Below are 55,933 nucleotides of genomic sequence, written 5' to 3'. Positions count from 1 at the left end.
GGACGGCAAGCTCGACCAAGTCGAGCTGCAGTGGGACCGCCGCCCCGCGCTGGGCGTGGTCATGGCCGCCCACGGCTATCCGGAAAGCCCCCGCAAGGGCGACGCCGTCACCGGCCTGCCGGCGGATGCCGACGACGCCATGGTTTTCCATGCCGGCACCGAGCTGCAGGACGGCGTGGTGCGCACCACCGGTGGCCGCGTGCTCTGCGTGACGGCGCTGGCCGACAGCGTGAAGCTGGCGCAGCAGCGCGTCTACGACGTGGCGCGCGGCATCCACTTCGACGGCGCGCAGTACCGCCGCGACATCGGCCACCGGGCGGTGAAGAGCTGATGGCCACGGCATCCGGACCGGGGCGCGTCCCGGGCGCTTCCGCGCCGCCGCCGGACGCGGCCGAGCGCGTGCGCGCCTACCTGGTGGACCTGCAGTCGCGCATCACCAACGCGATCGAGAGCGTCGAGGGGCAGGGCGGTGCGCGCTTCCTCTCCGACGCCTGGAGCAAGGCCCCGGGCGAGCCGCTGCAGGGCGACGGCATCACCCGCATCCTCGAGGGCGGGCGCGTGTTCGAGCGCGCGGGCTGCGGCTTCTCGCACGTGCGCGGCGCCGCGCTGCCGCCTTCGGCCACGCAGCACCGGCCCGAGCTGGCCGGCGCGCCGTTCGAGGCCATGGGCGTGTCGCTGGTGTTCCACCCGGTCAATCCCTACGTGCCCACGGTGCACATGAACGTGCGCATGATCGCCGCGGCGCGCGACGGACAGCCGCCCGTGTGCTGGTTCGGCGGCGGCATGGACCTCACGCCCTATTACGGCTTCGAGGAAGACGCGGTGCACTTCCACCGCAGCTGCCGCGAGGCGGTCTATCCTTTCGGCGAAGGGCTCTACCTGCGCTTCAAGCGCTGGTGCGACGAGTACTTCTACCTCAAGCACCGCGACGAGCAGCGCGGCATCGGCGGCATCTTCTTCGACGACTTCTCCGAGCTGGGCTTCGACCGCAGCCTCGCGATGATGCAGTCGGTGGGCGATGCGTTCCTGGGCGCCTACCTGCCGATCGTGCAGCGGCGCCAGGGCATCTACTTCGGCGACCGCGAGCGCTCCTTCCAGTGCTACCGGCGCGGCCGCTACGTCGAGTTCAACCTCGTCTGGGACCGCGGCACGCATTTCGGGCTGCAGTCCGGCGGGCGCACCGAGTCGATCCTGCTGTCCATGCCGCCCCTGGCGGGCTGGGCCTACCAGCGGCAGGACGCCCCGGGCACGCCCGAAGCCGAGCTGACGCGGCGCTTCCTCGTGCGGCGCGACTGGCTGTGAGGCGCCGCCGCATGCCCCCGGGGAGGGCGCAAAGCTATAATTTCAATAGCTGCCTGCGCCCACCTCGCAACGGTACCAGGCGCCAGACATTCCCCAACCCCGCTGCGGTGGCGCATTCCGTGCCCGCAGCGCTCCATTGGCTCCCGCGCGGGTTGCGCGCTATATTGCCTCTCACCCCCAACATTTCCCGTCCCTGATGACCACCTCCACCCGTTCGGAATCCGCCGCCAAGAAGGACGTCACGAAACTCCAGCGCGCCATCGTCGATGGCCTGGAGGACGTCAAGGCGCAAGACATCCAGGTGTTCAACACCGAGAAGCTGTCGCCGCTCTTCGAGCGGGTCATCGTGGCGTCGGGCACGTCCAACCGGCAGACCAAGGCCCTGGCCGCCAGCGTGCGCGACGCCGTGCGCGAGGCGGGCTTTCCCAAGCCGCGCACCGAGGGCGAGGACAACGGCGAATGGATCATCGTGGACTGCGGCGCCGCCGTGGCCCACATCATGCAGCCGGCCATCCGCCAGTACTACCGCCTGGAAGAGATCTGGGGCGAGACGCCGGTGCGCCTGAAGCTGGGCGCTGCCAAGCCCGTGAAGGCCGCCGAATCGGGCGATGCCGCACCCGCGAAGAAGAAGGCCGCGCCGCGCAGGAAGGCTGCGGCAGCCGAAGCGGAAGTGCCGGCACGCAAGCCGGGCCGCAGCAAGGCTGCCGCCGCCGCCCCCGCTCCGGCTCCCGCCAGGAAAGCTGCCGGCAAGGCCGCGCCCGTGAAGGCCGCCGCCGCAAAGACCCCGGCCAAGGCCCCCGCGAAGACCGCCGCCAAGACCACGGGCAAGGCCGCTGCCGGCAAGTCGCCCGCAGCCAAGTCGGCCGCACCGAAGGTGAAGACGGTGGTGGTGAAGCCGGTGGCCCGCAAGCCCGCGGCCAAATCCGCGGCGGCCAAGAAGGCATCTTCGGCCCGTCCGGCTGCACCGCGCGCGGCCGCTGCCAAAAAGGCCCCGGCCCGCAAGAAGGCCGGCTGAGTGATCGGGCAGGCGGGCGTGCCACCCTGGGCACGGCGCATGCGCCGGGCTCCGGCAGGATGCCCGCGGAGCACTGACCGATGAAACTCCTCATCGTGGCCGTGGGCCAGCGCGTGCCCGACTGGGCGCAGACCGCCTACGACGACTATGCCAAGCGGTTCCCGCCCGAGTTGAAGGTGGAGCTCAAGGCCGTCAAGACCGAGCCGCGCGGCTCCAAGACGCTGGAAACCCTCTACGCCGCCGAGCGCGAGCGCATCGAGGCCGCGATACCGCGCGGCACGCGCGTCGTGGCGCTCGACGAGCGCGGCACCTCGCTCACCACCAAGGCCCTGGCCGCCCGCCTCAAGGACTGGCAGCTGGGCGGCGACGACGTGGCGCTGGTCATCGGCGGCCCGGACGGGCTCGACCCGGCCTTCCGCCAGGCCGCGCACGAGCGCATCCGCCTCTCGGACCTCACGCTGCCGCATGCGATGGTGCGGGTGCTGCTGATCGAGCAGCTCTACCGCGCGTGGTCCGTGAACGCCGGCCATCCCTACCACCGGGAATAGCCTCCGCGCAGCGGCGCCAGACCTGCATCGCATGCGTCGTTCCGCCGCAGGTTTCCCCCCCGGGCAGCTCGCCCTGCAGCACGAAGCCCGCATGCCGCAGCAGCGCCAGCGAAGCGGCATTGTCCGCATGCACGTGTGCATCCAGATGCCGCAGCCCGAAACCCTGGAAGCAGCCGCGCAGCAGCGCTTCCAGCGCCTCGAGCATGAAGCCGTGCCGCTGGTGGGTGCGGGCGATCTCGTAGCCGACCTGCGCCGTCCGCTCCACCGGGTCCCAGCCCTTGAGTTGGCAGAGCCCGATCAGGCCCGGCACATCGCGCCGCTCGATCGCCCAGCAGATGTCGGGCACCGGCTTGCGGCCGACCATCACCATCCACGCGGCGAACACCTGGGCGGCCTCCAGGTCGGCCAGCGGCGCATAGCCGATCCAGGTGCCCGGCGCGCGCGCATTGCTCATCGCGAGCAGGGCAGGGGCGTCCTCCAGGACGACGGGGCGCAGGCGCAGGCGCTCGGTGTGGAAGCTGGGCAGACCATCGGACATGCCCGCCATCTTCGCGCCCGCCGGCCACTTGCCCGCGCGGCCATCCGATGCCATGCATCGCCGCGCGAAGCAGCTCCGGCATCCGCTATCCTGCCGCCGTGAAACCGAACCCATCCTCCCCTTCCTCCGCCACGCAGGCCACCGCGCCGTCCTTCGTGTACCTGGCCTCCCAGAGCCCGCGGCGCCGCCAGCTGCTCGACCAGATCGGCGTGCGGCACGTGCTGCTGCTGCCCAACGCCGATGGCGATGCCGTCGTGGAAGACGCCGAGGCGATCGAGGCGCCCCGGCCCGGCGAGGCACCCGCGCGCTACGTGCAGCGCGTGACCGGCCTCAAGCTGGACGCGGCCGTGGCGCGGCATGCGCGGCGCGGCCTGGCGCCCGCGCCCATCCTGTGTTCCGACACCACCGTGGCCCTGGGCCGCGACATCCTTGGCAAGCCCGACGACGAGGCGCATGCGCGGCAGATGCTCGCCCGCCTGTCCGGCAGCACCCACCGCGTGCTCACCGCCGTGGCCGTGCAGGTGCCGGGCGGCGCGCGCCACGCGGCGCTGTCGGTCTCACAGGTGCGCTTCGCGGCGATGACCGAGGAGCAGATCGCGGTCTATGCCGCCAGCGGTGATCCGCTGGGCAAGGCCGGTGCGTATGGCATCCAGGGCCCTGCGGCCCGCTACGTGGAGCGCATCGCGGGCAGCTACACCGGCATCATGGGCCTGCCGCTGTTCGAGACGGCGCAACTGCTGCGGCAGGCCGGCCTGCCTGGCTGAAGCGCGACGGCATGCCCGGGGCGGAGGCGGGGCCGTTGAGGCATCATCGGTTCCCGAGCACTTCTTCCCATCCCGCCCTCGACCCGCGCCGCCTGCCATGCAACAAGACATCCTCATCAATTGGTCCCCCCAGGAAACCCGCGTCGCCGTCGTCGAGCACGGTGCCGTGCAGGAGCTGCACGTGGAACGCACGCTGGAGCAGGGCCTGGTGGGCAACGTCTACCTGGGCAAGGTCTCGCGCGTGCTGCCGGGCATGCAGTCCGCCTTCATCGACATCGGGCTGGAGCGCGCGGCCTTCCTGCACGTGGCCGACGTGTGGCACCGGCAGGAGGGCGGCGAGGCACCCATGTTCGCGCGCAAGGGCGAGCCGCCAGTACCCATCGAGAAGCAGGTGTTCGAAGGGCAGGCGCTCATGGTGCAGGTCATCAAGGACCCGATCGGTACCAAAGGTGCGCGGCTGTCCACCCAGGTCAGCATCGCCGGGCGGCTGCTCGTCTTCCTGCCGCAGGACGACCACGTGGGCGTGTCGCAGAAGATCCCGGCCGCCGAGCGCGATGCGCTGCGCGCGCGCCTGCAGGCCCTGGTGGGCGACAAGGCCACGGGTGGTGGCGGCGGCTTCATCCTGCGCACCAACGGCGAGGATTCGTCCGACGCGGAACTGGCGGAGGACATCGCCTACCTGCGCAAGACCTGGGCGCGCATCAAGGAGGCCGCCCTGCGCCAGCCGCCGGCCTCGCTGCTGCACCAGGATTTGAACCTGCTGCAGCGCGTGCTGCGCGACCTCGTGGGCGAAGAGACCGCCAGCATCCGCATCGACTCGCGCGAACAGTTCGCCCTGCTGCAGGCCTTCGGCCGCGAGTTCACCCCGGCCGCCGTGCCCAAGCTGCAGCTGTACAAGGGCGAGCGGCCCATCTTCGACCTCTACGGCATCGACGAGGAGATCGCCCGCGCCCTGGGGCGGCGCGTGGACCTGAAATCCGGCGGCTACCTCATCGTGGACCAGACCGAGGCGCTCACCACCATCGACGTGAACACCGGCGGCTACGTGGGCGCGCGCAACTTCGACGACACCATCTTCAAGACCAACCTGGAAGCCGCCCAGGCCATTGCCCGCCAGCTGCGGCTGCGCAACCTGGGCGGCATCATCATCGCGGACTTCATCGACATGGTGCGCGAAGACCACCAGCACGCCGTGCTCGCCGAATTCCGCAAGCAGCTCGCACGCGACCGCGTCAAGACCATGACCGGCGGCTTCTCGCAGCTCGGCCTGGTCGAGATGACGCGCAAGCGCACCCGCGAATCCCTGGCCCACATGCTCTGCGAGCCCTGCGCGCACTGCCAGGGCAAGGGTAGCGTGAAGACGGCCCGCAGCGTCTGCTACGACATCCTGCGCGAGATCCTGCGCGAGGCCCGCCAGTTCAATCCGCGCGAGTTCCGGGTGGTCGCTTCCGCCAAGGTGGTGGAGCTGTTCCTGGACGAGGAGAGCCAGCATCTGGCGGGGTTGTCGGATTTCATCGGCAAGCCGATATCGCTGCAGGCGGAGAGTGGGTTGGGGCAGGAGCAGTACGACATCGTGTTGTTGTGAGGGTCAGGGGTTGGTGCTGGGGCAGCCCGGTATCTGTGTCGCGGCGGCGCATTCCGATGGGATGTCTCTGAAGATGACATCCCTGCCCACATAGACCTTGTTGGCTTGCACCGGCGAATCGAGCTGCCATTCGATATCGCCGTTCAGCCAGAGATCGACCACTTCGCTCTGGCCCAGCAAGGTCTTGGACTCGATGCGATACAGCCGGACCACATAGGGCATCTTGAAGCTCGGGTGGGTGATGCGCTGCAGAAAAGAAGCTTTGTGGAACTCCAGGCGGTACACCCGGTGCGGGCTGTTTTCGGCATCTGCGAAGGTGGGCTTTGCCAGAGCCCATCCCGCCAAGAACAACGCATTCAGGCCCAGGCACCAGACAATGCAGGGCACGTTCTTGAGGTCGGGAAGCTTCATTACCACTGCATGGGATGTGGTGCCACAGGAAGCGATCGTCAAGGCTTGGTGTTGGGGCAACCCGGTAGCTGTGCCGCTTCCGTGCATTCCGGAGGGATGTTTCTGAAGATGACATCCCTGCCCACATAGACCTTGTTGGTTTGCACCGGCGGATCGAGTTGCCATTCGATATCGATCCCGCTCCAAAGATCGACCACCTGGCTTTCGCCCAGCAGTTCCTTGGGATCAACGCGGTGCAGCCGGACAATGAAAGGAGCCTTCTGGTCGTAATGGGTGATGCGCTGCCACAGGGAGGCGTGATAGAACTCCAGCCGATAGACGTAGTGGGGGCTGTTGTAGCTGTTGAAGAGCGTTGGCTTGGTCGCATACCAGCCCAGTACCACGCAAGCATTCAGCGCGAGACACCAGAGGATGCAGGGCACGTTCTTGAGACCGGACAGCTTCATTACCACTCCAGCTTGATTGGAAAAGGAAGGCGAACACGATGCACGTCGGAGACGATCATGAAATCGCCTCCCCGACCGTGCAACGCGCGCCATTGCCTGAAATGCTGGTTCTGCACCAGATAGCGCTTACGATCCGCTTCAGCCGCATTGACGTGCATCCATTGCTCGGTGAGGGGGATTGCCAGTGCGGACCTGGGTGTACGCTGGGCGCCCCCAGGTCCCCAGAAGCCCAGTGGCTGTGACAGGAAGGAATCGTCGTTGAAGTCATAGGAGTCGCGCAGGTAGAACGCCAACTCGCCGACCGCGATGGTTGCCTTGCCGTGCCCTTGGGCGTCACAGCGATCTTGAGGGTTTCCTCGCCCATGGCGCCGTAGAAGTCCTCCTTAGGGTCACTGAGTTGGCCCACATTTAAAAAATTCACCTGGCAGTGGTCGTCCAGCACTTTCGCTGAATGGTTCAGATTGCCGAAGCGCCAGGGCCGCGTTTATCCCGCCATCTGCCGGGTGACCTTTCTTTGCAACTGCTCTATTCCAGCAGGACTGTTCCATTGCGCTTGTAAACGAGACATCGCAGCCTGCACCCGGGCAAAGCCCAACGCCCACTGCATGGGGACAGTGTTTTCGTCCAACTATACGGAATTCAAATCGATCAGGCGGCGTTGTCCACTTTTGATGGTGTCCGGCATCTCGAACGCCGCTCCCCTGAACCACCGCTCCATCAATGCCGCCGCCACCGGCCACCCCAGGCGCGAGCGCATCACGCCCGGAATGTCATCCAGCCGGAACCGCTGTACCTTCGGTGGCAACTTTTCTTCCAATTGCGCGCGCAGGCGCTCCGTATCGACATGGACGATGCCGTTCATGTGTCCCTTCCGTCTGCTGTTTTTCTTGGGGCCGGATTCTGAAGGCAAACTGTCCGCGCTCTTCGCAGCTTCCAGCGCGGCGGCATTCCAGGTGCTGCCCAAAATGAGCGACGTGGACCGCAAAATCTCGTCGCTGGGGGGCAACCCCGTGCTTCGGGAAAGCGCCGCCAGCTGGATCCTGCCAAAACCGATCGAAGCCTTGATCGGGCAACTGGAGCGCGTGAAGGCAGGCATCCGCGCGCGAGTCGAACACCCGTTCCGTGTCCTCAAGTGCAAGTTAGCGAGTGCCAAGGTGCGCTACCGAGGATTGGCCAATAATATCGCACAGCTGCAAACGCTGTTTGCGCTGCCCAACCTCTGGTTGGCGCGGTGCGAAATATTCCTCTACATACGGACGACATGCATGATGAGATTGATGCGATCAGCGCAACGCTGCGGATGGAGTCGCAGGCTCGGTCGTAGTACGAATGCTAGTAATGCACCGTTACAGATCGGGCTGATATCCAAGCTTGGGTGCAGCTTGGATTTCAGCCCGGCTACTGGCCCTGCTGCAAAGCCTGGCTGTCCTTCCGGTCGATGTGCTGGCGCGGCGCGGGTTCCAACGTCGCATTGATGGCTTGCCCAACCCGGGCAATATAGCCGTTGCGGCGCAGTTGCGCATCCCACCCCTGCAACAACGCCGTGGCTTCATCCACGCCAAGCCGCTTGCCGAAGCGCCAGATCGCGTTGCGGTCCGGCACGTTCATCGCATCCTGCAGCTGTCAAAAGCGCTGGTAGCTTGCGCGGTCCAGCAACTTGTGCTCCATCTGCTCGTCCGAGAGGTTGTACAGGCGCTTCAAGACCAGAATGCTTACCATCCCCTCGGTGGGGTAGGCGGGCCGACCACCCTTGCGGCCATAGCTGCGCTCGATGAGTGCATCCAACAGCCGCGCCAGTTGGGCAAAGTCGATGTGTCGAGCAATCACCCGCAGCGGATTGCCAACTTCATCTCTTGTGCTGGAGCGAGGCCTCGGCGAACAGATTGAACTTCAAGGCGCCGCGAGGAGTGATCATGGCAAAGAGGACGGCTCAGGTCTTGTCGGTGAATGAGGGAATTGCCGGGTTTTGAGAGATTTCCATAGGGCTCTGCCCAAGTCGTTGAGACGGTGGTATTAGCCATTTCTAAATGGGCCCCGTTGCGTTAATCGCCCATTCGTTCCGCATTGGCGAGTAGTCGCTCAAGATGACCAAATGTGAAATTTTTGTGTTTAATGGCATTTGCAACTGTGCTCGAATAACCATATTTTTGTGCAAGCATTACCATTTCATTGATCAAGCTAAGTGCAGCCCCCTTGTTGTATCTCGTCCGACGTCGTTTTTCCACATCACGCGCGAAATCTTGAACGCGCGGGTCATTCTTTCTCTGTGACGATGGTACGCGGTACAGTAACTCCAATAGAGAGTAAACCGCTGATTGCGCTTCATAAAAAACTCTATCGGCAAAAGCTATGTGAAGTTGATCAGAGTTAGTTGAAAGTCCAGACAGATACATACATGCCTGTTCGATGGTCGGTGATATAGGCTCGCATTCATCTGAAAGAGCATAGGCAGACAATAAAGCGCTATCTTGGTGTTTTCTCTCAGTTCCCTCACAAACGCTCCATTCAAAGAAAAATCCTCTTTCATTTAAAATGTGATCCGAATTTCTGAAGAGCGCTGCTGCGTCTCCGGTGTTGCCGGTTTTTCGATAAAAAAATGCCAGTTTAGTAAGCAAACGGACGTTGGTTGGATCTGCTTCGTAAAGTTGAGTGGCAATTTCAATTGCAAGTCCTGTTTTTCCATTTGCCATGAGCCTCTCTGGCATCTCATAGCGCCAGAATGGAAGGCTGATTACATGTTCCCTGTTGGAACGCTCAGATTCGGATAGCGCTAAATCTATATAGTAATGCGCAATGTCTTCATTGAACTTGGAATGAAGGACTTCAATTATTGCCTCTGCAATATAACGATGTCTAGTAAATATTGCGCTAGCTGTGCTGGTTGCTGCAGCTTCCTTCCCAAGTTGTCGAATAATCTCATTTTGTAATTTCGATACGGGAATTTTGAGAAGTGCGGCCAACGCCGCAAAGGTTAATTTTTCAAAACCTTCTGCATGCATGGCAGCGATGTAGCCAAGTACATCTTTGAGTGACTTACCGTCTTCCAAAGGAATCTTTGATAATTTTTGAAGCATTGACTCCGCGTGCTCTAAGAGCTCGCCCCCATGCCTCGAGAGCAGCAAAGCGCCAAAGAATGCACCAGAAGTACCCTGCGCCTCTTTACGAGCAAAATAGCGAAGCTTCGCCGCTCTTTCTGTGATATTCGTTCTTGAAAGCTCGCCAAGGCCCTTATCTCCGTATTTTTCCCACGCATTAACGATTAATTCTGCATCGCGAGGGTTAAGATCCTTTAATACTACCTCTTTATGTTTGGCACGAAAATCCCAGGCTAATTCACTTGCGCCTGATGCACGCCAATCAGAGTCTCTACTCGCTAGTAAGAAATCTATGCGGATATCAAGGTCTTTACATCCAGATTCAATAAACCGATGAATAACTATTGCTAATTGATCGGCTTCATCGATCACAACGAGCCATTTTTTATGGTTTTTTAATGTTTCTATTAATTCCTCTGCCACGAAGGGACTCGTGTGATTTGTGCGAAAGAGTACGCGTTTAGTTTTGTCATTTCGAAGCACTTCCAGTGTTGCTTGAAGAAGCGCTGTCGTCTTTCCTTCACAGCCTGCTGCTAAAAGGGTACATACTGTGGTTGTATTTGCTTCGCCTTTAAAGATGTCTGTGATTTTTCCCACAATCTCACGTCGCGGAATGGAATCCGAGAGCGCAATTTTCCAGGTTGGGGTCGCACCATCAAAATAAGTCACTGCATCTGAATCACTGAGTTTTTCGGTAAATTTCTCAAGAGCGCGTAGATCTTTAACTTCCCATCCGGGGGGGAGTTCAATTTTTTTCTTGGCTGTATAATCAATTTTCTTTTTCCCGGTTGGAGCGCTAAATACCCACCAGTCACCTTGTCTATTATTTTCGTGGAAATTTGTGCCATTCAGAATCCAGCATTGTTGGTCGAAATTCCATGTGTATGGCTGAATTCTTACTTGATTAGTGACTAAGTCTAGCGTGCTCCATATAAATCCATTTATCCATTTGCTGCTTTCGGGAGCTTGCCAAGCAGCACCAGATTGAATGCTTAGAAATTCTCCTGAGCCGGTAATATGCGTCGTGCCGTTTTCTTTATGCATATGACCATGCAGATAAATAATCTTATTCTCTGCAAAAATTGATTTCAGAGCATTTTGTTGGCTTGAGTGAAACCATTCTATTGGATGATGACCAAGAACAATTTTTATTTCGGCATTCTTTGCTTCTGCAAGCGCAGCTTTTGTTAACTGAAAGCCAGGAGTAAGTGCTCCAAAGTCTTTATCGCCATCGCTCAGCCATGCTGTATTAAGCCCAATTATTGCAACTGTGCCAAAATCATACTTCTGTTGCTTCAAAAAATAACCTTTGGCCTGAGAGAAATCAGCCGTTACCGCGCATTGACTATGGGTTATAAAATTGGTAAAACGGTCAACGACAATTTTTCTCGATGCCAGTGACCGTTCACTTACACCAAAATAATTGAGATCTGGCCTAACTAGCTTTTCCTTGCTAAAGGCATCGTTGATGTTTCTGTCAAGGTCGTGATTTCCGGGAACGGCAATAATTTTTTCGCGAAATTCTTCTCCATATAGTGAGATAATTGGATTTACTATATTTTCGATATATAGTAAATACTCTTCACGTCTGCCTTCTTTTGCAATATCACCTGTAACAAATACGTAATCTGGGCGTATCCTTTCTTTGACTGCACACAAATGTCTGATGATATCTTGTGATGATCTAATTTGATCTCCCTGCAAGGTGCTGAAATGAAAGTCCGAAAGATGAAGCCAAGTTATTTTATTTGACATATAATTTATTTTTTGATTAATTAAATAATGAATTATTAGATGTCTATTTTGCGGTTTATTGTGTAAGTGACGTGTCTCATGTTGCCAATTAAAAAATTGCGCGTGTCCTAAGGGTCCTAAGAAAAATATCGTCCTTCAAGTCCTTGTCCAATGAAATCAACAACTTATGAGAAATTTTCGTAGTTCCTCAGGGTTTGCAAACCTTCTCTTGCTGCCGAGCGCAGCACGTTTTCTAATACGTGTCTTCAACGTCCCTGGCGCTCGATCTATCGGGGGAAATCATAAGATAAAAATTTCCTTTAAAATAATAACGGAGATTGCCCACGTTTAACCGTAGGTTTCCTGCCCAAAGTTTGCGATTTAGGCCAAAGGCCTGCTTTACGTCGGCAAGCCGGATATCACGCAACTGGTTCGGGCCCGCGCTGGCTCCGTTCGGTAGCATCTGTGCCGTGGTGGGGCGTTGCAGGCTGCCATACACCCGTTGGATATCCGCGCAATACCGATCTGCCGATGCCCAGCCGCAGGTGCCATGCGCCTGCCACTCGTTCTGCATCAGATCGGTGCCAGGCATCATGCAGAGGTATTGCCGCACCAGTGGCGTGGGCAGGGCGGTGGGGGTGGGCTGGCAATTGCGCGGATGGTCGTCCACGGACCGGGCCTTGCCGTTCTGCGGCCACAGGCCATGCACCACCCATTCGAACCGGTTGCCGGAAAAGCACTGGAAGGCATGCCGCTCCTTCGCTGCCCCGGTCTTGTTGCGCTGGCTTTCGCAGTGTTCGGGCGACCAGGACAGCACCAATGCCATGTAGTCCGTAGGCGCGTTCGGATTGGCATGGTCCACCGGGCGGGGTGGGGAGGGCGTCACGGTGCCTGGGACTGCGCACACTTCCTGCGCCGAACCGGGCAGGCAGACGAGGGCGCCCAGGCCACAAAGCAGCAAGGCGCACACCCACGATGGAAGCCGAGACCGACCGCGCATGAATCCCTCCTCGTCGGCGCGCGACCTCCGGATCGGGGTGGCGCCTTTTTTTATATCTTGCCGATTGGACTCAACTATGGCGCGGCGGGGTGAATTGTCAATAGGTATCGCTCGAGACGGCGGGGCGTGACAGCTTTCCGCGTGCATGCACTGGTCTCAGTTCACTCCAGCGCAGCCCCATCCACCTGCCTGACCGGTATGCCGGACAGGTCCACACCCTCCAGGCACCGTGCATTAACGGCCCATCCCACGAACGGCCGCATCCCCTGCGCAAGCTCCTGCGCCGTCGCGGCGCGGGGCTTGCGGAAGGGCATGATCCCGCAGGTGGGGCAGAAGTAGTCCTTGGCGGTGCGGGTGTGCCACTCGTACACGCGCAGGTTCTCCAATGGCGTGAGCATCCGCAGCGCGGAGAGGGGACCCGGTGGATCAGGGCGCCGCGGCGCCTGCACACGGAGCAGTTGCAGCTCCTGACATGGTCGAGGACAGTCTCGATCTCGAAGCGGCAGGCGCCCCAGTGGCATGAGCGCTGGAAGATCGCCATGGTGGAGCCTATGGGTCCGTCGCCCGCACCGGGAACGAGAACGCGAATTCGGTGCCGTGGTCGTGGCTGGACTGCACGACCACCTGCCCGCCGTGCGCCTGCGCGATCGCACGCACGATGAACAGGCCGAGCCCGACGCTGCGCGCGGAGCTGTCTTCCGCGGTGACGCCACGCACCATGGGCTGGAAGAGGCGGCCCAGCGTGTGCCGGGGGATGGGGTCGCCGTGGTTGTGCACGGCCAGGCGGGCGGTGCCCGATTCCACCGCGGTGGACACGGTGACGGTGCTGGCCGGCGTGCCGTAGGCCATGGCGTTGCCCACGAGGTTGCCCAGGAGCTGGGCGATGCGGTCCGGGTCGGCGCTGATGTCTCCGCCGCCCGTGGCGATGTGTTCGATGGTGCGGCCGGGGAAGGCCACCGAGAGCTCCTCGATGATCCGGGCCGCGAGCTGGTGGAGGTCTGTTGGGCGGCGCGAGACGCTCAGGCCCGCGCCCAGGCGCACGACCGTGAAATCGAGCAGGTCGGCGATGAGCCGCTTGGCGCGCTGCCCGGCGCGGGTGATGTTGCCGAGCATGCGCGCGGCCGTCTCCGGCGGAGTGGGCGTGGGCGTGGCCGTGGCGGCCTGGCGCGTGAGCATGTCGGCAGCCAGGAGGATGGTGGTGAGCGGGTTGCGCAGGTCGTGGCTGACGATGCCGATCATCTGTTCGGCGAACACGGCGCGGTCTTCCGCGAGGGCGCGCCCTTGCTCGGCTTCGGTGATGTCGCTGAAGATGCCCACGAATTCCGTGAGCATGCCGTCGTCGCCCCGGAATCCCTGGCCGGACGAGACGAGCACGCGGCGGTGTCCCTTCGCGTCGGTGATGCGGTGCTTGAACTGGTAGGGCTCGCCGGTGCGCAGGGCGCGGTCGAGTGCGGCGCGCTCCGCGGCGCGGTCCTCGGGCACCACGTGGGCCACGAAGTCGTCCTCGTCCACGGGCCGGTCCGGGTCCAGGCCCAGCAGGACGGCGACGTCGGCGCCGAAGCGCCGCCGGCCGTTGGCGGGGTCCAGGTCCCACATATGGATGGCGCCGGACTGCATGGCCTGCCGCAGGCGCGAGCGGGACGCCTGCAGGGCCTGCTGCGCCTGCCGCTCCTTGGCCACCATGTCGTCGGCGCGCTTGCGGGCGGCCAGCAGTTCGCGCTCGTATTTATTGCGTTCCTCGGCCACCATTACGGCGATCTCGTCGAAGGTGTCCTCGCCGCTGGTGCGGCGCACCACGTTGAGCAGGGCGGGGAAGGTGCTGCCGTCACCCCGGCGGATGTCGAGCTTGACCTCCGAGATGGCGCCCTGCATTTCCAGCATGGGCTGCCAGTGGGTCTGGTGGAAGATCCGGCCGCCCACGGTGAAGAGCTCCTGCAGCTTTTTCTGCCGGACCAGTTCGTGCGGGGGGACGCCGGTCCACTGGCACAGGGTGCGGTTGACCTTGAGGATCAGGCCGGACGTGCTGGTCACCAGCAGCCCGCAAGGCATGCGGTCGAAGAGTTCTTCCGCGCCTACCATCCGATCGCGCCGAGGAATTCGTCCATCACGGCGCTGCACGCGCCGGGGGCGCTGAGGTGCGGGCAGTGCCCGACGTTCTCTATCACCCGCAGCATGCCGCGGGGCAGGTGGCGGAGCATGTAGTCGCCCACCGGGCGCGGCGCGATGATGTCCTCGCTGGACTGGATGACCAGCGCCGGCTCCTTCAGCCGGTGCAGGTCGGCCCGGTTGTCGGAGAGGAAGGTGACGTGCGCGAATTGCCGGGCGATGTCCGGATCGGTGCGGCAGAAGCTGGCCGTGAGCTCTTCGCCCAGTTCGGGCCGGTCGGGCGCGCCCATGATGGCGGGGGCCATCTGGCTGGCCCAGCCCAGGTAGTTGGAGTCGAGGGTGTCCAGCAGGGAGTCGATGTCCTCGCGGGAGAAGCCGCCCACGTAGTCGCCATCGTCGATGTAGCAGGGGGAGGGGCCGACCATGACGTGGCCGGCGAACCTTCCGGGGCGGTGGATGCCAGCCAGCAGGCCGATCATGGCGCCCACCGAATGGCCCACGAAGACCACGGGGCCTTGCGCGAATTCGTCGATGATCTCCAGCACGTCGTCCGCATAGCCATGGAGCGAGGCGTACTTGCCGGGGTCGTAGGCGCCGAGGTCGGACAGGCCGCTGCCCACCATGTCGAAGGTGATGGTGCGGCAGCGCGCGGCATAGCGCGGCGCCAGCAGGCGCCACATGTTCTGGTCGCAGCCGAAGCCATGGGCGAACACGAGGCATCCGGCGCCCTGGCCCTGGACCTTCACGTTGTTTCTGCGCCCGACCGACATGCAAGCTCCTGGTAATGCCCGGGCGATGCCAGCCGCGGTACGACGCAACCATTATGGGACATCCGTCCAGTTGCCCATGGGCATGACCGGTGGGGCCGTGGGTGAAACGGCGCGCTCCGTGGAATCCGGCAGAAAAAGGCCGCACGGGTGGATGGCGGCCGCGCCTTCGCGCGGTGTGTTTCGTGCCTGTCCGTTCCGCTTCGCGGACACGGCGCGCTGCGGCAGCCCTTGTCCGTAGATTGGGCTGATCGCAGGCCTCCCGCGAGCGCGCCGGAGGCCGTTCCCGCACACCCATCCTTTTCTTGCAGCCATGCCCACTTCATCCCTGCGTACCGCTTCCGCGTCACCCACCAACGCCGCCGCGGCGCTGTTGCCCCATCGGGGCACCGACAGCGCGGCCGGAGCGACGCCCGAAACCCTGCGGACTTCCCTGCCGCCCCCGGATGCCGGCTCCCTCCGGGGCCTGCGGCGCGCGAATTCCATGCCATCGCCGCAGGCCGCGGACGCCCTGTTGCGGGCGTCCCTGCCCACGCGCCTCGCCGGCGATGCCGTCGCGCTGCCGGCGCAGGCGCTGCCCTTGCTGCACGCCGCGCAAGGGCTCGTCCACGCCCTGATGGCACCCGCGCAGGCGCGGGATGCGGAGGTCGTGCAGCGGCTGCAGCGCAATACCCAGGTGCTGCTGGACAAGGGCATCGACACCCCGGAAAAGCTGCAGCGCTTTCTCTCCACCGCCTGGCGCCACGATGCGGTGCTCGGCTTCGCGGGGCTGGGTTTCAGCAACGGGGCGGGGTACATGGCCGGGATCACGGCGGCCAACGAGAAGCTGGTGTCGCTGCTGCCCACGGACCTGCTGCGGAACACGCCGCGGCTGGGCTTCGTGGTCGGTGTGGGCGTGGGTGCGCTGGACGTGCTGGTGAGCGCGGTCGGCAATGCGGTGGTCGCGCCGCGCCTCTACAACGGCCCCTCCGGCCTGGACCGCCTGCCTGCCGCGCTGCGCCCGGACCCGCATGCCGAGCAGATCCGCAATGCCGGACTGGCGGCAGGATTCAACATCGCGAAGAACCTGCCGCGCGTGGTGGAGCCTTTCGTGCAGGCAGCGATCGAGGGCCGGGGCGACCACAGCGTGAACCGCGTGTGGGCGGACCGCATCGACGCGTCGCTGCTCGACGGTTTCGGCGGGATGCTGGCCGCGGGCGCCCGGGGCGTGCACAGGCTCTCGCAGGCGGTGCCCTACGATGCGCGCATGCTGTTGCGCAGCGACCTGGGCGAGGTCATCGACCAGACCCGGCGCCCGTGGAAGGAATCGCTGCAGGGTGTCGGCGCGTCGGCGCTCGAGGGCGCGAAGTCGCTCGTGACATCGCCCGTGCCCGTGGCGGTGGTGGCCACGGTGGGCTGCTTCATCGCCGAGCTGTTCGCGGCCAATGCGTCCATCGACCGCGCTGGATCACCCGCGGGGCTGCCGGCGGACCGGGCGGACGCCAGCATGCTCTCGGGCAAGCGGGCTTCGTCGGTCCTCCTGATGGGGCTGATGTCCGGAACGATCGAACTCGGTGCCCCCTATGCCGCGCGGGGCGGCGCCCACGTGGCGCGCCTGATCCACCAGGGCCTGCAGCAGACGTCCTCGAACCTGATGGGCTGGGCCCAGGCCCGCTTCGGTGCCGCGGAGCCGGACCTGGAAGCGGGCCGGCAGCGGTAGGGCGCGCGGCCCGGGCCTGCGGCCTGCGCGTTTTCCCGGAGGAAGATGTCCATGCAATTAGTTGACATCTAAATCATCTATTCCTAAAGTTGCTGCAGGCCCGAACGGCCCTGGAGACCTGCGCATGAAGATCGTTTGCATCGGTGGCGGCCCGGCGGGCCTGTATTTCGCGCTGCTCATGAAGCAGCAGGATCCTGCCCACGACGTCACCGTGGTGGAGCGCAACAAGCCCTACGACACCTTCGGCTGGGGCGTGGTGTTTTCCGACGCCACCATGGACCACATGCGCACCTGGGACCGCGAGACGGCCGACGAGATCCAGGAGGCCTTCAACCACTGGGACGACATCGAGCTGCGCTTCAAGGGCCGCACGATCCGCTCGGGCGGGCATGGCTTCGTGGGCATCGGGCGCAAGAAGCTGCTCAACATCCTGCAGGCGCGCTGCGAGCGCCTGGGCGTGCAACTGGTGTTCGAGACCGAGGCGGCTTCCGACGAGGACTATCCCGACGCCGACCTCGTCGTCGCCTGCGACGGGGTGAACTCCCGCATCCGGGGCCGCTACGCCAACGTGTTCCAGCCCGACATCGTCACGCGGCCCAACCGCTACATCTGGCTGGGCACGCACAAGCTGTTCGATGCCTTCACGTTCGACTTCCAGCGCACGGAGCACGGCTGGTTCCAGGCGCACATCTACAAGTTCGACGACCGCACGACCACCTTCATCGTCGAGTGCCCGGAGGCGGTGTGGAAGGCGCACGGCCTGGACGGGGCCGACCAGGACCAGTCCATCGCCTTTTGCGAGCGCGTGTTCGCCGGCACGCTGGGCGGTGCGCCCCTGATGAGCAACGCGCGCCACCTGCGCGGCTCGGCCTGGCTGAACTTCCAGCGCGTGGTGTGCGCGCAATGGTGGCTGCGCAATCCCCGCGGCAGCCACGTGGTGCTGATGGGCGACGCGGTGCACACGGCGCATTTCGCGATCGGCTCGGGCACCAAGCTCGCCATCGAGGATGCGATCGAGCTCGCGCGCCAGTTCGGCCGCCTCGGCGGTGGCCGCGAGGGCATCCCCGCCGTGCTCGCGGCCTACCAGGAGGCGCGCCGCGTGGAGACGCTGCGCATCCAGAACGCGGCCTGGAACGCGATGGAGTGGTTCGAGGTGTGCGGCGACCGCTACTGCGACCAGCTGGAGCCCGAGCAGTTCATGTATTCCATGCTCACGCGCAGCCAGCGCATCAGCCACGAGAACCTGCGCCTGCGCGATGCCGGCTGGCTCGAAGGCTACGAGCGCTGGTTCGCGCACCGCGCGGGCATCGACGTGCCGGCCGGCAGCCGGCCGCCGCCGCCCATGTTCACGCCGCTCACCGTGCGCGGCGTGACGCTCAAGAACCGCATCGTGGTCTCGCCCATGGCGCAGTATTCGGCGGAAGACGGCCTGGTGGGCGACTACCACCTGGTGCACCTGGGTGCGCGCGCCATGGGCGGTGCCGGCCTCGTGTTCGCCGAAATGGCCTGCGTGAGTGCCGAGGGCCGCATCACCCCTGGCTGCCCGGGCCTGTACCGGCCCGAACACACGGCGGCCTTTCGCCGCATCGCCGACTGGATCCATGCGAACAGCGACGCGAAGTTCGGCATCCAGATCGGCCATGCGGGTGCGAAAGCCTCCACGCGCCGGGCCTGGGAGGGCATCGACCAGCCGCTGCCCGAGGGCAACTGGCCCATCGTGTCCGCCTCGCCGCAGCAATACCTGGAAGGCGTGGGCCAGCGCGCGCGGCAGATGGACCGCGCCGACATGGACGCCGTGCGAGAGCAGTTCGCCCAGGCCGCCCTCGCCGCCGATGCAGCGGGCGCGGACTGGCTGGAGCTGCACTGCGCCCACGGCTACCTGCTGTCGAGCTTTCTCTCGCCGCTCACCAACCAGCGCGATGACGAATATGGCGGCCCGCTGGAGAGCCGCCTGCGCTACCCGCTGGAGGTGTTCGCCGCGGTGCGTGCCGCCTGGCCGCAGGACAAGCCGCTGTCGGTGCGCATCTCTGCCCACGACTGGGTGGAGGGCGGCACCACGCCGCAGGACGCTGTGGAGATCGCCCGGGCGTTCAAGGCGGCGGGAGCGGACATGATCGATTGCTCCTCGGGCCAGGTGAGCAAGCGCGAGAAGCCGGTCTATGGCCGCATGTTCCAGACACCGTTCGCCGACCGCATCCGGCAGGAGGCGGGCATCGCCACCATCGCCGTCGGCGCGATCAGCGAGGCGGACCATGCCAACAGCATCCTGGCCGCCGGCCGGGCCGACCTGTGCGCGGTCGCGCGGCCGCACCTGGCCAACCCGGCCTGGACGCTGACCGAAGCGGCACGCATCGGCTACACAGCGGTGGAGTGGCCGCGGCAATACCGCTCCGGCAAGCAGCAGCTGGAGGCGCACTTCGAGCGCGAGAAATCCATGGCGGCGGCCGCGGGCGGGAAGGGCTGACGATGGACACGACCCAACGGCATGCCCTGGTGACGGGCGGCACGCGCGGCATCGGCGCGGCCATCGCCCGGCGGCTCGTGGCCGATGGCCTGCATGTGACGGTGCTGGGCCGCGATGCGCAGGCTGCGCAGGCCTTCGCCGCCAGCGATGCGGCACACCTGCACGGCGTGGCCGCCGACGTGGCCGATGCGCGGCAGGTGGCGCAGGCGCTGGCCTCCGCTCGGGAGCGCTTCGGCCCGGTGCAGGTGCTGGTCAACAACGCCGGCCAGGCCGAGAGCGCGCCGTTCCTCAAGACCGACGCGCAAATGTGGCAGCGCATGCTGGACGTGAACCTGACCGGCACCATGGTCTGCACCCAGGCCGCGCTGCCTGGCATGCTGGACGCCGGCTGGGGCCGCATCGTGAACGTCGCGAGCACGGCGGGGCAGGTGGGCTATGCCTACGTGGCCGCCTACTGCGCGGCCAAGCATGGCGTGATCGGCCTCACGCGGGCGCTGGCGGTGGAGCTGGCGGTGAAGGGCGTCACGGTGAATGCCGTGTGCCCCGGCTACACCGATACCGACATCGTGCGCGAGAGCATCGACCGCATCGTCGCCAAGACCGGCCGCAGCGCCGAGGCCGCGCGGGAAGGCTTCGTACGCGCCAATCCGCAGGGCCGGCTGGTGGCGCCCGAGGAGGTGGCCGACGCTGTGGCCTGGCTATGCACCGATGGTGCGCGGTCGGTGAACGGGCAGTCCGTCTCGGTCAGCGGCGGCGAGGTCATGTGAGCGGCCGACCGGACATGACCAGGCGCCCCATGGCCACCCGCAAGCAGAGCTTCCGCCTCGTGCAGGCACTGGGCGACGAGCACATCGGCCTGGAGGCGCGCGCCCAGGCCGGCGACCACCTGGACATCAAGATCTGGCTGCGGCTGCTGGCCTGCAGCACGCAGATCGAGCAGCAGGTGCGGCAGTGGCTGCGCACCCGCTTCGACACCACGCTGCCGCGCTTCGACTACCTCGCCCAGCTGGACCGGCATCCCGACGGACTGCGCATGAACGTGCTCTCGCGCTACCTCATGGTCACGGGCGGCAACGTCACGGGCCTGACGGACCAGCTCGTCAAGGAAGGGCTGGTCGAGCGCACAGAAGACCCGGAAGACCGCCGCTCCTGGCGTGTGCGCCTGACGGACAAGGGCCGGACCGATTTCGCGGCCATGGCGGCGGAGCACGAGCGCTGGCTCTCCGGCCTGTTCGACGGCATGCCCGCGGCCAGCAAGGACGCGCTCTACGAACATCTCGGCCTGCTGCGCGTGCACCTCGTGCAGCGGCAGGTCGCGGCCGGCGCGGCATCGCCCGTGGATGCGGCCGCCCAGGCCCCGGGCGAAGCGGCCGGCCTTCCCGACACCCCATCGAAACGCAGCAGGAAACCCCTCCCATGACCGAACCCCGCATCGATCCCCGGCTCGTCGCCGGCAACCGACGCCCGCTCGCCGGCTACCAGGCCGAACATTTCCTGTGGAACGTACAGGACGGCGTGGCCACGATCACGCTGAACCGGCCCGAGCGCAAGAACCCGCTCACCTTCGATAGTTATGCCGAGCTGCGCGACCTGTTCCACAGCCTGCGGCTGGCCGACGACGTGCGGGCGGTGGTGCTGGTGGGCGCGGGCGGCAATTTCTGCTCGGGTGGCGACGTGCACGAGATCATCGGCCCGCTGGTCGCGTTGAAGGCGCCCGAGCTGCTGATGTTCACCCGCATGACGGGCGAACTGGTCAAGGCCATGCGCACCTGCCCTCAGCCGATCGTGGCCGCGGTGGACGGCGTGTGCGCCGGCGCGGGCGCGATCATGGCGATGGCCTCCGACCTGCGCCTGGGCACGCCGCGCAGCAAGACGGCCTTCCTCTTCAACCGCGTGGGGCTGGCGGGATGCGACATGGGCGCCTGCGCGATGCTGCCGCGCATCGTCGGCCAGGGCCGCGCGAGCGAACTGCTCTACACCGGCCGCAGCCTGGGCGGAGAAGAGGGCGAGCGCTGGGGCTTCTTCAACCGCCTGTGCGAGGCCGAAGCGCTGCTGCCCGAGGCGCAGGCGCTCGCCGCGCAGCTGGCCGAAGGGCCGGCCTTCGCCAACGGCATCACCAAGACCATGCTGCACCAGGAGTGGGCGATGACCATCGAGCAGGCCATCGAGGCCGAGGCGCAGGCGCAGGCGATCTGCATGCTGACCGAAGACTTCTCGCGCGCCTACCATGCATTCGTCGCCAAGCAGAAGCCGCGTTTCGAGGGAAACTGACATGGCCGATACCACCTATCTCGATTGGCCGTTCTTCGAGCCGCGGCACGCGCAGCTGGCGCGCGATCTGGATGCCTGGGCGCTGGCCCATCTGCATGCGGAGCACGGCCCCGACGTGGACGCCGAATGCCGCGCGCTGGTGCGCGCGCTCGGCGATGGCGGCTGGCTGCGCCACGCCGTGGGCGAATCCGGCGCCGCCATCGACACGCGCATGCTCTGCCTGATCCGCGAGACGCTGGCGCGCCATTCGGGCCTGGCGGATTTCGCGTTCGCCATGCAGGGCCTGGGCAGCGGGGCCGTCAGCCTGCACGGCACGCCGGTGCAGCGTGCGCGCTACCTGGAGCGCGTGGCGCGCGGCGAGGCGATCGCCGCCTTCGCGCTGTCCGAGCCCGAGGCCGGCTCCGACGTCGCGGCCATGGGCTGCACGGCCCGCGCCGAGGAGGGCGGCTATGTGCTCGACGGTGAGAAGACCTGGATCTCCAACGGCGGCATCGCCGACTTCTACGTGGTGTTCGCGCGCACCGGCGAGGCGCCGGGCGCGCGCGGCATCAGCGCCTTCATCGTCGATGCCGATGCGCCGGGCTTCTCGATTGCCGAGCGCATCGAGGTGATCGCACCGCACCCGCTGGCCCGGCTGCGCTTCGACGGCTGCCGCGTGCATGCCGCACAGCGCCTGGGCGCGCCCGGCGAAGGCTTCAAGGTGGCCATGCGCACGCTGGACGTGTTCCGCACCTCGGTGGCCGCGGCGGCGCTGGGCTTTGCGCGGCGCGCGATGGACGAGGCGCTGTCGCGCGCCACGACGCGCCGCATGTTCGGCGGCGTGCTGGCCGACTTCCAGCTCACGCAGGCGAAGCTCGCGCAGATGGCCACGGCCATCGACAGCGCGGCGCTGCTCACGTACCGCGCCGCCTGGCTGCGCGACCGGGGCGCGGTGGTCACGCGCGAGGCCGCCATGGCCAAGATGACGGCCACTGAGAACGCGCAGCAGGTGATCGATGCGGCAGTGCAGCTCTTCGGCGGGCTGGGCGTGGTGAGCGGGCAGCCGGTGGAGCGGCTCTACCGCGAGATCCGCGCGCTGCGCATCTACGAAGGGGCGACCGAGGTGCAGCAGCTCATCATCGGCCGCGACCTGCTCAAGTCCGCTGCAGCTGCTGGGGCCGCCGCCGGCTGACACCGCCCTGTTGTACGACGGCCTTTTCGCACGACGCCCCATCGATCCGGACCCCGGAAAGGACAAGGAAGACGCCATGCATGCCAGCGCCCACGCCGATACCTTCGCGCGCGACCGCCTTCCGCCGGCCGCGCAGCAGCCCGAGTACCTGTTCGAGCTGCCGGAACTGCAGTTCCCGGAGCGCCTCAACTGCGCCGATCCGCTGCTGGACGTGCATGTGCGCGAAGGGCGGGGCGGGCGGTTGTGCATCCGGGCACCGGGCGGTGTCTCCTGGACCTATGCCGACCTGCAGGACAAGGCCCACCGCATCGCCAACGTGCTGGTGCACCGCATGGGCCTGCAGCCCGGCAACCGCGTGCTGCTGCGCGCGCCCAACAACCCCATGCTCGCGGCCTGCTGGTTCGCGGTGATGAAGGCCGGCGGCATCGCCGTGGCCACCATGCCGCTGCTGCGGGCCAAGGAGCTGAAGGCGATCATCGACATCGCCCAGGTCACGCACGCGCTGTGCGACGCGTCGCTGGCCGAGGAACTGGCCCTGGCCGCGCAGGAGCCCGGCTCGCCGCTGCGCGCGGTGCGGCATTTCCATGACGCCGGGCCGGAGGGGCTGGAAGCGCTGATGGCCGGGGCCTCGGCCGATTTCACCAACGTCGATACCGCCTCCGACGACTGCTGCCTGCTGGGCTTCACTTCCGGCACCACGGGGGTGCCGAAGGCGACGATGCACTACCACCGCGACGTGATGGCGATCTGCCACTGCTGGCCGCCGCATGTGCTGCGCCCGCGCGCGGACGACGTCTTCATCGGCAGCCCGCCGCTGGCCTTCACCTTCGGGTTGGGCGGGCTGCTGCTCTTTCCCCTGCACATCGGCGCGTCCACGGTGCTGCTCGAAAAGGCCGGGCCGCCACAGTTGCTGGAGGCCATCCAGCAGTTCGGCGCGACGGTGCTGTTCACGGCGCCCACCTCGTACCGCGCGCTGGCTGCCGATGGCGCGCTGCTGCGCGGCACGCCGCTGCGCAAGTGCGTGTCCGCCGGAGAGGCGCTGCCCGCCTCGACGCGCGCGCTCTGGAAGGAGGCGACCGGCATCGAGCTGATCGACGGCATCGGCGCCACCGAGATGCTGCACATCTTCATCTCCCACGACGAGGCGGGCGCGCGGCCCGGTGCCACGGGCAAGCCCGTGCCGGGCTACCGGGCCCGCGTGGTGGACGAGGCGGGCCGCGAGGTGCCGCCGGGCACCGTGGGCCGGCTGGCGGTGCAGGGGCCGACGGGCTGCCGCTACCTGGCGGATGCGCGGCAGCGGGCCTATGTGCAGGACGGCTGGAACCTGACCGGCGACGCCTACCTGATGGATGCGGACGGCTACTTCTTCTACCAGGCGCGCACCGACGACATGATCGTCTCGGCCGGCTACAACATCGCCGCGCCCGAGGTGGAGGAGGCGCTGCTGGCCCATCCCGCGGTGGCGGAATGCGCCGTGATCGGCGTGCCGGACGCGCAGCGCGGCCAGATCGTCAAGGCCTTCGTGGTGCTGCGTCCCGGCACCGCGGCGGACGACGCCACCGTGCAACTGCTGCAGGATTTCGTCAAGCGCACGGTCGCTCCGTACAAGTACCCCCGCGCCGTGGAATTCACCGATCGGCTGCCGCGCACGCAAACGGGGAAGCTGCAGCGCTTTAAGCTACACGCCCCGGCATGATGCCGGCGCGCGGGGCTGCAGCCGCGCGCCATCCACCCTTTCCGTCCACCGCCTCCCGCCCACTGCCAAGGAGCCTCCGATGCCATTCTTCCCGTCCCGCGCGCACCGTTCCCCGACATTCGCTGCCGCCCTCGGCGCGGCCATCGCCCTGCTGGCCGGCGGCGCCCAGGCGGCGGACAAGGTCAAGGTGGGCCTGCTGACCACGCTCTCGGGCCCCGGGTCGGGCCTCGGCATCGACATCCGCGACGGGTTCCAGCTCGCCGTGAAGCAGGGCGCAGGCAAGCTCGGCGACCTGCCAGCCGAAGTCACCGTGGCCGACGACCAGCAGAGCCCCGATGCGGCCAAGCAGACGGCCGACCGGCTGATCAAGCGCGAGCGCGTGGATTTCATGACCGGCATCGTGTTCTCCAACGTGATGCTGGCCGTCGGGCAGCCGGTGTTCCAGTCGCGCACCTTCTACATCAGCGCCAACGCCGGTCCGTCGCAGTACGCGGGGGCGCAGTGCAATCCGTACTTCTTCAGCGCCTCCTACCAGAACGACAACATGCACGAGGCCGTCGGAAAGACGGTGCAGGACCGCGGCTTCAAGAAAGTGGCCCTGCTGGCGCCCAACTATCCGGCAGGCAAGGACGCGCTGGCCGGCTTCAAGCGCTACTACAAGGGCGAGGTGGTGATGGAGGCCTACACGCCGCTGAGCCAGCTCGACTATGGCGCGGAGCTGTCCAAGATCCGTGCTTCAGGTGCCGACGCGGTGTTCGTGTTCCTGCCGGGCGGGCTGGGCGTGAACTTCGTCAAGCAGTTCACCGGCGCCGGCCTGGGCAAGGAGATGAAGCTCTTCGCACCGGGCTTCTCGGCCGACGAGGACGTGATCCGCGCCGTGGGCGATGCCATGGTGGGCATCTTCAACAGCTCGCAGTGGGCCCACGACATGGACAACGCCGCGAACAAGCGCTTCGTGGCCGACTTCCAGAAGGAATACGGCCGCCTGCCGACGCTGTATGCCGCGCAGGGCTACGACGCCGCCCGGCTCATCGACGGCGCCGTGCGCCGCGTGGGCGGCAAGCTCGAGGACAAGGCCGCGCTGCGCAAGGCGCTGGAGGCCGCGCCGTTCGAATCCGTGCGCGGGCCGTTCCGCTTCAACACCAACCACTACCCCGTGCAGGACTACTACCTGCGCGAGGTGGTGAAGGACGGGCAGGGCCGCATCACCAACAAGACCGTCGGCCGCGTGTTCGAGGCGCATGCCGACGCCTATGCCGGCGAATGCCGCATGCCCTCCTGAGGCCGCGGGCCGGTCGCGCGCATGACGGGGCTCCTGCTTCTCGAGCAATCGCTCAACGGCCTGCAGTTCGGGCTGATGCTGTTCCTGCTGGCCGCCGGCCTGACGCTGGTTTTCGGCATCATGGACATGATCAACCTGGCACACGGCTCGCTCTACATGGTGGGTGCCTACCTGATCGCGGCCATCGCCACGGCGTCCGGCTCGTTCTGGATCGGCCTCGCGGGCGGCACGCTGGCCACCGCGGCGATCGGCGTGCTGCTGGAGGTGTCGGTGCTGCGGCGCCTCTACCGGCGCGACCACCTCTCGCAGGTGCTGGGCACCTTCGCGATCCTGCTGATGGCCAACGAGGCCGTGCGCATGGTCTGGGGCTCGCAGCCGGTGCCGCTCAACCCGCCGCCCGCGCTCGCCGGCCCGGTGGAGCTGCTGCCGGGCTTTTCCTACCCGGCCTACAGGCTCTTCATCATCGGCGTCGGGCTGGCGGTGGCGCTGCTGCTCTATGTGCTGGTCACGCGCACGCGCGTCGGCATGCAGGTGCGTGCCGGCGCTTCCAACCGCGAGATGGCGATGGCCATGGGCACCAACGTGCGCCGGCTGTTCACGGGTATCTTCGCGCTGGGCGCCGCGCTCTGCGCGATCGCGGGCGGCATGCTCGGGCCGTTGCTGGCCGTGCAGGTGGGCATGGGCGAGAGCATCCTGATCCTCGCCTTCGTGGTGATCGTGATCGGCGGCATCGGCTCCATCCGCGGTGCGCTGGTGGGGGCGCTGCTGGTCGGGCTGGTGGACACCGCCGGCCGCACCCTCGTGCCGCTGCTCGCCGAGCGCCTGCTGGCGCCCGCGGCCGCCGCGGGCGCCGGGCCGGCCGTGGCCTCGATCCTGATCTACGTGTTGATGGCAGCGGTGCTGTTCTGGAAGCCGCGCGGCCTGTTCCCCTCCCATGGCTGAAAGCACCATGCCGCCCACCCCATCCCATCCCCGCAGCCTGCTGGACCACGGCCTGCACCCGCGCTGGAGCATCCCGTTGCTCGTCTTGCTGGCGCTGCTGCCGACCATCGCGCAGGCGCTGGACGAGGGTTTCTACATCGGCGTGGCAAGCCGCATCCTGGTCTTCGCGCTGGCGGCCACCAGCCTGAACCTGATCCTCGGCTTCGGCGGCATGGTCAGCTTCGGGCACGCGGCCTTCGTGGGCGTCGGCGCCTACGCGGTGGGCATCCTGATGCAGGAGGGCATCGCCTCCGTCTGGATCGCCTGGCCGGCCGCCATCGCGGCGGGCGCGCTGTTCGCCTTCGTGATCGGCCTGGTCAGCCTGCGCACGCAGGGCGTGTACTTCATCATGATCACCCTCGCGTTCGCGCAGATGCTGTTCTACCTCATGGTGTCGCTCAAGGCCTATGGCGGCGAGGACGGCCTCTCTCTCTCGTCGCGCTCGCAGGTCGGCCCCTGGCTCGATCTGGCGGATGACGCGCGCTTCTACTACTGCGTGCTGGCGATCTGCGTGCTGGTCTTCATCGGCCTGGCGCGGCTGCTCAACGCCCGCTTCGGCCACGCGCTGCAGGGCATCCGCGAGAACGAGACGCGCATGGCCGCGCTGGGCTTTGCCGTCTATCGCACCAAGCTGGCGGCCTTCACGCTCGCGGGCGCCATCGCCGGGCTCGCGGGCGCGCTGCTGGCCAACCAGGCGGGCTTCGTCAGCCCCGCGGCGCTGCAGTGGAGCCAGTCGGGCATGCTGATGGTGATGGTGATCCTGGGCGGGGTGGGGCGCCTCTACGGCGGCTTCGTCGGCGCGGTGGCCTTCCTGCTGATCGAGGAAGTGCTTGCGGCCCACACCATGCACTGGCAGTTCGGCCTGGGCGCGGTGCTGCTCGTCGTGGTGCTGGTGGCGCCCAACGGGCTGCTGAGCCTCGCGCGGGCCGATCGCGCCGGTCGTGCGAAAGCGGGGCGGCCATGAGCGCGCGCGTCCTCCTGCGGACCGAGCAACTGGTGCGCCGCTTCGGCGGCCTGCTCGCCACCGACCATGCGGAACTGTCGGTGCTCGAAGGCGAGGTGCATGCGCTCATCGGCCCCAACGGCGCCGGCAAGACGACCCTGATCCACCAGCTCTCGGGCACGCTCGCGCCCACCAGCGGGCACATCCATTTCGACGGGGAGGACGTCACCGGCTTGCCGATGCACGCGCGGGTGCGGCGGGGGCTGGTGCGGTCCTACCAGATCACCAGCGTCTTTCCCCGGCTGCCGGTGCTGGACAACCTGGCGCTTGCCGTGCAGGCGCGCACCGGCGGCGCCCGCGGCTTGTGGCGCCCTGCGCGCGCGGAGCGCGGGCGCTATGCCGAGGCGCAGGCCGTGGCGCAGCGCGTTGGCCTGGGCGAACAGTCGTCGCAACTGGCCGGGGCGCTGTCGCACGGCCAGCAGCGGCAGCTCGAAGTGGGGCTGGCCCTGGCGCTGCGGCCCCGGCTGCTGCTGCTCGACGAGCCCATGGCCGGCATGGGGCCCGAGGAATCCGGGCGCATGGTGGGCCTGCTGCAGGGGCTGCGTGGCGAGGTCACGCTGCTGCTGGTGGAGCACGACATGGATGCCGTTTTTCGCCTGGCCGACCGCATCTCCGCGCTCGTCTCGGGCCGCGTGATCGCCACCGGCACCCCGCAGGAGATCCGCCAGCACCCCGACGTGCGCCGCGCCTACCTGGGCGACGAATTGGAGGAGGCCACGCCATGAGCGCATTGCTCGAAGTCGAAGGGCTGGAGGCCGCCTACGGCAGCAGCCAGGTGCTGTTCGGCATCGCGTTCGACATCCGCGCCGGCGAGGTCGCCACGCTGCTGGGCCGCAACGGCATGGGCAAGACGACCACGGTGCGCGCGCTGCTCGGGCTCACGCGCGCGAAGGCCGGATCCGTGCGTTTCCGCGGCGAGCGCATCGAGCGGCTGGCGCCGGACCGCATCGCGCGCATGGGCCTCGCGGTGGTGCCCGAAGGTCGGCAGATCTTCCCCAACCTCTCGGTGCGCGAGAACCTCGTGGCATTCGCCGCACGCCGCAACGGCGCCGCCGATCCGTGGACGCTGGACCGCGTGCATGCCCTGTTCCCGCGGCTGGCCGAGCGCGCCTCGCACATGGGCGGGCAGCTCTCGGGTGGCGAGCAGCAGATGCTGGCCATCGGCCGCGCGCTCATGACCAATCCGCACCTGCTCGTGCTCGACGAAGCCACGGAAGGGCTGGCGCCGCTGATCCGCGAGGAGATCTGGCGCTGCCTGGACGCCCTGCGCGCGCAGGGGCAGACCATCCTGGTCATCGACAAATACGTGCGCCGGCTCGTCCGGCTCGCCGACCGCCACACCATCATCGAGCGCGGCCGTGTGGTGTGGCAGGGCGATTCGGGCGCGCTCGCGGCCGACCCGGCGCTGTGGCAGCGTTACGTGGGCGTGTGACCCTCGCGCAAAAACGATACCGATTTTTCGAGAACCGAACGGACAGGAGATTCGCATGCAAGTCCTTCTTCCCCCCGGATGGCCCCGGCCCAAGGGCTACTCCAATGGCGTCGCGGCGCATGGCCGCATGGTCTTCGTGGCCGGCATGATCGGCTGGGACGCGCAGGGCGTGTTCCACACCGACACGCTGTGCGGGCAGGTGCGGCAGGCGCTGCAGAACATCGTCGAGGTGCTCAAGGAAGGCGGCGCCCGCCCCGAGCACATCGTGCGCATGACCTGGTACGTGACGGACAAGAAAGACTATGTGGCCTCGCTGCGGCAGATCGGCCAGGACTTCCGCGAGATCATCGGCAGCTTCAACGCGGCGATGACGGCGGTGGAGGTCTCGGCGCTGATCGAGGACCGCGCCAAGGTGGAGATCGAGGTCACGGCCGTGGTGCCGGACTGATGCGCGGGAGCCCTCGATGGCGATGACCTTCCCGCACGGCTTCGCGAGCCAGGCTGCGATCGACGAAGCCTACGACCCCTTGAAGCGCGCGCACGATGCCGCCGCTTCGAACCGGCACTTCGCCGAACGCAGCGAGGCCACGCGGCAGGCGCTGCCGTACCGGCCTGCCGTGCCCTACGGCCCGACGCTGGCGGAAACGCTGGACATCTTCCCGGCCGACCGGCCCGGCGCGCCGGTGTTCTTCTTCATCCACGGCGGCTACTGGCGCGCCCGCAGCGCGCGCGATTTCAGCTGCGTGGCGCAGGGCCCGCATGCACTGGGCTTCACCACCGTGGTGGTGGACTACGCGCTGTGCCCGGCCGTCACGATCGACGAGATCGTGCGGCAGGTGCGCGCCGCGGCAGCCTGGGTGGTGCGCCACATCGGCGAGCATGGCGGCGACCCGGCGCGCATCGTCGTCGGCGGGCATTCCGCGGGCGGGCACCTGGGTGCGATGCTGCTGTGCACGCCCTGGGCGGAAGACTACGGCCTGCCCGCCGATCCCTTCGCGGGTGCGGTGCTGGTGAGCGGCCTCTACGACATCGCGCCGCTGCGCTACAGCTACCTGCAGCCGGCGATCCAGCTGGACGAGGGCCTGGTGCGCCGCAATTCGCCCGTGCTGCATGCACGGCCCAGCGCCACGCCCGCCACGCTCTGCTGGGGCAGGGCCGAGCAGGACGCCTTCGCGCAGCAGTCCCAGGGCTTCCATGCCGCATGGCGTGCGGCCGGCAACGCGGCCGAGCTGCATCCGATGCCGGGGGCCGACCACTTCGATGCCGTGCAGGCGTTCGAGGATCCGGCCAGCCTGCCGAGCCGTGCCCTCGCGCGCATGGCGCAAGGGTAGGGGAGGGAGCGGGTCAGAGCCGGCGCAGCCGCTGCAGCGCCTCGCGCAGCGTTTCGTCGCGCTTGGCGAAGCAGAAGCGCACCACGCGCTGGTCGAACCCGTCGCCATAGAACGGCGACAGCGGGATGGCGGCCACGCCGATCTCGCGCGTGAGCCACTGGCAGAACTCCACGTCGCCCAGGTCGCTCACCTGCGAGATGTCCACGCACTGGAAGTAGCTGCCCGAGCTGGGCAGCAGCTTCAGGCGCGAGCCTTCCAGCCCCTGGCGGAACAGGTCGCGCTTGGCCTGGTAGAAGGCCGGCAGCTGCCGGTAGGGCGCCGGATCGGCGAGGTAGGCCGCAAGCCCATGCTGCACGGGCGTATTCACGGTGAAAACGTTGAACTGGTGCACCTTGCGGAACTCTGCCATGAGCGGCGCGGGGGCGACAACCGTGCCCACCTTCCAGCCCGTGACATGGAAGGTCTTGCCGAAGCTCGACACGATGAACGCCCGCGCGGCCAGCCCGGGAAATCGCGCGACGCTCTGGTGCTCCGCACCGTCGAACACCATGTGCTCGTAGACCTCGTCGCTGACCACGACCACGTCGGTGGGCGCGAGCAGTGCTTCGAGCGCCCGCATGTCCTCGTCCGTCCACACGGTGGCGGACGGGTTGTGCGGCGTGTTGATGATGATCGCCCGCGTGCGCGGCGTGAGTGCGGCGGCGATGCGGCCGAAATCCGGCCGGAAGGTGCCGGGCGTGAGCGGCACGCGCACCGCCGTGCCGCCCGCCAGCTCCACGTTGGGCACGTAGCTGTCGTAGCAGGGGTCGAGCACGATCACCTCGTCGCCCGCCTGCACCACGGCCAGGATCGCCGTCAGGATGCCCTGCGTCGCGCCCGCCGTCACGGTGATCTCGGTGTCCGGCGAATAGGCCCGCCCGTGCAGCGCCTCGATCTTGCGCGCCACGGCCTGGCGCAGCGCCGGCACGCCCGGCATCGGCGGGTACTGGTTGTGGCCTGCGCGCATGGCGCCCGCCACCGCATCGACCAGGGCCGGGTCGCAGTCGAAATCGGGAAAGCCCTGGCCCAGGTTCACGGCCCCGTGTTCCGCCGCCAGGGCGGACATCACGGCAAAGATCGTCGTGCCCACCTGGGGCAGCTTGCTGGGGAGGGTCGGCGTGCGCGCGGCAGCGGTGGTGGTCATGTGCGTGGAAGGCAAGGAATCAAAGCTCGTAGTCGTTCACGTGCCCGGTCATCGCGCGGGCCACGAGTTCGCGGTTCAGCCGGTCGCTGAGCAGCTCCGCGAATTTATAGACGAAGTTGCGCAGGTAGGCACCGCGCTTGAACGCCACGCGCGCCACGCTCTGGCCGAACAGGTGGCCCACCGGCCGCACCACCAGGTCGCCGAGCGGGTCGTCGCGCATGGCCATCTCAGCCACGATGCCCACGCCCAGGCCCAGGCGCACATAGGTCTTGATCACGTCCGAATCGATGGCCTCCAGCACGATGCGCGGCTGCAGCTTGCGCGCGGCGAAGGCCTGGTCGATCTTGCCGCGCCCCGTGAACGAGGGGTGGTAGGTGATGAGGGCCTCGTGGGCGATGTCGTCCACGCTGATGCGCTCCTGCTGCGCCAGCGGATGGCCCGAGGGCATCACCAGCACGTGCTGCCACTCGTAGCAGGGCAGGGTGACGAGGTCCGGGTAGTCGGCGAGCGATTCGGTCGCCATGCCGATTTCCGCCACCTCGTCGATCACCATGCGCGCCACCTCGTGCGGCGTGGCCTGGTGCAGGCTCACGTTCACCTTGGGATAGGCCTCGCGCAACTTGGCCACGGGCACCGGCAGCACGTAGCGCGCCTGCGTGTGGGTGGTGGCAATGCTCAGCGTGCCGCTGTCCTGCGCGCTGAACTGCTCGCCGATGCGCTTGAGGTTGCCCACCTCGCGCATGATCAGCTCGATGCTCTTGAGCACGTGCTGCCCCGGCTCGGTGATGCGCTTGAGCCGCTTGCCGTGGCGCGCGAAGATGTCCACGCCCAGTTCGTCCTCCAGTTCGATGATGGCCTTGGACACCCCGGGCTGCGAGGTGTGGAGCGCCTTGGCGGCTTCCGTCAGGTTGAGGTTGCGGCGGGCGGCTTCCTGGACGAAGCGGAACTGGTGCAGGTTCATATCTGATTGCTGCTAAGGATTTCCTTGATTATGCGGCAATCGTCTAAGCCATTGGAGTGACCCGCACGCAAAAATGCACTGTGCCTCGCCGCGGCGGCGCCCGCCCGGAGCGCCTCACCGCTGCGCGGTAGTCTCGGCCGACGCGATCTCCGCCATCAGCGCCGTCATGCGCGCATCCTCGCCGATGGCGCCCTGCACGGCGACGGCCATGTCCGGGTGCTCGGCGCGCAGCGCCTGCACCAGTTGCGGCAGGTCTTCGCGCGCATGCTTGCCGGTGCCCAGGAACATCGGCACCACGGTGAGGCGGCGCACGCCGCGCGCCGCCAGTTCGCGCACCGCCGTGGGCAGGTCGGGTTCGGCCAGTTCCAGGTAGGCGCAGCGCACCTCCAGCCCGGGCGACTGCAGCCGCATGCGGGCCTCCACGGCCTCGATCGGGGCGCGCCAGAGCGGGTCGCGCGAGCCGTGGGCGAACAGCACCACGCCGCGGGGGGCATCGGCCCCGGATGTGTCGTGCGCCATGTTCATCGCCTCAGCACCAGCCAGCCGAACGCCCCGAGCGACAGCAGCGAATAGATGATGCCCGGTGCGGCCGCGGTGAGCCAGGGCGACCAGTTCTGCAGGTTGCCCGCATAGCCGAACACGTTGTTGAGCAGGAAGAAGCTGATTCCCGCCATCACCCCGCCGAACACGTAGCCGGCGATGCCGCCGGAGCGGAAGTGCAGGTAGGCGAAGGGCAGCGACAGCACTACCATCACCAGGCAGCTCAGGGGATAGAAGACCTTGCGCCAGAACTCGATCTCGTACTTCTGCGCCGCCTGGCCGTTGGATTCGAGGTGGCGGATGTACTGGAACAGGTCGATCGTCGCCATGCGGTCGGGCTTGAGCAGCGATGCCGCCACCATGTCGGCGCTGATGTGCGTGGGCCAGCGGAAGCTGGCCTCCTGCAGCCGCTCCACGTGCGCCTCGGCCTCGCCGCGGCGGTGGAAGACGCTGCGCTTCACGTCGCGCAGCTCCCAGGCGTCCGCGCCGAACTCGCCCGACGCCGCCTGCACGGTGGAAGCCAGGCGCCCGTTGCCGTCGAACTCGAAGATCCGCACATTGCTCATGCCGCCGTCGTGCCGCAGCGCGCGCACGTTCACCGCGACGGAGCGGTCGCCCTGGCGCTCCTTCAGCCAGGCCCCGGTCGCGCCGGTGGTGATCTGGCCCAGGTAGCGGGCCCGCACGAGCTGCGCGAGCCGGTCGGTCGCGGGCGCGAGGTAGTCGCCCACGGTGAAGGTGAGCATCACGAAGCCCAGGCCCAGCACCAGCAGCGTGCGCAGGGCGCGCCACGGCCCCAGCCCGCTGGTGCGCATGATGGTGAACTCGGAACTCTGCGCGAAGCGCGCCATCACGAAGATCGTGCCGATCAGCACGGTGATCGGCAGCAGTTCGTACAGGTGGCTCGGGATGCCGAGCGCCACGTACAGCAGCGCGTGCGACATCTGGTAGCCCTCGACGCGGCCGACGTAGCGCAGCTCGTCCACCATGTCGAAAAAGAAGAACAGCGCCAGGAAGCCCAGGGTGACGAAGCCCACGGCGGCCAGCGCCTCGCGGTAGATGAGCCCGCGGATCGTCTTCATGCGGACCTCCGCGCGCGCAGGGACGGCAGCCGCGGCGACCAGCGGTTGTGGCGTGCCACGAGCAGCAGCATCGCCAGCGCCAGCGTGCCGCCGTGCAGCGCGACCATGAAGGCGCCCAGGCCCATGCGGCCCGCGCCCACCCAGTTCTGTCCGAAGGTCATGAGGTTGTAATAGACCACGAAGGCGAAGAGCGCGAACACCAGGCTGGTGCTGCGCGCGGCGCGTGGATTGGCGCTGGCCACGGCCAGCCCCAGCACCACGAAGTTGAGCGCGGCGAACGCCAGGCCGAAGCGCCACCCGAGTTCGGCGCGGAACACCGGGTCGCTGGAGGCGAACAGCTGCGCCGTGCTGCGGGTCTTGACCGCGGCGTCGTCGCTGGAGCTGCCGGCGGCGCCGCCGATGCGCGTGCCGTACTCGGTGAACTCGCTCACCTTCAGTCCCGGCTTGTCCAGCGTGGTCTCCAGGCGCTGCCCGTCGCTCAGCAGGGCCATGCGCTGGCTGCCCTGGGTTTCCAGGCGCGCGCTGCGGGCCGAGGTGACGGTCTCGCGGCCGTGCTCGCTGGAGGCGATGAACACGTTGGTGGCCTGCTGGTTGTCAGGCGTCTCGCGGTCGATGAAGAACACGCGCGCGCCGTTGGCCGACTCCTGGAACTCGCCCGGGGCGATGCGGTCCACGTCGCTGCGCTGCTCGTACTGCACCTTGAGCTCCTGGATCTGCTGGTTGGCCCAGGGCCAGATCAGCAGCGCCAGCGTGGCGATCGCCAGGATCACCGGCCAGGCGAAGCGCAGCAGCGGCGGCAGCAGGTGCAGCATGCCGCGCCCGCTCGCGAACCAGATGACCATCTCGCTTTCGCGGTACATGCGCGCCAGCGCGCCGACCACGGCCACGAACAGGCTGAGGGTGAGGATGGTGGGCAACTGGCCGAGCACGGTGAAGCCCATCACGAGCATCACGTCCGAGGGGTTCACGCTGCCGCGCGACGCCTGGCCGAGCGTGCGGATCAGCATCATGGTCATGACCACGGTGACCAGCACCACCAGCGTCGCTCCGAAGCTGCGGGCCAGTTCCTTGCGAATGGATGAATCGAATAACATTGGCTCGAAGGAAAACGCCGATTATGAACTTCGATCTGAAGACCCTGTCCCTGGCCTCCGCCGCCGCCGAGAAATGCGACCTGCTCGCCGTGCTGGTGCCCGAAGGCTTCAAGCCCGGCGGCGACGCGCTCTCCGCCCTGGTGGCGCTGGCGGTCCGCCAGGGGGACTTCGAACCCAAGCCCGGCAAGAGCCTCGCGCTCTACCAGGCGCCCGCCGTCTCGGCGCGGCGCGTGCTGCTGCTGGGCGCCGGCGACGGCGGCGCGCGCGCGGTGCGCCAGGCGCTGGCCGGTGCCGCGGCCCACTGGAAGGCGCCCCAGATCAAGCGCGCGGCCGTGTGCCTCGCGGCCCTGGCCGACGGCGGCGCGGCCGCCTGCACGGCCGTGCAGGCCGTGGCGGAAGCGAGCTATGTCTATACGGCCACCAAGTCGCAGGCCGAGCCGCGGGCCCTGTCCCGCGTGGTGATCGGCGTGGCCGATGCCGCAGCGGCCAAGGCCGGCTTCGCCCGCGGAACGGCGCTGGCGCTGGGCATCGAATACGCCCGCGAATGGGCCAACCGCCCCGGCAACCACGCCACGCCCACCCTGCTGGCCGGCGCCGCCAAGGCGCTCGCCAAGCACGGCCCCATCCAGGTCAAGGTGATGGGCCCCGCGGAAGTGCAGAAGCTCGGCATGGGCGCCTTCCTGGCGGTGGCCAGGGGCTCCGAGGAGCCCCTGCGCTTCATCGAATTGCGTTACCAGGGCGCGGGCCGCTCCGAGGCGCCCGTGGCGCTCATCGGCAAGGGCATCACCTTCGACACCGGCGGCATCTCGATCAAGCCCGCCGGCGAAATGGACGAGATGAAGTTCGACATGGGCGGTGCCGCCAGCGTACTGGGCGTGTTCCGCGCGCTGGCCGAACTGCGGCCCGCCATCAACGTGGTCGGCCTCATCCCCGCCTGCGAGAACATGCCCGACGGCCGCGCCGTCAAGCCGGGCGACGTGGTCACCAGCCTGAGCGGCCAGACCATCGAGGTGCTCAACACCGATGCCGAAGGCCGCCTCGTGCTGTGCGATGCCATCGCCTACGCGGCCCGCTTCAAGCCCTCGGCCATGGTGGACATCGCCACGCTGACCGGCGCCTGCGTGGTGGCCCTCGGCGGGGTGCGCAGCGGCCTGTTCGCCAACGACGAGGCCCTGGCGTCCCGCCTGCAGTCCGCGGGCGAGGCGGCGCTGGACCCCTGCTGGCGCATGCCGCTGGACGACGAATACGCCGAAGGCCTGAAGAGCAACTTCGCCGACATGGGCAACGTGGCGGGGCGCGCGGCCGGGGCCGTCACGGCCGCCAAGTTCCTGCAGAAATTCGTGGACGGCAAGCCCTGGGCCCACCTGGACATCGCGGGCACCGCGTGGAAGAGCGGCGGCGCCAAGGGCGCCACCGGCCGCCCCGTGGGCCTGCTGGTGCAGTTCCTGCTGGATTCCGCACAGGCCCCGGCGCCCCGGGCGCGCTCCGGTGCGGCCGCGGCGCCGGCCTCCGGCGCGGGCCGGGCACGCCGGGCGGCCCGCGCCGCCTGACCGCGGATGCCGCCCCCGTGCCCGTGGATCCCGGCATGACCGAGATCGCCTTCCACTTCAACGCGCCCGACAAGCTGGCCTATGCATGCCGGTTCGCGCGCAAGGCCCTGCGCAACGACGCGCTCCTGGTGATCACCGGGCCTGCGCCCGTGCTCGACGCGATGGACCGTGCGCTGTGGGCACTGAGCCCGCAGGACTTCCTGGCGCACTGCCGCCAGGAGGACGAGCCCGAGTTGCGCGAGGCATCGCCCGTGCTGCTGGCGGCCGACTTGCGCACCGTCGCGCGCCCCGATGTCCTGCTGAACCTCGGGGCCTCCGTGCCCGAGGGGTTCGAGCGCTTCGCGCGGCTCGTCGAGGTGGTGAGCGCGCACGATGAGGGCGACCGCGCCGGCGCGCGCGAACGTTGGCGGCACTATGCGCAGCGGGGCTACGGCATCGTTCGCCACGACCTGGTGCTGAAGGGAGGCTGAGCCATGCCCGTGCCGCCGAAGCAGCCCCCCAGATTCGTGCCGACGCTCACCGATGTGGTGCAGGTGACCGAGGGCGCTGCTGCCGCGGGCAGCCCGCTGCCGGGCGTGCAGGCTCCCGCCCCGGTTCCGGTCCCGGCGGCACCGCCGGTAGCGGTCGTCCCGGCCCTGGCGCCGTGGCCGGCGATGCCCCCGGTGGGTGAGCCGGCCGCCGCCGCGCCGGTGCCTGCTGCGCCTTCATCCTCGCCTTCGCCTTCGCCTTCGCCTTCGCCTTCGCCTTCGCCTTCGCCTTCGCCTTCGCAATCCGCGCCGGCCCCCGATTTCTCGGGCATCGAGGAGGTGGTCATCCACCGCATCATCCAGCGCGTGGACGTGGTGCTGGACCAGCGCCTGCGCGAGGCCATCGCCACGGTGGTCCAGGAGCAGACGCGCTCCATGGTGCCGCGCCTGCGCGAAGAGGTGGAATCCGTCGTGCGCCATGCCGTGTACGAAGCAGTGGCGGACGAACTGGCCTCGCCCGGCAGCCCCGCGCAACGCTGAGCCGGGCGCCCGTGGGTGCGCTCCTAGGGTAACCCCCTGTGGTTTTCGGTCACTTTCCCTCGCATCTACGGGTGCCCTGGCCCATAAATTGCGATATGTTTCCGGCGCTGGGGGAAAAAACAAAGGTTCTCAGCGATCACCCTTTATGGAGATTCATATGCAATTGAAGTTGAAACTGACCGTGGTTGCCGCTATCGCGGCGTTTGCCGGTGTCGCCTCTGCACAAGAACAGGTGGTGAAGATCGGCCACGTGGGACCGGTTTCTGGCCCTCAGGCTCACTACGGCAAGGACAACGAAAACGGCGCCCGCATGGCCGTCGAGGAACTGAATGCCCAGGGGGTCACGATCGGCGGCAAGAAGATCAAGTTCGAATTGCAGGCTGAAGACGACGCCGCAGATCCGAAGCAGGGCACGGCCGCTGCCCAGAAGCTGTGCGACGCCAAGGTCGCCGGCGTGGTGGGCCACCTGAACTCCGGCACCACGATCCCCGCGTCGAAGGTGTACAACGACTGCGGCATCCCGCACGTCACCGGCGCCGCCACCAACCCCAACCTGACCAAGCCCGGCTACAAGACCACCTTCCGCATCATCGCGAACGACAACGCCCTGGGCGCCGGCCTGGCCGCCTACGCCGCCGACACGCTGAAGCTCAAGACCGTGGCCATCATCGATGACCGCACGGCCTACGGCCAGGGCGTGGCCGACGTGTTCAAGAAGACCGCCGCCACCAAGGGCATCAAGGTGGTGGACGAGCAGTTCACGACCGACAAGGCCACCGACTTCATGGCCATCCTGACGGCCATCAAGTCCAAGAACCCCGACGCCATCTTCTACGGCGGCATGGACCCGCAGGCCGGCCCCATGCTGCGCCAGATGGAACAGCTGGGCATGGCCAACGTGAAGTACTTCGGCGGCGACGGCATCTGCACGGCCGAAGTGGCCAAGCTGGCCGCCGGTGCCAAGACCCTGGCGAACGTGATCTGCGCCGAAGGCGGCGCCTCGCTGGCCAAGATGCCCGGCGGCACGGCCTGGAAGGCCAAGTACGACGCCAAGTACCCCGGCCAGTTCCAGGTGTACAGCCCCTACACCTACGACGCCACCATGCTGCTGGTCGATGCCATGAAGCGTGCCAACTCGTGGGATCCGAAGGTGTACATCCCCGAGCTGCAGAAGTCGAACTACAAGGGCGTGACGGCCAACATCGCCTTCGAGCCCAATGGCGAGCTGAAGAACCCTGCCATCACCCTGTACACGTACAAGGACGGCAAGAAGACGCCCCTGAACTGATACGGCACGCCCGTTTCAGCGGCAAGGCCTCCGCGCGTGCGGAGGCCTTTTTTTTTGGCTGGAATCCACGGCCGTCAAGGGCACAGCGCACGCAGCACGGTTGCCAGTTTTTTGACGGCGACATCCAGCTCGTGCGGGGCGTGGGCGGCGAAGCCCATGAGGACACCTGCCTTGTGCCTGCCCGAAGCCTGCAGCGTCGTCAGCCCCAGCAAGTCGATGCCGGCCCGGCGGGCGGATTCCACGGCCTCGCGTTCGGGAATGTCGCGGATGAAAACACAGGGCATTTGCATGCCTCCGGCAGGCACCCGGGGTTCCACGAATTCGGCCAGGTGCTGGCGCACCAGCCGTGCCAGCACGTCGCGCCGTTCAGCGTAGACGGCACGCATGGTGCGCACATGGGCGCCAAAGTGGCCGCCTTCCATGAAACGCGCCAACGTGAGTTGTGGAATCGGTGCACTGTGCCCGTCCAGCAAGGTGCGGGCCACGGTCATGGGCGCCACCAGTTGCGGTGGCAGCACCATGTAGCCGATGCGCAGGCCCGGAAACAGAGATTTGGTGAAGGTGCCGATGTAGATCGTCCGTTCACCCGGATCGAGCCCCTGCACACATGCAGTGGGCTTGCCCGCATAGTGGAATTCGCTGTCGTAGTCGTCCTCGATGATCCAGCCCTGGCGCTGCCTGGCCCATTCGATGACCGCCAGACGCCGGTCCAGCGACAGCGTCGCTCCGGTGGGAAACTGGTGCGATGGCGTCAGGAACACCGCCCTGGCCGCTTCGCCTGGCGCCTCGCTTGCCTCGGTCAAATAATCCGCCCGCAGGCCGTCTGCATCCAATGGCACGGGCACGCACTCCAGCCCGGCAGCGTCGAACGCCTTGCGCGCGCCGTGGTAGACAGGGTCTTCGATGAAGATGCGGTCGCCGGCGTCGAGCAACACAGTGGCGCACAGGGTCAAGGCCTGCTGGGAACTGGTCAGCACCAGCACACGCTCGGGTGTGGCGCGCGCGCCCCGTTCGAGATTCACGTAATCGGCGATGGCCTGGCGCAGCGGCTCCATCCCCTGCGGCGGGCTGTGCAGCAACGCCAGCGTGCCGTATTCCTTCAGCACCTGCCGTTCCAATCGCTCCCATGTTTGCAGCGGAAAACTGCGTGTCTCGGGCACGCCAGGCGCGAAAGGGCGTGGCGCCAGAAAGTCACGCACGCCGCCACTTTGGAACATGGCGCTGCCGCGCCGGCTGAGGCGCAGTGCTGCCTCGCTTCCCACGCCGGTCCGACGAGGCTTGGCGCGCCCCGGCAGACGCTGGGCCCGTTCCGACACAAAGCTGCCGCTGCCCACGCGCCGTTCGATGAAGCCTTCCGCATGCAACTGGCTGTAGGCCGATTCGACCGTATCCCGGGAAACCCCCAGCGACTTCGCCAAGGCGCGTGACGCGGGCAATGGCCTGCCCGCGTCCAGCGCACCATCGAGTATCAATTGGCGAATGGCCCGCTGCACCCGCGCGTGCAGCGGCAAGGCGCCATGTGCCGGGTCGCCGACCCAGGCTTTGACGGATTCAAGTTGAGCGTGCTTGAACAATTGGCTGGTATCCCATTCAAAAAGTGGCCTGTGGCATCCGTCCATTCCAGAACTATAAATACACCTCGCAACGTGTTCATCCCCGGTGTCAGTAGTCGCTGTCAGGCCATGTCTTCCATACCTTCGCATTCACCCGTTCGCTGGAACGATCTCACCCATCCCGTCGTGGCCGGCCTGCTCTCGGTCATCGTGAACTACGGCGGCACATTCATCCTGGTGTTCCAGGCCGCCAAGGTCGCGGGCCTCAGCCCGGAATTGACGGCTTCCTGGGTGTGGTCGATTTCCATCGGCGTGGGCGTGACGGGGAGCCCCCTGAGCTGGGTGTCGCGCGAGCCGATCATCACCGCGTGGTCCACGCCGGCAGCGGCGTTTCTGGTCACCGCGCTGACCACCACGCCGTATGCCGAAGCCGTGGGGGCCTATCTGATTTCGGCAGCCGCTTTCGTGGCCCTGGGGCTGTCGGGTTGGTTCGAGCGCGTCATCCGCCTGATTCCTCCGGGCGTTGCCGCCGGGCTGCTGGCCGGCATCCTGCTGCAGTTCGGCATCCGGGCTTTCGGAGGCATGGGCATCGACCCCCTGCTGGCCGGATGGCTGATCCTTGCCTACGTGGTGTTCAAGCGGTTTTCCGCACGCTATGCGGTGGTTGGAATCCTGGTACTGGGGCTGGCTTTTCTCCTGGTCCAGGATCGGGTCGATCTGTCGGGGCTGCAATTGAAGCTGGCCGCGCCAGTCTTCACCATGCCCGCCTTTTCGCTCAACGCCTTGTTGAGCGTGGCACTGCCGCTGTTCCTGATCACCCTGACCGGCCAGTACATGCCCGGCATGCTGGTACTGCGCAATGACGGCTTCAAGACCAGTGCCAACCCCATCCTGGCCATCACCGGGCTGGGCTCTTTGCTGATGGCACCGTTCGGTTCGCACGCCTTCAACATCGCCGCCATCACGGCGGCCATCGCCACGGGCCGGGAAGCGCACGAAGACCCATCCAGGCGCTGGATCGCGGGCATCGCCGCAGGCGTGTGCTACATCCTCGTGGGCGTGTTCGGCGTGACGCTGGCCGGCGTCTTCATGGCCTTCCCGGCCACCTTCATCACCACGCTGGCGGGGCTGGCACTGCTGGGCACCGTCGGCGGCAGCCTGGCCACCGCACTGGCCGACGCGAAAACGCGCGAAGCCTCTTTGATGACCTTCCTGGCGGCAGCCGCCAACATCAACCTGTTGGGTATCGGCGGTGCCTTCTGGGGGCTCGTGATCGGACTGCTCGCCCATGCGATCCTCCATGGCCGGTTGCCGCACAAGGCATGCCTGGCCGCCATGGCTTCCACGCCGGCCAGCAAGAGGGCGAACTGATGCCCATGCCATTCGATACGCAGACCGGCCACGACCAGCACGGCCGCCATCCCGAGGCCACCACGGTCGAGGACTTCCGGCGCCACCTGGCGGCGGTGCATGCGCGCATTGCAGCCGCCTGCCGCCGTGTGGGACGTGATACCGCGACGGTGCGCCTGCTGCCGGTCAGCAAGACCAAGCCCGAGGCCCGCCTGCGCCTGGCGCATGCGGCAGGCTGCCGGATGCTGGGCGAGAACAGGCCGCAGGAAGCGCACCGGAAATGGGAGGCCATGCAGGACTTGAGCGACCTGCAATGGTCGGTCATCGGCCACCTGCAAGCCAACAAGGCCAGGCTGGTGGCGCGCTTTGCCCACGAATTCCAGGCGCTGGACAGCCTGCGCGTGGCCGAGGCGCTGGATCGCCGCCTGCAAGCCGAAGGACGTTCGCTGGAGGTGTTCGTGCAGGTCAATACGTCGGGCGAGGCCAGCAAGTATGGCCTCGCCCCTGGAGACGTGGCGGCCTTCATCCAGGCGCTGCCGGCGTTTTCGGCGCTGCGCGTGCGTGGGCTGATGACGCTGGCGCTGTTTTCCAGCGAGGCTGAACGAGTGCGCCAGTGCTTCGTGCTGCTGCGCACCTTGCGCGACCGTTTGCGCCAGAGCGCACCCGCGGGTGTCGGGCTGGATGAACTGTCCATGGGAATGTCCGGCGACTTCGAGATTGCCATCGAGGAAGGTGCCACCGTGGTGCGCGTCGGCCAGGCCATCTTTGGCGCACGCGCCACGCCAGACAGCCACTACTGGCCCGGCGAACCCGGCGCAGAGGAGCAGTCCCCATGAAAACCGCCATTGCCATCCGCCATCTGCACTTTGAAGACCTTGGCACGCTGGGGCCGTTGCTGGCGACGCGCGGATATGCCGTGCGCTACCTGGATGCCACGACCGAAGACTGGTGCGCCGCCGATGCGGTAGCGGCCGATCTGCTGGTGGTGCTGGGCGGTCCGATAGGCGCGTTCGACGATGCGCTCCATCCCTTCCTCGCCGACGAACTGGCCGTGATTTCCGGGCGGCTGCAATCCCGGCGTCCGTTGCTGGGCATCTGCCTTGGCGCGCAACTGATCGCCCGTGCACTCGGCGCGGGCGTCAGCGGCATGGGGGTCAGGGAAATCGGCTTCGCGCCCCTGGCGCTGGCTCCGGCAGGCGAGGCGTCACCGCTGGCGGCGCTGGGCGGTGTGCCGGTGCTGCACTGGCATGGCGACCGCTTCGAGATTCCCGCCGGGGCCACGCGGCTGGCGGGCACGCCCGTTTGCGACAACCAGGCGTTCGGCGTGGGGCGCCATGTGCTGGCGCTGCAGTGCCATCTGGAGGCGGACCCGCGCCATATCGAGCGCTGGCTGGTCGGCCATGCCTGCGAACTGGCACAGGCCGGCATCGACCCACGCGCATTGCGCGCCGAAGCCCGGGCCCTGCAATCCGACTTGCCGCTGGCGGCACAAGGAGTGTTTGCTTCCTGGCTGGATGGGATCGAGGCCGCTCCACCAGGAGTAGCGGGATGAACCCGGCCCCATCCCTGCGACATCGCGACCGGTGGCTGCGGTTCCATCCGGGGTGTTCCGCAACGCACCGCATTACCCGGCGATGCCTGGCGGTGCATTGGTCCTGAAGAAGGCGGCAGCCAGCTCATTGCCTGGCGCCGCATGCCGCGGCGTTTGCCGCTGGGGCGACCGTCCATGGGGGCGGGGCTTGCCCAGTTCGACAGGGGGGCCGACATAGACTGCCCGGGGCCTGATCAGGCCGGGTTGCCCGCGTTGCTCCAGTCCGTGTGCGATCCACCCAATGGAGCGGCCCAGCGCGAACAGCCCGAACGCGGCACCCATGGGCAGCCGCAGATGCCTGCGCAACGCCACGCGCCCGCAGCGTCCAGGCCCCATGCCCGCGCGCATTGCTCGTGGATCGGCCTCGTGCCGGGACGGGAGCGCAACAGGCAGGCGGCCAGGATCCGCACCAGGTCTCCGCAGCCTTGCTCCTGCCGCCCGGCCGCCTTCTGCCAGATGGCGGTGGACGCGTCGTCGCTCGCGACGGCGAAAAGCGGCAGGAGCGCTTCTTCCGCACGCTGGTCCCCGTAGTGCCTGAAGAGCGGCCGCAAGACGGCAGGCGCGGCGGCAGCCCGGGGGCCGAAGGCCGCCTGCCTGTCGCATTGCCAGAGCAGCGCGGCGACGTCCTCGAGGCTCGCATGGCCGGCGAGCTCCAAGGCGTCCACACCACGATAGAAGAGCCGCCCGCCATCGATCAGCGTGATGCCCGATTCGAGCACGGGCGTGCCCCAGTTCAGCGCAGCCTTCGCCACTTCCTTCGGCTTGCGGCCGCGTGCGCGCTGTGCCGCGAACCTGTCGATATCGGCCGCGAAATAGCGGCTTTCGCGTTGGTTGTCGCCATGCTCGGCATGCAGCAGGCCGCGGCTGACGTACGCGTAGAGCGTTTGCCGCGACACCCCGAGCCTTGCTGCCGCTTCGGTGGAATTCAGGTAGTTCGACATGTTGGGAAGAGGGGAGCCGTTCGATCAGTTGACCAAGATAATCAACATTGACATCCAATGCGAGCCCGCCGATCGTTGCCACACCTGAACCATTCGAGGCGAACATGGGTGTCGATCAAGTGCCACAAAGTACCGTCATGGGCGACGAGAGCCCGGCATCGGACCATTTGCGGGAGTTCTGGGCATCGCTGGGTGGGGCCTCCCGGGCTCTCGATGCCTGCAGCCTGGTCGGAGCGGGAGAGCTGTTGTCTCCGTTTCGCGTGACCGACCTGGCCGCGGCGGCCATCGGTGCGGCGGCAACCGCAGTCGCCGAACTGTTGCAGGCCTCGACCGGCAGGCTGCCGGCCGTCCGGGTCGATCGGCGCATGGCGTCGCTGTGGTTCGGCACGTCGCTGCGTCCGCAGGGATGGACGCTGCCGCCGCAATGGGACCCGATCGCCGGCAACTACCGGGCGCGCGATCGATGGATCCGGTTGCACACCAACGCGCCGCACCATCGCGATGCCGCGCTGTCCGTCCTCGGCTGCGCCGCCGATGCGCAATCCGTCGCGTACGCGGTGGGCCGCTGGGAGGCCGCTGCGCTCGAGGACGCCGTGGTCGCGGGCGGCGGCTGTGCCGCCGTCATGTACTCGCGCCAGGAATGGGCCGGACATCCGCAAGGCCAGGCCGTCGCATCCGAGCCCTTGCTGCACGTCCACACGGCAAGCCGCGTCGCGGCGCGCGATTGGCAGCCGTCGCCGGACCGTCCGCTGCGCGGCATCCGCGTGCTCGACCTGACGCGCATTCTCGCGGGGCCCGTGGCGACGCGGTTCCTCGCAGGATGGGGTGCCGAGGTGCTGCGCATCGATCCCCACGGCTGGGAAGAGCCGGGCACGGTGCCCGAAGTCGTCCTGGGCAAGCGCTGTGCGCGGCTGGACCTGAAGAATGCCAAGGATCTCGACACGCTCCGGCAGCTGTTGCGCGGCGCGGACATCGTTGTCCACGGCTACCGGGCCGATGCGCTCGCCCGCCTGGGGCTCGATGCCGCACGGCGGCGCGAACTGAATCCCGCGCTGATCGACGTATCGCTCGATGCGTATGGCTGGTCCGGTGCGTGGCACTGCCGGCGTGGATTCGACAGCCTCATCCAGATGAGCACCGGCATCGCCGAGGCGGGCATGCGCGCGGTGCACCGCGATGAACCGCTCAACCTGCCGGTCCAGGCGATCGACCATGCGACGGGCTACCTGATGGCGGCGGCAGCGCTGCGCGGATTGACGACGCGGATGGTGCAAGGGGCTGGAACCGAGGCGCGCGCCTCGCTGGCCCGTACCGCCGCGGTATTGCAACTGCGCCCCGAGCGCATGGGCGAGGTGGCCAGGTTGGCGGCGGATACGCCCGGCGATCGTGCCGGGCATGTCGAGCAAACGTCCTGGGGGCCGGCCGCCCGGCTGCTTCCTCCAGTGGAGATCGAGGGGGTACCGCTGGCATGGCGTTATCCGGCGCGTGCACTGGGCACGTATGCGCCGGAATGGCTGTCTTCAAATGAAGAACTGTGAGTGCGCAGCGAGGGCGGTAGCGACGCAAGCCGTTCCGGTCAGCGCCGCACCTGCAGCGCGCCCGGGTTCACGATGTTCGTCGGCGTGCCGCGGATGTAGTTGATCACGTTGTCGAACGCGGCCCCGAAGTACAGCTCGTAGCTGTCCTGCTCCACATAGCCGATGTGGGGCGTGCAGATGCAGTTCTCCAGGCGCAGCAGCGCATGGCCCTGCAGGATGGGCTCGCTCTCGAACACATCCACCGCGGCCATGCCGGGGCGCCCGCGGTTCAGGGCGGCGATCAGCGCGTCCGGCTCGATCAGTTCCGCGCGCGAGGTGTTCACCAGCAGGGCGTTGGGCTTCATGGCGGAGAGGTCCTCCAGGCGCACGATGCCGCGCGTCTCGTCGTTGAGGCGCAGGTGCAGCGACACCACGTCGCATTGAGAGAAGAACTCCTCGCGCGTGGTCGCCACCTGCAGGCCGTCGCTCAGCGCCTGGGCGCGCGAGGCTTCGCGGCCCCACACGCGCACGTTCATGCCGAAGGCGCGGCCATAGCTTGCCACGATCTGGCCGATGCGCCCGTAGCCCCAGATGCCCAGCGTCTTGCCGCGCAGCACCGTGCCGATGCCGAAATTGGCCGGCATGGAGGCCGCGCGCAGGCCCGATTGCTGCCAGGCGCCGTGCTTGAGGTTGGAGATGTACTGCGGCAGGCGCCGCATGGCCGCCATGATCAGCGCCCAGGTCAGTTCGGCCGGTGCGACGGGCGAGCCCACGCCCTCGGCCACCGCGATGCCGCGCTCGGTGCAGGCCGCCACGTCCACGTGCGATCCCACCTTGCCGGTCTGCGCGATGAGCTTCAGCCGCGGCAGCTTCTCCACGAGCTGGCGGGTGATCTGGGTGCGCTCGCGGATCAGCACGATGATGTCGGCATCCCGCAGCCGCACCGAAAGCTGGCCGAGGCCCTTGACGGTGTTGGTGTAGACCTTGGCGGAGTAGGCGTCGAGACGCGCTGCGCAATGGAGTTTGCGGACGGCGTCCTGGTAGTCGTCGAGGATGACAATGTTCATGGAGTCCATGGGCCGCAGGCCGTGGCCGCGCGCAGGCGCCGCGCGGACCGGCACGAAATGGCGATGCAGGTGCGAGAAAAAGGAAGTGCTGCGCCGGCCGGGCAGGGCTCGACAGGGGCGACGGGCCCGGGCGGCGTGCAGGCGTAGCCGCCATTGTCGTTCATGGTGGGGCTGCCCGGCGCGCGCAGGCCCCCCAAAGCCCCCCTGCCGGGACAAGCCGTTACAAAAACCCGGGCTGCTGCCCGTGCCCCGGAGCACAGGCCTTTCGCGGCGGCCGCGGCGTCGCATGGGTGACGGGTGATTGGGGCCATCCCCAATACGTGCCCGGCCCATGGGCCGCAGGATGCGGGTTCGTACCGATCCACGGAAACCATCACCTTCCCATGCCCGCACACCACGCCTTCTGGCCCAAGCGCCTGCCGCACACCCTCACTCCGCCCGCCACCTCGCTCTGGACCAACCTGGCCGTCAGCGCGCAGCGCTACCCGGACAAGCCGGCGATGGTGTTCTTCGGCACGGCGCTGGGCTACCGGGAACTGGCGCGCGCGGCCGAGCGGCTGGCCGCGCACCTGTACACGCTGGGCGTGCGCCGGGGCGACCGCGTGCTGCTGTGCATGCAGAACTGCCCGCAGCTCGTCGCCGCCCATTTCGCCATCCTGCGCACCAACGCCGTGGTGGTGCCCGTGAACCCGATGAACCGTGCCGAGGAGCTCAAGCACTACATCACGGACCCGGACGCGCGCGTGGCCATCACCACCGCAGATCTCGCGCCCGAACTGGCCGCCGCCAGCAATGCGCTGCCGCCGGACCGCCGCCTGCAGCACCTCGTGGTCTCCCAGTTCACCGACGCCTTCGACGCGGCCTCGCCCGAGGCCCAGGCCATGCCCGAGGCCTGGCGCGACTGGCTCTGCCCGGTGCGCCCGCTGCCCGCGCTCGACGGCGGCGCGGTGCATGCCTGGAGCGATGCCATGGCCTGCGGCGCCGAGCCGCCGGCCTGCGAGGCCGGCCCGGACGACCTGGCCGTGCTGCCCTACACCAGCGGCACCACCGGCCTGCCCAAGGGCTGCATGCATCCGCACCGCAGCATCATGCACAACGCCGTCGCCAGCGCGCTCTGGGGCACCGCCACCTCCGAGAGCGTGACGCTGGCCGTAGTACCCATGTTCCACATCACCGGCATGGTGAGCCTGATGCATTCGTCCATCTATGCCGGCGCCACGCTGGTCATGATGCCGCGCTGGGACCGGGACCTCGCCGGCCGCCTCATCTCCCGCCACCGCGTGACCAACTGGACCAACATCCCCACGATGGTGATCGACCTCATGGCGAGCCCGCGCTTTTCGGAGTACGACCTCTCCAGCCTGGTCTATATCGGCGGCGGCGGGGCCGCCATGCCGCAGGCCGTGGCGCAGCGGTTGCTGGAGCAGTTCGGCCTGCGCTTCTGCGAAGGCTATGGCCTGACGGAGACGGCCGCGCCCTCGCACACCAACCCGCCGGACCACCCCAAGCAGCAGTGCCTGGGCGTGCCGTTCATCAGCACCGATTCGCGCGTGATCGACCCGGACACCCTGCGGGAGGTGCCCGTGGGCGAGCAGGGCGAGATCGTGATCCACGGCCCGGGCGTGTTCAGCGGGTACTGGAAGCAGCCTGCCGCGACGGAGTCGGCCTTCATCGAGATCGACGGCAAGCGGTTCTTCCGCTCGGGCGATCTCGGCCGCGTGGACGAGGAGGGCTATTTCTTCATCACCGACCGCCTCAAGCGCATGATCAACGCGAGCGGCTTCAAGGTCTGGCCGGCCGAGGTGGAGGCGCTCATGTTCCGCCACCCCGCCGTGCAGGAGGCCTGCGTGATCGCCGCGCGCGACAGCTACCGCGGCGAGACGGTGAAGGCCGTGGTGGTGGTGCGGCCCTCGCACCGCGGGCAGGTGTCCGAGGCCGAGATCATCGCCTGGTGCCGCGAGAACATGGCCGTGTACAAGGTGCCGCGCGTCGTGCAGTTCGCCGATGCGCTGCCCAAGAGCGGCAGCGGCAAGGTGATGTGGCGGCAGCTGCAGGAGGTGGAACTGGCCGCGGCACCGGCCGCCGCGCAGGCCCCGGCGGCCTGACGCCGCGCGGAGCGGGGGGGCTGGAGGGGGCAGGGCGGCCGGCTCAGTGCCCGGTCGCTGGCTGCGCCGGCACGCCCCGGCCGTGGTGCGCCGACACCAGCGTCTGCAGGTCGCGCTCCAGCAGGGCCGGGTCGCCGAGCTGCAGTTCGATCACGCGGCGCAGGTGGGTGGCGCTGTCGAGGTCCATGGTGTGGCCCTGCAGGCCCGCGCAGTGGCCTTCCACGTGCACCAGTTCGCCAGACATCGCGATCTGCTCCTCGCCCGCCATCAAGGGGATAGAGAGCGCGCAGGGGGCGCCCGGCGGCAGGGCCTGGCCGGCGGGCAGCTCCAGCAGCGCGCCGCGCAGGGAAACGTCCAGCACGTGCACGTCGAAGGTGCCGTGGCCGCTCACGGCAAGGCGCGCGGGCGCCTCGAAGGCGACTCGGACATAGTGGCGGCGTTCATGGGCCATGGTGTTCTCCTGGAGCGCGCCACTGCCGGCGCTGCGCCCACGGATGCTACTGCAGCCGCGTTTGCGGCGGCGCAAGCTGCCGCTGAAATTCCGGCACCGCGTTCTTCCGGTGCGCGCGCGGCATGCCGGGCGGGGTTAAGCTCGCGCCACATGGCGCACATCACGTTTCCCCCTCCCTACCTGCGGCCCGAACAGGTCGCCGACCACCTGCGCAGTACGGGCTACGCCGTGCTGAGGCCCGAGGACACAGCCGCCTGGATCGGCGTGCCGCTCGCGGCGCTGCAGGCGCTGCATGCGGACTGGCCCTCGCTGCCGCCCGATGAATTCCTGAAGGACGGCGGGCGCTACCGCCGGCGGCGGCATTCCTGCTTCGTGGCCGACGAGTCCGGACTGCGGCAGGTGCCGCACCGCGCCCACTGGCAGCCGCTGGACTACAACGCCCTGCACGGCGGCATGCAGCGCTGGTTCGCGCCCATGCAGGATGCCACCGTGGCGCAGCCGGCCTGGCAGCAATTGCTGGCCGCGCTGGCCAGCCTGTCGCAGCAGGCGCTGGCCGACGGCCCCGAGCGCTGGTTCCTGGAGGCCCACCAATTCCGCATCGACACCACCGACGGCATCGGCCGGCCCACGCCCGAGGGCGCGCACCGCGACGGCGTGGACCTCGTGGCCGTGTTCCTGGTCGGCCGCGAGGGCGTGAAGGGCGGCGAGACGCGCATCTTCGAGGCAGCCGGCCCCAGCGGCCATCGCTTCACCCTCAGCGAGCCCTGGTCGCTCATGCTGCTGGACGACGCCCGCATGATCCACGAGACCACGCCGATCCAGCCCCTGGGGGATGCGCCGGGCTGCCGCGATACGCTGGTGGTGACCTGCCGGCGCGGCGGGTTCCAGGAAGAGGGCGGGGACAAGGCGGGGGACAAGGCCGCAAGAACCCCTGCTGCTTGATGCGAATCAACCCGTGGCCGGCGCATTGCGGCACACTGGTCCCATCGGTTCCATACCACCATCGACGAAGGAGAAGTTCATGTTCAAGCACATCCTCATTCCCGTGGACGGTTCGCCCACTTCCATGATGGCCGTCACCAAGGCGGCCGGCCTGGCCAAGACCTTCGGCTCCCAGGTCACCGCCGTCTATGTGGTGGATCCCTATCCCTTCACCGGCGTGGGCGCGGATTTCGCCTACGGCCAGTCGCAGTACATGAATGCCGCCACCTCGGAGGCGAACACCGCGCTGGACGCCACGCGCAAGGCCCTGGAAGAAGCCGGCGTGGCCGTGACCACCGTGATCGGCGAGGGCCATGCCGTGCACGACGGCATCCTGCGCGCGCTGGAGAGCACCGGCGCCGACCTGATCGTCATGGGCTCCCATGGCCGCCGCGGGCTCGAGAAGCTGGTGCTGGGCAGCGTCACCCAGCGCGTGCTGGGCGTGGTCCACGTGCCGGTGCTGGTCGTGCGCGACTGACGGGCCCCGCCAGCAGCGGCATCGCGCTGCGGCGCACAGCGGCTCCCTCGTGGAGCCGCTTTTTTCATGGGCCCGCGCACGGCGCGATCACCGCTACAGGGTCCGGCTGTTTTGTTGATGCGTTGGATGATTGTTCTTGGCGGTGGGTGGGGTTTTGTTCATGAATAATCCGGACGCGCTGCGGAGGGTTTCTCGTTGCATTGATTCGCCGGGATGATTTACCGGTGTTTTGTTTTGCGTGTGCGTAATTTGATTTGCGAATTATCGATGCAGGGAAATTCGTGATCGGTAAAAAACACCTCGCCGCAATCGGTATGCTCGTGGCGCTCATGTCCGGAAATGCCCATGCAGTGAATTGTGGAGCTGGGTTCCGCTGGGCACGGACCATTGCTTCGAGATATGGGGGAGCAACAACGTTCTGGTCCCCACGCCGAGAAAGGTCAGCTGCAGATACATTCCGGGCGCTCCCCTGGCCGAGCGCCTGCATCCTGTCCGTGCAGTGTCTCCGGGCTACATCTCCGTCTTCGACCCCATCTCCACCACCGCGTTGTTCGGCAGTTTCAGGAAATCCGCCGCGGAACTGGCGCTGTGGTGCATCTGGGCGAAAAGCTTCTGCCGCCACACGGCCATGGCGGCGCCCAGCGTGGGCACGACGGTTTCGCGCGCCAGGAAATAGCTCGTGCGCATGGGGTCCAGCAGGCCTTCCAGTTCCCCGGCCTGCTGGAGGGCGCGGGGAATGTCCGGCTCGTCCATGAACCCGAAGCGGATCCGCACGCTCCAGGCGCCGTCGGTGAGCGGCTGTACCGCCACCTGCTCCCGCAGCGGGATGCGGGGCACGTCGCCGGCCTGGACGTGGACGAACAGGTTGTGGGCGTGCAGCACCTTGTTGTGCTTGAGGTTGTGCAGCATCGCCCCGGGCACCACGCCGGCATGGGCGGTGAGGAACACGGCGGTGCCGTCCACGCGGGTGGTTCCGGTCGCTAGGATCGATTGCAGGAAGGGCTGCAACTCGATCGCCTCGGCGTTCTGGCGCTGGCGCAGCAGGCCGCGGCCGTCGTGCCATGTGGACATGACCAGGTACAGCGCTGCGGCCATCAGCAGCGGGAACCAGCCGCCTTCCGCGATCTTCAGCGAGTTGGACGCGAAGAAGGCGACATCCACGCAGAGAAACGCCCCGGTGGCCGCGATGCACAGCGGCAGGGGCAGCTTCCAGCCATGCCGGATGACGAAGAAGGTCAGGATCGTTGTGATGACCATGACCAGGCTGACCGAGATGCCATAGGCCGCGGCCAGCGCGTTGGAGCTGCGGAAGGCCACCACGGCCAGCGCCACCCCGGCGAGCAGCGTCCAGTTCACCATGGGCACGTAGATCTGCCCGGATTCGTTCTCCGAGGTGTGTCGCACCGACAGGCGCGGCAGGTAGCCCAGCTGGATGGTCTGCTTGGCCGCGGAAAACGCGCCGGAGATGAGCGCCTGCGACGCGATGACGGTGGCGGCCGTGGCCAGCAGCACCATCGGCAGCGTGGCCCAGCCCGGCATCATGAGGAAGAACGGGTTGGCGGAGGCGGACGGCGTGCCGAGCACCAGCGCGCCCTGGCCGAGGTAATTCAGCGTGAGGCAGGGCATGACCAGCAGGAACCACGCCAGCCGGATCGGGCGCGCGCCGAAATGACCCATGTCGGCGTAGAGCGCTTCCGCGCCGGTCACGCACAGGAAGACCGCGCCCAGCGTGATGAAGGCGATGCCGTAATGGTCCAGGCAGAACGCCAGCGCGTGGTGGGGCAGGAGCGCGGCCAGGACCTCGGGGCGCGCGGCGATGTGGGGAATGCCTGCGAGCCCCAGGCATGCGAACCACACGAGCATGGCGATGCCGAAGAACCGCCCGAGCCGCGCCGTTCCCCAGCGCTGGGCCACGAAGAGCGCGAGCAGCACGGTGAGCGAGATCGGCAGGATGTAGGGCGTGGCGTGGGTGGTGACGACCTCCAGCCCCTCGACCGCGGAGAGTACCGAGATCGCCGGCGTGATGACGCCGTCGCCGAAGAACAGCGCCACCCCGAAGACCCCGACCGTCATCAGCGCCCGCTTCAGGCGCGGCCGGTCCTGCACCGACTGCGTGGCCAGGGCCAGCAGCGCCATCAGGCCCCCTTCGCCATGGTTGTCGGCCCGCATGATCAGGGCCACGTACTTGACCGAGACGACCACCGTCAGGGTCCAGAAGAAGAGCGAGAGGATGCCGATCACGTTGGCAGGCGTGATCTCCAGCCGGCCGGCGGCGAACACCTCCTTGAAGGCGTAGAGCGGCGAGGTGCCGATGTCTCCGTAAACCACCCCGATCGCGGCGATCGTGAGCGCGGTGAGCGAGGTCGGCGTTTTCGTGTCTGCCATGGCGGATGGGAAAGTGTCTGGGTCGGCGACGGGTGGACAGGACCGCATCAGAACACATTTCGACACATCATGGCAGAGCCATGAGGAGGGCAATCTTCCGCAGGGGCTGCGAGCGGGGACCCCACGGCCACTTGAGGCACGGCCGTGGCCGGCCGGTGGCTCGGGCCCCTTACTCGATCTTCGCGCCGGACGCCTCGACGATGCCCTTCCACTTGGCATAGTCCGCCTTGATCAAGGCGGAGAACTGCGCGCTGGTCATCGTTTCGGGTTCGGCGCCCTGGGCCTGGATGGCAGCACGCATGTCGGGCTGGGCGAGCAGCTTGTTGACCTCGGTGTTCACGGTGGCGACCACGTTGGCGGGCGTGCCGGCGGGGGCGAGGATGCCGTACCACGAACTCACGTCGAAGCCCTTGTAGCCGGACTCGGCCACGGTGGGCACGTCGGGCAGGGACGAACTGCGCTTGATCGAGGTGACGGCGAGCGGCCGCAGCTTGCCGGACTTGATCTGCGCCATGGCGGATGGCACGGAGGACACGAGCAGGTCCACGTTGCCGGCCAGCGCGTCCATGAGGGCCGGGTTGGATCCCTTGTAGGGGATGTGGCTGAGCTTGATGCCCGCGGCCTTCTCGAACAGGTCGCCCGCCAGGTGGATGGTGGTGCCGTTGCCGGGCGAGCCGTAGGTGATCTTGCCGGGCTCGGCGCGCGCGGCGGCCACCACGTCGGCCAGCGTCTTGAAGCGCGAGTTGGCGCCCGTGGCGATGATCACGGGCGTATAGGCCACGTGGGCGATGGCGACGAGGTCCTTCGTGGGGTCCCACGGCAGGTTCCTGTAGAGGTAGGGTGCGACGACGAGGTTGTCCTTCTGGCCCATGACGAGGTCGTAACCCGTGGGCGCGGCCTTCACGGCCTCGGTGATGCCGATGGTGCCGCCTGCGCCCGCACGGTTGTCGGGCACCACCGTCCAGTGCAGCGTCTCCGTCAGCTTGGTCGCCACGAGGCGGGAGAGGATGTCCGTGCCGCCGCCGGGCGGGAAGGGCACGATGAGGCGCACCGGCTTGGCCGGATAGGCATTGCCCGCGGGAGCGGGGGCAGCCGTCGGTGCGGTCTGGGCGGTGGCGGTGCCCAGCGCGAAGGCGAGGGCGGTGAACGAAATCAGCGAACGGATCATGGGTGCTTGTCTCCGGGAAAGGAACGCCTGCTGCGGACGGACGGGTGGCCTAGTTTCTCATGCATGTGGACGCTCAGGCCTCGCGCACGTCGGCCACCGGCGCATCGCCGAAATCGGGCCGCGCGAGCCGGGCCAGCACGCGCGCCGCGGCCTCGTCGGGCGAGGTGAGCATGCCGGTCGACTTCAGCTGGGCGAAGTTCTGCACATCGGGGAACACCTGGGGGTCGGCGCCGCGCAGGTGGACCTGCATGTCCGTGTCGATCACGCCGGGCGCCAGCGAGCACACCCGGGCGCCTCCGGGCTGCCGCGCTTCGTCCAGCGCCAGGCAGCGCGTGAAATGGTCCATGCCGGCCTTGGCCGCGCAGTAGGCCGATTGAGAGGCCATCGGCCGCCGCCCGAGGCCGGAGGAAATATTGAGCACCTTGCGCGGCAAGCCCCAGCCGCGCGTGGCGGCCAGGAACGCGGCGGTGAGCTGCATGGGCGCTTCCAGCCCGATGCGCAGGGCGTTGGCGAGATCGGCCGGGTCGCTGTCGGCCAGCGGGGTGATGCGCGGCACCACGCCCGCGTTGTTGATGAGCGTGGCACTGGCGTAGCGGCCGGCCGGCTGGCTTTGCAGCCAGTCACGCAGCCGCGCGGCGGCCTGGGCGCCATCGGCGAGGTCCTGCGGCCATTGCGCCAGCGGCATGCCGGTGCGCCGTGCGATGTCCTCCAGCTCGCTGCTCGTGCCGCGCGAGAGGGTGACGAGCGCATGCCCGCCCTGCAGCAACTGCCGGGCCATGGCCAGGCCCATGCCGCGCGAGGCGCCGGTGAGCACGACCAGGGGCAGCGGCCCGGGCGCTGCCGCGAAGCTGGGGGAGGAAGAGGGGGAAGCGGAGGTGTCCTGCATGGTGCCGCGATGGTACTGCGGCACGGCGGTCAGAACGGCGCCGGCAGGTCGAAGGCGAGCGGTGCTCCGGTGCGCGGATGGGTGAAGGCGATGTGCTGTGCATGCAGCAGCAGCCGC

Annotated in this window: 53 protein-coding genes and 3 pseudogenes (2 of these 56 cut by a window edge); 32 read left to right on the top strand and 24 right to left on the bottom strand. The window is 67.5% G+C overall.

Annotation, left to right across the window (positions count from 1 at the left end; all coding sequences use genetic code 11):
- From purD to rlmH, 4 genes are all read left to right on the top strand, one after another.
- Positions 1-331, top strand: partial view of a phosphoribosylamine--glycine ligase gene (gene purD, locus T336_RS0101715; protein ID WP_026431272.1) — the 3' portion only. 950 nt of this gene lie to the left of the window's left edge; 331 of the gene's 1,281 nt are visible here — the last part of the coding sequence; the start codon falls outside the window, past its left edge; it ends in the stop codon at positions 329-331.
- Positions 331-1,302 carry an oxygen-dependent coproporphyrinogen oxidase gene (gene hemF / locus T336_RS0101710; protein ID WP_019703073.1) on the top strand — a complete coding sequence of 324 codons (972 nt, stop codon included), beginning with the start codon at positions 331-333 and terminating at the stop codon, positions 1,300-1,302. Before purD ends, hemF begins: the two co-directional genes overlap by 1 nt.
- A gap of 196 nt (positions 1,303-1,498) precedes the next feature.
- Entirely contained in the window at positions 1,499-2,317 is an 819-nt protein-coding gene (rsfS, locus tag T336_RS0101705; RefSeq protein ID WP_019703074.1) for a ribosome silencing factor, read from the top strand.
- 80 nt (positions 2,318-2,397) lie between these two features.
- Positions 2,398-2,865 carry a 23S rRNA (pseudouridine(1915)-N(3))-methyltransferase RlmH gene (gene rlmH, locus T336_RS0101700; RefSeq protein WP_019703075.1) on the top strand — a complete coding sequence of 156 codons (468 nt, stop codon included), beginning with the start codon at positions 2,398-2,400 and terminating at the stop codon, positions 2,863-2,865.
- Here the strand turns inward: rlmH and T336_RS24630 are convergent.
- Entirely contained in the window at positions 2,771-3,403 is a 633-nt protein-coding gene (locus T336_RS24630; RefSeq protein WP_035225130.1) for a GNAT family N-acetyltransferase, read from the bottom strand. The genes rlmH and T336_RS24630 overlap by 95 nt on opposite strands.
- Before the next feature lie 47 nt (positions 3,404-3,450).
- Here T336_RS24630 and T336_RS0101690 point away from each other — a divergent pair, with 47 nt between their 5' ends.
- Together T336_RS0101690 and rng are read left to right on the top strand one after the other, a co-directional pair.
- Complete coding sequence (locus tag T336_RS0101690) at positions 3,451-4,167, top strand: Maf family protein (RefSeq protein WP_035225085.1); 717 nt, start codon at positions 3,451-3,453, stop codon at positions 4,165-4,167.
- A 97-nt stretch (positions 4,168-4,264) separates the two neighbouring features.
- A complete protein-coding gene (rng, locus tag T336_RS0101685) occupies positions 4,265-5,752 on the top strand; it encodes a ribonuclease G (protein ID WP_026431269.1) in 1,488 nt (495 codons plus the stop codon).
- Positions 5,753-5,755: 3 nt separating this feature from the next.
- Here the strand turns inward: rng and T336_RS0101680 are convergent, their stop codons facing one another.
- From T336_RS0101680 to T336_RS24625, 3 genes and pseudogenes are all read right to left on the bottom strand, one after another.
- Positions 5,756-6,163, bottom strand: coding sequence for a hypothetical protein (locus tag T336_RS0101680; RefSeq protein WP_026431268.1), 408 nt, complete (start codon positions 6,161-6,163; stop codon positions 5,756-5,758).
- A 38-nt stretch (positions 6,164-6,201) separates the two neighbouring features.
- Positions 6,202-6,609 (bottom strand): hypothetical protein, encoded by a 408-nt coding sequence (locus tag T336_RS0101675; RefSeq protein ID WP_026431267.1) that lies wholly within the window; start codon positions 6,607-6,609, stop codon positions 6,202-6,204.
- Positions 6,609-7,471: pseudogene (locus T336_RS24625) on the bottom strand (DUF6402 family protein). The gene T336_RS0101675 and the pseudogene T336_RS24625 overlap by 1 nt, the downstream one beginning before the upstream one ends.
- Before the next feature lie 187 nt (positions 7,472-7,658).
- Here T336_RS24625 and T336_RS25855 point away from each other — a divergent pair.
- Positions 7,659-7,841: pseudogene (locus T336_RS25855) on the top strand (transposase); the annotation flags it as partial.
- A 166-nt stretch (positions 7,842-8,007) separates the two neighbouring features.
- Here T336_RS25855 and T336_RS27295 read toward each other — a convergent pair.
- The 7 genes from T336_RS27295 to T336_RS0101640 form a co-directional block, all read right to left on the bottom strand.
- Positions 8,008-8,217 carry a hypothetical protein gene (locus T336_RS27295; RefSeq protein WP_026431264.1) on the bottom strand — a complete coding sequence of 70 codons (210 nt, stop codon included), beginning with the start codon at positions 8,215-8,217 and terminating at the stop codon, positions 8,008-8,010.
- 15 nt (positions 8,218-8,232) lie between these two features.
- Positions 8,233-8,394 (bottom strand): transposase, encoded by a 162-nt coding sequence (locus T336_RS27290; protein ID WP_244883853.1) that lies wholly within the window; start codon positions 8,392-8,394, stop codon positions 8,233-8,235.
- Between the two features lie 257 nt (positions 8,395-8,651).
- Entirely contained in the window at positions 8,652-11,459 is a 2,808-nt protein-coding gene (locus T336_RS25850) for a metallophosphoesterase family protein (protein ID WP_084151347.1), read from the bottom strand.
- Between the two features lie 232 nt (positions 11,460-11,691).
- Entirely contained in the window at positions 11,692-12,300 is a 609-nt protein-coding gene (locus tag T336_RS25845) for a ribonuclease T2 family protein (RefSeq protein WP_209435929.1), read from the bottom strand.
- 299 nt (positions 12,301-12,599) lie between these two features.
- The gene (locus T336_RS27285) at positions 12,600-12,836 is read right to left on the bottom strand and encodes a GFA family protein (protein WP_244883852.1); all 237 of its coding nucleotides are present in this window, start codon (positions 12,834-12,836) and stop codon (positions 12,600-12,602) included.
- 151 nt (positions 12,837-12,987) lie between these two features.
- Positions 12,988-14,517, bottom strand: a complete 1,530-nt coding sequence (locus tag T336_RS0101645) for a sensor histidine kinase (protein ID WP_026431262.1) — start codon at positions 14,515-14,517, stop codon at positions 12,988-12,990.
- Entirely contained in the window at positions 14,511-15,314 is an 804-nt protein-coding gene (locus T336_RS0101640; RefSeq protein ID WP_026431261.1) for an alpha/beta fold hydrolase, read from the bottom strand. Before T336_RS0101640 ends, T336_RS0101645 begins: the two co-directional genes overlap by 7 nt.
- Positions 15,315-15,624: 310 nt before the next feature.
- Between T336_RS0101640 and T336_RS0101635 the strand changes: the two genes are divergently transcribed.
- The 14 genes from T336_RS0101635 to T336_RS0101570 all read left to right on the top strand — a co-directional run bounded on the left by T336_RS0101635 (position 15,625) and on the right by T336_RS0101570 (position 30,641).
- Positions 15,625-17,010, top strand: a complete 1,386-nt coding sequence (locus tag T336_RS0101635) for a hypothetical protein (RefSeq protein WP_026431260.1) — start codon at positions 15,625-15,627, stop codon at positions 17,008-17,010.
- A gap of 124 nt (positions 17,011-17,134) precedes the next feature.
- Positions 17,135-19,474, top strand: a complete 2,340-nt coding sequence (locus T336_RS0101630) for a bifunctional salicylyl-CoA 5-hydroxylase/oxidoreductase (RefSeq protein ID WP_026431259.1) — start codon at positions 17,135-17,137, stop codon at positions 19,472-19,474.
- 2 nt (positions 19,475-19,476) lie between these two features.
- A complete protein-coding gene (locus T336_RS0101625; protein WP_026431258.1) occupies positions 19,477-20,241 on the top strand; it encodes an SDR family NAD(P)-dependent oxidoreductase in 765 nt (254 codons plus the stop codon).
- A 29-nt stretch (positions 20,242-20,270) separates the two neighbouring features.
- Positions 20,271-20,894 carry a MarR family winged helix-turn-helix transcriptional regulator gene (locus tag T336_RS0101620; RefSeq protein ID WP_026431257.1) on the top strand — a complete coding sequence of 208 codons (624 nt, stop codon included), beginning with the start codon at positions 20,271-20,273 and terminating at the stop codon, positions 20,892-20,894.
- Positions 20,891-21,745, top strand: coding sequence for an enoyl-CoA hydratase family protein (locus tag T336_RS0101615; RefSeq protein ID WP_026431256.1), 855 nt, complete (start codon positions 20,891-20,893; stop codon positions 21,743-21,745). Before T336_RS0101620 ends, T336_RS0101615 begins: the two co-directional genes overlap by 4 nt.
- A gap of 1 nt (position 21,746) precedes the next feature.
- Positions 21,747-22,916: an acyl-CoA dehydrogenase family protein gene (locus tag T336_RS0101610; RefSeq protein ID WP_026431255.1), complete on the top strand. Its 1,170-nt coding sequence runs from the start codon at positions 21,747-21,749 to the stop codon at positions 22,914-22,916.
- Positions 22,917-22,992: 76 nt separating this feature from the next.
- On the top strand, positions 22,993-24,612 hold the full coding sequence (locus T336_RS0101605; RefSeq protein ID WP_026431254.1) for an AMP-binding protein: 1,620 nt from the start codon (positions 22,993-22,995) through the stop codon (positions 24,610-24,612).
- A gap of 79 nt (positions 24,613-24,691) precedes the next feature.
- Complete coding sequence (locus tag T336_RS0101600; protein ID WP_026431253.1) at positions 24,692-25,894, top strand: ABC transporter substrate-binding protein; 1,203 nt, start codon at positions 24,692-24,694, stop codon at positions 25,892-25,894.
- A gap of 21 nt (positions 25,895-25,915) precedes the next feature.
- A complete protein-coding gene (locus tag T336_RS0101595; RefSeq protein ID WP_026431252.1) occupies positions 25,916-26,836 on the top strand; it encodes a branched-chain amino acid ABC transporter permease in 921 nt (306 codons plus the stop codon).
- Between the two features lie 7 nt (positions 26,837-26,843).
- Positions 26,844-27,839 (top strand): branched-chain amino acid ABC transporter permease, encoded by a 996-nt coding sequence (locus tag T336_RS0101590; protein ID WP_209435933.1) that lies wholly within the window; start codon positions 26,844-26,846, stop codon positions 27,837-27,839.
- On the top strand, positions 27,836-28,603 hold the full coding sequence (locus T336_RS0101585) for an ABC transporter ATP-binding protein (protein WP_026431250.1): 768 nt from the start codon (positions 27,836-27,838) through the stop codon (positions 28,601-28,603). The genes T336_RS0101590 and T336_RS0101585 overlap by 4 nt, the downstream gene beginning before the upstream one ends.
- Positions 28,600-29,310, top strand: a complete 711-nt coding sequence (locus T336_RS0101580; protein WP_013594511.1) for an ABC transporter ATP-binding protein — start codon at positions 28,600-28,602, stop codon at positions 29,308-29,310. Before T336_RS0101585 ends, T336_RS0101580 begins: the two co-directional genes overlap by 4 nt.
- Positions 29,311-29,365: 55 nt before the next feature.
- Complete coding sequence (locus T336_RS0101575) at positions 29,366-29,758, top strand: RidA family protein (protein ID WP_026431249.1); 393 nt, start codon at positions 29,366-29,368, stop codon at positions 29,756-29,758.
- Between the two features lie 16 nt (positions 29,759-29,774).
- Positions 29,775-30,641 carry an alpha/beta hydrolase gene (locus tag T336_RS0101570; RefSeq protein WP_026431248.1) on the top strand — a complete coding sequence of 289 codons (867 nt, stop codon included), beginning with the start codon at positions 29,775-29,777 and terminating at the stop codon, positions 30,639-30,641.
- A 13-nt stretch (positions 30,642-30,654) separates the two neighbouring features.
- On the opposite strand, the gene T336_RS0101565 is transcribed toward T336_RS0101570, so the two are convergent.
- The 5 genes from T336_RS0101565 to lptF all read right to left on the bottom strand — a co-directional run bounded on the left by T336_RS0101565 (position 30,655) and on the right by lptF (position 35,498).
- Complete coding sequence (locus T336_RS0101565; RefSeq protein ID WP_026431247.1) at positions 30,655-31,824, bottom strand: pyridoxal phosphate-dependent aminotransferase; 1,170 nt, start codon at positions 31,822-31,824, stop codon at positions 30,655-30,657.
- Between the two features lie 19 nt (positions 31,825-31,843).
- Positions 31,844-32,785, bottom strand: a complete 942-nt coding sequence (locus T336_RS0101560) for a CysB family HTH-type transcriptional regulator (protein ID WP_011796239.1) — start codon at positions 32,783-32,785, stop codon at positions 31,844-31,846.
- Between the two features lie 114 nt (positions 32,786-32,899).
- Positions 32,900-33,304, bottom strand: a complete 405-nt coding sequence (locus T336_RS0101555; protein ID WP_035225128.1) for a sirohydrochlorin chelatase — start codon at positions 33,302-33,304, stop codon at positions 32,900-32,902.
- Positions 33,305-33,306: 2 nt separating this feature from the next.
- On the bottom strand, positions 33,307-34,404 hold the full coding sequence (gene lptG, locus T336_RS0101550; protein WP_026431245.1) for an LPS export ABC transporter permease LptG: 1,098 nt from the start codon (positions 34,402-34,404) through the stop codon (positions 33,307-33,309).
- Positions 34,401-35,498 (bottom strand): LPS export ABC transporter permease LptF, encoded by a 1,098-nt coding sequence (lptF, locus tag T336_RS0101545; protein ID WP_026431244.1) that lies wholly within the window; start codon positions 35,496-35,498, stop codon positions 34,401-34,403. The genes lptG and lptF overlap by 4 nt, the downstream gene beginning before the upstream one ends.
- A gap of 23 nt (positions 35,499-35,521) precedes the next feature.
- On the opposite strand from lptF, the gene T336_RS0101540 reads away from it, so the two are divergent.
- The 4 genes from T336_RS0101540 to T336_RS0101525 all read left to right on the top strand — a co-directional run bounded on the left by T336_RS0101540 (position 35,522) and on the right by T336_RS0101525 (position 39,343).
- Positions 35,522-37,048, top strand: a complete 1,527-nt coding sequence (locus T336_RS0101540; RefSeq protein ID WP_026431243.1) for a leucyl aminopeptidase — start codon at positions 35,522-35,524, stop codon at positions 37,046-37,048.
- 35 nt (positions 37,049-37,083) lie between these two features.
- On the top strand, positions 37,084-37,518 hold the full coding sequence (locus T336_RS0101535) for a DNA polymerase III subunit chi (RefSeq protein WP_026431242.1): 435 nt from the start codon (positions 37,084-37,086) through the stop codon (positions 37,516-37,518).
- 3 nt (positions 37,519-37,521) lie between these two features.
- Complete coding sequence (locus T336_RS0101530) at positions 37,522-38,055, top strand: hypothetical protein (RefSeq protein ID WP_026431241.1); 534 nt, start codon at positions 37,522-37,524, stop codon at positions 38,053-38,055.
- A 157-nt stretch (positions 38,056-38,212) separates the two neighbouring features.
- Complete coding sequence (locus tag T336_RS0101525) at positions 38,213-39,343, top strand: branched-chain amino acid ABC transporter substrate-binding protein (protein WP_013594521.1); 1,131 nt, start codon at positions 38,213-38,215, stop codon at positions 39,341-39,343.
- 74 nt (positions 39,344-39,417) lie between these two features.
- Here the strand turns inward: T336_RS0101525 and pdxR are convergent, their stop codons facing one another.
- Positions 39,418-40,917, bottom strand: coding sequence for a MocR-like pyridoxine biosynthesis transcription factor PdxR (gene pdxR, locus T336_RS0101520; protein WP_026431240.1), 1,500 nt, complete (start codon positions 40,915-40,917; stop codon positions 39,418-39,420).
- Positions 40,918-41,025: 108 nt separating this feature from the next.
- Between pdxR and T336_RS0101515 the strand changes: the two genes are divergently transcribed.
- The 3 genes from T336_RS0101515 to T336_RS0101505 are packed head-to-tail and all read left to right on the top strand — an operon-like array spanning position 41,026 to position 43,798.
- Positions 41,026-42,267, top strand: coding sequence for a benzoate/H(+) symporter BenE family transporter (locus T336_RS0101515; protein WP_026431239.1), 1,242 nt, complete (start codon positions 41,026-41,028; stop codon positions 42,265-42,267).
- Positions 42,267-43,082, top strand: a complete 816-nt coding sequence (locus T336_RS0101510) for a YggS family pyridoxal phosphate-dependent enzyme (protein WP_026431238.1) — start codon at positions 42,267-42,269, stop codon at positions 43,080-43,082. Before T336_RS0101515 ends, T336_RS0101510 begins: the two co-directional genes overlap by 1 nt.
- The gene (locus T336_RS0101505) at positions 43,079-43,798 is read left to right on the top strand and encodes a glutamine amidotransferase (RefSeq protein WP_019700996.1); all 720 of its coding nucleotides are present in this window, start codon (positions 43,079-43,081) and stop codon (positions 43,796-43,798) included. The genes T336_RS0101510 and T336_RS0101505 overlap by 4 nt, the downstream gene beginning before the upstream one ends.
- A gap of 72 nt (positions 43,799-43,870) precedes the next feature.
- Here T336_RS0101505 and T336_RS24610 read toward each other — a convergent pair.
- A pseudogene (locus T336_RS24610) lies at positions 43,871-44,778 on the bottom strand (citrate synthase).
- Positions 44,779-44,882: 104 nt separating this feature from the next.
- On the opposite strand from T336_RS24610, the gene T336_RS0101495 reads away from it, so the two are divergent.
- A complete protein-coding gene (locus tag T336_RS0101495; protein ID WP_051647017.1) occupies positions 44,883-46,316 on the top strand; it encodes a CoA transferase in 1,434 nt (477 codons plus the stop codon).
- 38 nt (positions 46,317-46,354) lie between these two features.
- On the opposite strand, the gene T336_RS0101490 is transcribed toward T336_RS0101495, so the two are convergent.
- Entirely contained in the window at positions 46,355-47,362 is a 1,008-nt protein-coding gene (locus tag T336_RS0101490; protein ID WP_026431236.1) for a D-2-hydroxyacid dehydrogenase family protein, read from the bottom strand.
- Positions 47,363-47,745: 383 nt separating this feature from the next.
- On the opposite strand from T336_RS0101490, the gene T336_RS0101485 reads away from it, so the two are divergent.
- Complete coding sequence (locus T336_RS0101485) at positions 47,746-49,467, top strand: long-chain fatty acid--CoA ligase (protein ID WP_026431235.1); 1,722 nt, start codon at positions 47,746-47,748, stop codon at positions 49,465-49,467.
- Positions 49,468-49,510: 43 nt separating this feature from the next.
- Here the strand turns inward: T336_RS0101485 and T336_RS0101480 are convergent, their stop codons facing one another.
- Positions 49,511-49,918, bottom strand: a complete 408-nt coding sequence (locus tag T336_RS0101480; RefSeq protein WP_026431234.1) for a PilZ domain-containing protein — start codon at positions 49,916-49,918, stop codon at positions 49,511-49,513.
- A gap of 150 nt (positions 49,919-50,068) precedes the next feature.
- On the opposite strand from T336_RS0101480, the gene T336_RS0101475 reads away from it, so the two are divergent.
- Together T336_RS0101475 and T336_RS0101470 are read left to right on the top strand one after the other, a co-directional pair.
- The gene (locus tag T336_RS0101475) at positions 50,069-50,860 is read left to right on the top strand and encodes a 2OG-Fe dioxygenase family protein (protein ID WP_026431233.1); all 792 of its coding nucleotides are present in this window, start codon (positions 50,069-50,071) and stop codon (positions 50,858-50,860) included.
- Between the two features lie 79 nt (positions 50,861-50,939).
- A complete protein-coding gene (locus T336_RS0101470) occupies positions 50,940-51,377 on the top strand; it encodes a universal stress protein (protein WP_026431232.1) in 438 nt (145 codons plus the stop codon).
- Between the two features lie 510 nt (positions 51,378-51,887).
- Here the strand turns inward: T336_RS0101470 and T336_RS0101465 are convergent.
- The 4 genes from T336_RS0101465 to T336_RS0101450 form a co-directional block, all read right to left on the bottom strand.
- The gene (locus T336_RS0101465; RefSeq protein ID WP_026431231.1) at positions 51,888-53,762 is read right to left on the bottom strand and encodes a potassium transporter Kup; all 1,875 of its coding nucleotides are present in this window, start codon (positions 53,760-53,762) and stop codon (positions 51,888-51,890) included.
- Between the two features lie 169 nt (positions 53,763-53,931).
- Positions 53,932-54,930 (bottom strand): Bug family tripartite tricarboxylate transporter substrate binding protein, encoded by a 999-nt coding sequence (locus T336_RS0101460; RefSeq protein WP_026431230.1) that lies wholly within the window; start codon positions 54,928-54,930, stop codon positions 53,932-53,934.
- Positions 54,931-55,003: 73 nt separating this feature from the next.
- Positions 55,004-55,816: an SDR family NAD(P)-dependent oxidoreductase gene (locus T336_RS0101455; RefSeq protein WP_244883850.1), complete on the bottom strand. Its 813-nt coding sequence runs from the start codon at positions 55,814-55,816 to the stop codon at positions 55,004-55,006.
- Positions 55,817-55,845: 29 nt separating this feature from the next.
- Positions 55,846-55,933, bottom strand: partial view of an RluA family pseudouridine synthase gene (locus T336_RS0101450; protein ID WP_026431228.1) — the 3' portion only. Its footprint extends 632 nt past the window's final position; 88 of the gene's 720 nt are visible here — the last part of the coding sequence; the start codon falls outside the window, past its right edge; it ends in the stop codon at positions 55,846-55,848.

Origin of the sequence: Paracidovorax oryzae ATCC 19882 (assembly GCF_000687165.1) — a bacterium.
Taxonomy (GTDB): Bacteria; Pseudomonadota; Gammaproteobacteria; order Burkholderiales; family Burkholderiaceae_C; genus Paracidovorax; species Paracidovorax oryzae.
This window is presented reverse-complemented; position numbering and strand designations above follow the sequence as displayed.

Bases quoted from the DNA above. Each gene is read 5' to 3' on its own strand.
- T336_RS0101565 (WP_026431247.1), bottom strand. From the start codon at position 31,824: ATGACCACCACCGCTGCCGCGCGCACGCCGACCCTCCCCAGCAAGCTG.
- T336_RS0101560 (WP_011796239.1), bottom strand. From the start codon at position 32,785: ATGAACCTGCACCAGTTCCGCTTCGTCCAGGAAGCCGCCCGCCGCAAC.
- T336_RS0101640 (WP_026431261.1), bottom strand. From the start codon at position 15,314: ATGTCGGTCGGGCGCAGAAACAACGTGAAGGTCCAGGGCCAGGGCGCC.
- T336_RS0101475 (WP_026431233.1), top strand. From the start codon at position 50,069: ATGGCGCACATCACGTTTCCCCCTCCCTACCTGCGGCCCGAACAGGTC.
- T336_RS0101460 (WP_026431230.1), bottom strand. From the start codon at position 54,930: ATGATCCGTTCGCTGATTTCGTTCACCGCCCTCGCCTTCGCGCTGGGC.
- T336_RS0101470 (WP_026431232.1), top strand. From the start codon at position 50,940: ATGTTCAAGCACATCCTCATTCCCGTGGACGGTTCGCCCACTTCCATG.
- T336_RS27295 (WP_026431264.1), bottom strand. From the start codon at position 8,217: ATGAACGTGCCGGACCGCAACGCGATCTGGCGCTTCGGCAAGCGGCTT.
- T336_RS24630 (WP_035225130.1), bottom strand. From the start codon at position 3,403: ATGTCCGATGGTCTGCCCAGCTTCCACACCGAGCGCCTGCGCCTGCGC.
- T336_RS0101455 (WP_244883850.1), bottom strand. From the start codon at position 55,816: ATGCAGGACACCTCCGCTTCCCCCTCTTCCTCCCCCAGCTTCGCGGCA.
- T336_RS25850 (WP_084151347.1), bottom strand. From the start codon at position 11,459: ATGTCAAATAAAATAACTTGGCTTCATCTTTCGGACTTTCATTTCAGC.
- T336_RS0101490 (WP_026431236.1), bottom strand. From the start codon at position 47,362: ATGAACATTGTCATCCTCGACGACTACCAGGACGCCGTCCGCAAACTC.
- lptF (WP_026431244.1), bottom strand. From the start codon at position 35,498: ATGTTATTCGATTCATCCATTCGCAAGGAACTGGCCCGCAGCTTCGGA.
- lptG (WP_026431245.1), bottom strand. From the start codon at position 34,404: ATGAAGACGATCCGCGGGCTCATCTACCGCGAGGCGCTGGCCGCCGTG.
- T336_RS0101535 (WP_026431242.1), top strand. From the start codon at position 37,084: ATGACCGAGATCGCCTTCCACTTCAACGCGCCCGACAAGCTGGCCTAT.
- T336_RS0101530 (WP_026431241.1), top strand. From the start codon at position 37,522: ATGCCCGTGCCGCCGAAGCAGCCCCCCAGATTCGTGCCGACGCTCACC.
- T336_RS0101485 (WP_026431235.1), top strand. From the start codon at position 47,746: ATGCCCGCACACCACGCCTTCTGGCCCAAGCGCCTGCCGCACACCCTC.
- T336_RS0101495 (WP_051647017.1), top strand. From the start codon at position 44,883: ATGGGTGTCGATCAAGTGCCACAAAGTACCGTCATGGGCGACGAGAGC.
- T336_RS0101525 (WP_013594521.1), top strand. From the start codon at position 38,213: ATGCAATTGAAGTTGAAACTGACCGTGGTTGCCGCTATCGCGGCGTTT.
- T336_RS0101505 (WP_019700996.1), top strand. From the start codon at position 43,079: ATGAAAACCGCCATTGCCATCCGCCATCTGCACTTTGAAGACCTTGGC.
- T336_RS27285 (WP_244883852.1), bottom strand. From the start codon at position 12,836: ATGCTCACGCCATTGGAGAACCTGCGCGTGTACGAGTGGCACACCCGC.
- rlmH (WP_019703075.1), top strand. From the start codon at position 2,398: ATGAAACTCCTCATCGTGGCCGTGGGCCAGCGCGTGCCCGACTGGGCG.
- T336_RS0101555 (WP_035225128.1), bottom strand. From the start codon at position 33,304: ATGGCGCACGACACATCCGGGGCCGATGCCCCCCGCGGCGTGGTGCTG.
- T336_RS0101615 (WP_026431256.1), top strand. From the start codon at position 20,891: ATGACCGAACCCCGCATCGATCCCCGGCTCGTCGCCGGCAACCGACGC.
- T336_RS0101635 (WP_026431260.1), top strand. From the start codon at position 15,625: ATGCCCACTTCATCCCTGCGTACCGCTTCCGCGTCACCCACCAACGCC.
- T336_RS0101465 (WP_026431231.1), bottom strand. From the start codon at position 53,762: ATGGCAGACACGAAAACGCCGACCTCGCTCACCGCGCTCACGATCGCC.
- T336_RS0101625 (WP_026431258.1), top strand. From the start codon at position 19,477: ATGGACACGACCCAACGGCATGCCCTGGTGACGGGCGGCACGCGCGGC.
- T336_RS0101675 (WP_026431267.1), bottom strand. From the start codon at position 6,609: ATGAAGCTGTCCGGTCTCAAGAACGTGCCCTGCATCCTCTGGTGTCTC.
- T336_RS0101515 (WP_026431239.1), top strand. From the start codon at position 41,026: ATGTCTTCCATACCTTCGCATTCACCCGTTCGCTGGAACGATCTCACC.
- T336_RS0101595 (WP_026431252.1), top strand. From the start codon at position 25,916: ATGACGGGGCTCCTGCTTCTCGAGCAATCGCTCAACGGCCTGCAGTTC.
- T336_RS0101610 (WP_026431255.1), top strand. From the start codon at position 21,747: ATGGCCGATACCACCTATCTCGATTGGCCGTTCTTCGAGCCGCGGCAC.
- T336_RS0101580 (WP_013594511.1), top strand. From the start codon at position 28,600: ATGAGCGCATTGCTCGAAGTCGAAGGGCTGGAGGCCGCCTACGGCAGC.
- T336_RS0101480 (WP_026431234.1), bottom strand. From the start codon at position 49,918: ATGGCCCATGAACGCCGCCACTATGTCCGAGTCGCCTTCGAGGCGCCC.
- hemF (WP_019703073.1), top strand. From the start codon at position 331: ATGGCCACGGCATCCGGACCGGGGCGCGTCCCGGGCGCTTCCGCGCCG.
- T336_RS0101575 (WP_026431249.1), top strand. From the start codon at position 29,366: ATGCAAGTCCTTCTTCCCCCCGGATGGCCCCGGCCCAAGGGCTACTCC.
- T336_RS0101570 (WP_026431248.1), top strand. From the start codon at position 29,775: ATGGCGATGACCTTCCCGCACGGCTTCGCGAGCCAGGCTGCGATCGAC.
- T336_RS0101540 (WP_026431243.1), top strand. From the start codon at position 35,522: ATGAACTTCGATCTGAAGACCCTGTCCCTGGCCTCCGCCGCCGCCGAG.
- rng (WP_026431269.1), top strand. From the start codon at position 4,265: ATGCAACAAGACATCCTCATCAATTGGTCCCCCCAGGAAACCCGCGTC.
- T336_RS0101585 (WP_026431250.1), top strand. From the start codon at position 27,836: ATGAGCGCGCGCGTCCTCCTGCGGACCGAGCAACTGGTGCGCCGCTTC.
- T336_RS0101600 (WP_026431253.1), top strand. From the start codon at position 24,692: ATGCCATTCTTCCCGTCCCGCGCGCACCGTTCCCCGACATTCGCTGCC.
- T336_RS0101645 (WP_026431262.1), bottom strand. From the start codon at position 14,517: ATGGTAGGCGCGGAAGAACTCTTCGACCGCATGCCTTGCGGGCTGCTG.
- T336_RS0101605 (WP_026431254.1), top strand. From the start codon at position 22,993: ATGCATGCCAGCGCCCACGCCGATACCTTCGCGCGCGACCGCCTTCCG.
- T336_RS0101620 (WP_026431257.1), top strand. From the start codon at position 20,271: ATGGCCACCCGCAAGCAGAGCTTCCGCCTCGTGCAGGCACTGGGCGAC.
- T336_RS0101630 (WP_026431259.1), top strand. From the start codon at position 17,135: ATGAAGATCGTTTGCATCGGTGGCGGCCCGGCGGGCCTGTATTTCGCG.
- T336_RS0101680 (WP_026431268.1), bottom strand. From the start codon at position 6,163: ATGAAGCTTCCCGACCTCAAGAACGTGCCCTGCATTGTCTGGTGCCTG.
- rsfS (WP_019703074.1), top strand. From the start codon at position 1,499: ATGACCACCTCCACCCGTTCGGAATCCGCCGCCAAGAAGGACGTCACG.
- T336_RS0101510 (WP_026431238.1), top strand. From the start codon at position 42,267: ATGCCCATGCCATTCGATACGCAGACCGGCCACGACCAGCACGGCCGC.
- T336_RS0101690 (WP_035225085.1), top strand. From the start codon at position 3,451: ATGCCATGCATCGCCGCGCGAAGCAGCTCCGGCATCCGCTATCCTGCC.
- T336_RS0101590 (WP_209435933.1), top strand. From the start codon at position 26,844: ATGCCGCCCACCCCATCCCATCCCCGCAGCCTGCTGGACCACGGCCTG.